Source organism: Ideonella alba, assembly GCF_018069875.1.
In the GTDB taxonomy this organism is placed as follows: Bacteria; Pseudomonadota; Gammaproteobacteria; order Burkholderiales; family Burkholderiaceae_C; genus Ideonella; species Ideonella alba.
On sequence record NZ_JAGQDF010000010.1, the window covers coordinates 1 to 57671 of the forward strand.

Annotated in this window: 31 protein-coding genes and 1 pseudogene (1 of these 32 running past the window's edge); 14 read left to right on the top strand and 18 right to left on the bottom strand. The window is 69.8% G+C overall.

All coding sequences use genetic code 11. The features are described 5' to 3' along the window. From KAK07_RS16585 to KAK07_RS16615, 8 genes and pseudogenes are all read right to left on the bottom strand, one after another. Positions 1-13079: cadherin-like domain-containing protein (locus KAK07_RS16585; RefSeq protein ID WP_210861991.1), on the bottom strand; the 13079-nt coding region annotated here is incomplete at its 3' end. A gap of 373 nt (positions 13080-13452) precedes the next feature. Continuing rightward, positions 13453-16977, bottom strand: coding sequence for a beta strand repeat-containing protein (locus KAK07_RS25830; protein ID WP_310740744.1), 3525 nt, complete (start codon positions 16975-16977; stop codon positions 13453-13455). Continuing rightward, positions 16917-20036, bottom strand: coding sequence for a cadherin-like domain-containing protein (locus tag KAK07_RS25415; protein WP_310740745.1), 3120 nt, complete (start codon positions 20034-20036; stop codon positions 16917-16919). Before KAK07_RS25415 ends, KAK07_RS25830 begins: the two co-directional genes overlap by 61 nt. After that, positions 20025-21191 (bottom strand): annotated as a pseudogene (locus KAK07_RS25635) (Ig-like domain-containing protein); the annotation flags it as partial. The gene KAK07_RS25415 and the pseudogene KAK07_RS25635, both read right to left, overlap by 12 nt. Further along, the gene (locus tag KAK07_RS16600) at positions 21074-22705 is read right to left on the bottom strand and encodes a cadherin-like domain-containing protein (protein ID WP_210861997.1); all 1632 of its coding nucleotides are present in this window, start codon (positions 22703-22705) and stop codon (positions 21074-21076) included. The pseudogene KAK07_RS25635 and the gene KAK07_RS16600, both read right to left, overlap by 118 nt. A gap of 238 nt (positions 22706-22943) precedes the next feature. Next, positions 22944-24434: an HlyD family type I secretion periplasmic adaptor subunit gene (locus KAK07_RS16605; RefSeq protein ID WP_247661137.1), complete on the bottom strand. Its 1491-nt coding sequence runs from the start codon at positions 24432-24434 to the stop codon at positions 22944-22946. Positions 24435-24436: 2 nt separating this feature from the next. Further along, positions 24437-26707 (bottom strand): type I secretion system permease/ATPase, encoded by a 2271-nt coding sequence (locus KAK07_RS16610; RefSeq protein WP_247661136.1) that lies wholly within the window; start codon positions 26705-26707, stop codon positions 24437-24439. Continuing rightward, on the bottom strand, positions 26707-27252 hold the full coding sequence (locus KAK07_RS16615; protein ID WP_210854421.1) for an NUDIX hydrolase: 546 nt from the start codon (positions 27250-27252) through the stop codon (positions 26707-26709). Before KAK07_RS16615 ends, KAK07_RS16610 begins: the two co-directional genes overlap by 1 nt. Before the next feature lie 71 nt (positions 27253-27323). On the opposite strand from KAK07_RS16615, the gene KAK07_RS16620 reads away from it, so the two are divergent. The 3 genes from KAK07_RS16620 to pgeF are packed head-to-tail and all read left to right on the top strand — an operon-like array spanning position 27324 to position 29433. Next, entirely contained in the window at positions 27324-28016 is a 693-nt protein-coding gene (locus KAK07_RS16620) for a fumarylacetoacetate hydrolase family protein (protein WP_210854420.1), read from the top strand. A gap of 24 nt (positions 28017-28040) precedes the next feature. Further along, positions 28041-28673: a maleylacetoacetate isomerase gene (gene maiA / locus KAK07_RS16625; RefSeq protein WP_210854432.1), complete on the top strand. Its 633-nt coding sequence runs from the start codon at positions 28041-28043 to the stop codon at positions 28671-28673. A gap of 46 nt (positions 28674-28719) precedes the next feature. Then, entirely contained in the window at positions 28720-29433 is a 714-nt protein-coding gene (gene pgeF / locus KAK07_RS16630; RefSeq protein WP_210854419.1) for a peptidoglycan editing factor PgeF, read from the top strand. On the opposite strand, the gene KAK07_RS16635 is transcribed toward pgeF, so the two are convergent. Next, positions 29365-29640 carry a hypothetical protein gene (locus KAK07_RS16635; protein WP_210854418.1) on the bottom strand — a complete coding sequence of 92 codons (276 nt, stop codon included), beginning with the start codon at positions 29638-29640 and terminating at the stop codon, positions 29365-29367. The genes pgeF and KAK07_RS16635 overlap by 69 nt on opposite strands. A 129-nt stretch (positions 29641-29769) precedes the next feature. On the opposite strand from KAK07_RS16635, the gene phaC reads away from it, so the two are divergent. The 3 genes from phaC to phbB all read left to right on the top strand — a co-directional run bounded on the left by phaC (position 29770) and on the right by phbB (position 33590). After that, positions 29770-31473, top strand: coding sequence for a class I poly(R)-hydroxyalkanoic acid synthase (gene phaC, locus KAK07_RS16640; RefSeq protein ID WP_310740746.1), 1704 nt, complete (start codon positions 29770-29772; stop codon positions 31471-31473). Between the two features lie 67 nt (positions 31474-31540). Then, positions 31541-32719 (top strand): acetyl-CoA C-acetyltransferase, encoded by a 1179-nt coding sequence (locus KAK07_RS16645; RefSeq protein WP_210854417.1) that lies wholly within the window; start codon positions 31541-31543, stop codon positions 32717-32719. A 133-nt stretch (positions 32720-32852) separates the two neighbouring features. Further along, entirely contained in the window at positions 32853-33590 is a 738-nt protein-coding gene (phbB, locus tag KAK07_RS16650; RefSeq protein WP_210854416.1) for an acetoacetyl-CoA reductase, read from the top strand. A gap of 127 nt (positions 33591-33717) precedes the next feature. Here phbB and KAK07_RS16655 read toward each other — a convergent pair whose 3' ends face one another. From KAK07_RS16655 to map, 5 genes are all read right to left on the bottom strand, one after another. Beyond that, positions 33718-34335 (bottom strand): YitT family protein, encoded by a 618-nt coding sequence (locus KAK07_RS16655; protein WP_210854415.1) that lies wholly within the window; start codon positions 34333-34335, stop codon positions 33718-33720. After that, on the bottom strand, positions 34332-34550 hold the full coding sequence (locus KAK07_RS16660) for a DUF2788 domain-containing protein (protein ID WP_210854414.1): 219 nt from the start codon (positions 34548-34550) through the stop codon (positions 34332-34334). The genes KAK07_RS16655 and KAK07_RS16660 overlap by 4 nt, the downstream gene beginning before the upstream one ends. Before the next feature lie 155 nt (positions 34551-34705). Continuing rightward, positions 34706-35503 (bottom strand): DUF2189 domain-containing protein, encoded by a 798-nt coding sequence (locus KAK07_RS16665; protein ID WP_210854413.1) that lies wholly within the window; start codon positions 35501-35503, stop codon positions 34706-34708. A 63-nt stretch (positions 35504-35566) separates the two neighbouring features. Then, positions 35567-38173 carry a [protein-PII] uridylyltransferase gene (locus tag KAK07_RS16670; protein WP_210854412.1) on the bottom strand — a complete coding sequence of 869 codons (2607 nt, stop codon included), beginning with the start codon at positions 38171-38173 and terminating at the stop codon, positions 35567-35569. After that, entirely contained in the window at positions 38173-38985 is an 813-nt protein-coding gene (gene map / locus KAK07_RS16675) for a type I methionyl aminopeptidase (RefSeq protein WP_210854411.1), read from the bottom strand. Before map ends, KAK07_RS16670 begins: the two co-directional genes overlap by 1 nt. Before the next feature lie 117 nt (positions 38986-39102). On the opposite strand from map, the gene purL reads away from it, so the two are divergent. The 3 genes from purL to KAK07_RS16690 all read left to right on the top strand — a co-directional run bounded on the left by purL (position 39103) and on the right by KAK07_RS16690 (position 44390). Beyond that, complete coding sequence (gene purL / locus KAK07_RS16680; RefSeq protein ID WP_210861999.1) at positions 39103-43110, top strand: phosphoribosylformylglycinamidine synthase; 4008 nt, start codon at positions 39103-39105, stop codon at positions 43108-43110. Between the two features lie 290 nt (positions 43111-43400). Then, the gene (locus KAK07_RS16685) at positions 43401-44015 is read left to right on the top strand and encodes a DUF938 domain-containing protein (RefSeq protein ID WP_210862001.1); all 615 of its coding nucleotides are present in this window, start codon (positions 43401-43403) and stop codon (positions 44013-44015) included. 9 nt (positions 44016-44024) lie between these two features. Continuing rightward, positions 44025-44390, top strand: a complete 366-nt coding sequence (locus tag KAK07_RS16690; protein WP_210862003.1) for a hypothetical protein — start codon at positions 44025-44027, stop codon at positions 44388-44390. Positions 44391-44405: 15 nt separating this feature from the next. Here KAK07_RS16690 and KAK07_RS16695 read toward each other — a convergent pair whose 3' ends face one another. The 4 genes from KAK07_RS16695 to KAK07_RS16710 form a co-directional block, all read right to left on the bottom strand. Beyond that, a complete protein-coding gene (locus tag KAK07_RS16695; RefSeq protein WP_210854407.1) occupies positions 44406-45554 on the bottom strand; it encodes an aminotransferase class V-fold PLP-dependent enzyme in 1149 nt (382 codons plus the stop codon). 79 nt (positions 45555-45633) lie between these two features. Further along, positions 45634-47646: a serine hydrolase gene (locus tag KAK07_RS16700; protein ID WP_210862005.1), complete on the bottom strand. Its 2013-nt coding sequence runs from the start codon at positions 47644-47646 to the stop codon at positions 45634-45636. 161 nt (positions 47647-47807) lie between these two features. Then, a complete protein-coding gene (locus tag KAK07_RS16705) occupies positions 47808-50663 on the bottom strand; it encodes a serine/threonine-protein kinase (protein ID WP_210862008.1) in 2856 nt (951 codons plus the stop codon). Positions 50664-50671: 8 nt separating this feature from the next. Further along, the gene (locus KAK07_RS16710; RefSeq protein WP_210854404.1) at positions 50672-51238 is read right to left on the bottom strand and encodes an ECF-type sigma factor; all 567 of its coding nucleotides are present in this window, start codon (positions 51236-51238) and stop codon (positions 50672-50674) included. A 160-nt stretch (positions 51239-51398) separates the two neighbouring features. Between KAK07_RS16710 and KAK07_RS16715 the strand changes: the two genes are divergently transcribed. From KAK07_RS16715 to KAK07_RS16735, 5 genes are all read left to right on the top strand, one after another. Next, on the top strand, positions 51399-52199 hold the full coding sequence (locus tag KAK07_RS16715; protein WP_210854403.1) for an alpha/beta fold hydrolase: 801 nt from the start codon (positions 51399-51401) through the stop codon (positions 52197-52199). Then, positions 52192-54090, top strand: a complete 1899-nt coding sequence (locus KAK07_RS16720; protein ID WP_210862010.1) for a PAS domain-containing hybrid sensor histidine kinase/response regulator family protein — start codon at positions 52192-52194, stop codon at positions 54088-54090. Before KAK07_RS16715 ends, KAK07_RS16720 begins: the two co-directional genes overlap by 8 nt. A gap of 170 nt (positions 54091-54260) precedes the next feature. After that, positions 54261-54836, top strand: coding sequence for an ECF-type sigma factor (locus tag KAK07_RS16725; protein ID WP_210854401.1), 576 nt, complete (start codon positions 54261-54263; stop codon positions 54834-54836). Positions 54837-54858: 22 nt separating this feature from the next. Beyond that, positions 54859-56013, top strand: coding sequence for a serine/threonine-protein kinase (locus KAK07_RS16730; RefSeq protein ID WP_210862012.1), 1155 nt, complete (start codon positions 54859-54861; stop codon positions 56011-56013). A 216-nt stretch (positions 56014-56229) separates the two neighbouring features. Beyond that, a protein-coding gene (locus KAK07_RS16735; RefSeq protein ID WP_210862014.1) for a hypothetical protein crosses the window boundary here: on the top strand, positions 56230-57671 show its 5' portion. It continues 34 nt past the right edge of the window; only the first 1442 of its 1476 coding nucleotides appear in the window; its start codon is at positions 56230-56232; its stop codon lies off the right edge, out of view.

Genomic DNA, 57671 nt, shown 5'->3' on the forward strand with positions numbered 1-57671 from the left:
TCGTTGACATCGATGATGTCCGGACCCAGGATCAGATTGGCCGTGTCGAAGCCGCCGTGGCCATCGGAGATGGTGTAGGTGGCGAGCGGGATCAGGCCGTTGTAGTCCTTGGCCGGGGTGAAGGTGAAGGTGCCATCGCCGCGCACGACCAGGGTGCCCACGGCGGTGCCGTCGGCCTTGGTGATGGTGGCGGTGTTGCCGGCCAGGAAGGTTTCGGCCACGCCGTCGCCGTTGGTGTCCACGGCGAACTCGGTGACGCTCAGGCTGTCGCCGTCGACGTCGCTGTCCGGGGTGCCATCGGTCAGCACGTTGCCGTTGACCGGGGTGTCCTCGGTGACGGCATAAGTGTTGTCGGTGGCGACCGGCGCGTCGTTGACCGCCTCGACGTTGATCGAGATGGTGCCCACGTCCGAGCCACCGAAGGTGTCGCTGACGGTGTAGTCGACCTTGATCGGGCCGCCGTTGTAGTTGGCGTTGGGGGTGAAGCTCAGGCTGCCATCGGCGTTGAAGGTCAGCGTGCCCTCAGGCAGGGTGATCACATCACCAGGCTGCACGTCCTGGCCGTTGATCTGCGTGATGTGCAGCGCGTCGCCCTCGGGGTCCGCATCGTTGGCCAGCGGCTTGAAGGTGACGGTCTGGTCCTCCTTCATGTCGACGATGTCGTCGGCCGCCACCGGCGCGGCGTTCGGGCCCACGGTGATGTGGGCCGTGCCCTGCACGGTGTCGTCGCCGTCGCTGACGGTGTAGGTGAAGTCCACCGGACCGACCACGCCAGGGGCGGGGTCGAAGGTCAGGCTGCCATCGGGGTTGAGCGTGACCGTGCCCAGCACCGCACCGGTGGCCGGGTCGGTCAGCGTGACCGGGTTGCCCAGGCTGATAGGCTGGCCCGCGACCTCGGTGATGGTCAGCGTGTCGCCATCGGCGTCCTTGGAGTCGGCCAGCGGGTTGACCGTCACCGGCACGTCGAAGGGCGTCTGCGCCGAGACGTCCACCGTGGTGGGCGCATCGTTCTGGCCCGTGACGGTGATCGTCAGCGTGGTGGTGCTGGTGTTGCCCGCCGCGTCCTTGATGGTGTAGCTGAAGATGTCCTGGCCGATCTCGCCGTCGTCCAGGCCCTGCGCCGCCGCATTGGGCGTGAAGGTGTACGAGCCGTCGGCCTTGAGCACCAGCGTGCCCCACTGGCTGACGATCGCCTGGCCCGCGCTGACCGTGGTGCCGTTGAAGCTCACCGTGGTCACGGTGAGGGTGTCGCCGTTGGGATCGGTGTCGTTGGCCAGCACGCCAGCGGCCTTGTCCACGCTGAGCGTGAGGTCCTCGCTGGTGGTGTTGGTGTCAGCCACCGCCGTGGGCGCCTGGTTGGCACCAATGGCCAGCGTGACCGTGCCCTCATCCGTCGCACCCGACGGATCCTTGACCGTGTAGGTCAGCTGCGGCACCGGACCGTTGTAGTCCTGGGCCGGGGTGAAGATCAGCGTGCCATCGGCGCGCAGCTCCACCGTGCCGATCGGCTCGCCCGCGGCATTGGTCAGCGCCACCACCGCACCCGGTGCGAAGCTCTCGGGCACGCCGTCGCCGTTGGTGTCGACCTTGAAGCCCGCCACCGTCAGCTTGTCGCCATCGACGTCGCTGTCGTTGCCCAGCACGTCGATCGAGCCCGAGCCGTTGGGCGCCACCGTCAGCGCATCGTCCGTGGCCACCGGCGCGTCGTTGACCGGGCGCACGTCCACATGCACGTTGGCCTGCACCGACTCCTTGCCATCGGTGGCGGTGTACTTGAAGTCCACCGGACCGTTGTAGTCCTTGTTGGGCGTGAAGGTCAGCGTGCCATCGGCATTGAGCGTGACGGTGCCATTGGTCACCGCCACCGAGCCGCCCACGCTGATGTTCTGGCCGTTGATCTGCGTGATCGTCAGCACATCGCCCGCATCCGGGTCGCTGTCGTTGTCCAGCACGCGGATGACCACCGACTGGTCCTCATCCGTCACCGCCGAGTCATCCACCAGGCGCGGCGAGTCCTGCAGCGGACGCACCGGGCCCAGGCTCAGCGTGGCGCTGTCGCTGCCACCGTTGCCATCGGTGATGGTGTAGGTCACCAGCGGCACATCGCCCGCATAGTCCTTGGCCGGCGTGAAGACGTAGCTGCCGTCCAGGTTGATCACCAGCGTGCCCACGCCGGCAATCGTCGCCGTCTGGCCCACCGTGAAGTCCTCGGCCACGCCGTCACCATTGGTGTCGACGCTGAAGCCCGTGACGCTCAGCGTGTCGCCGTCCACGTCGGTGTCGTTGACCAGCACATTGCCCGTGGCCTGCTGGTCCTCGAAGACCTGGTCGTTCTTGTCGTTGACCGCGTCAGGCGCGTCGTTGACCGCCTCGACGTTGATCGAGATGGTGCCCACGTCCGAGCCACCGAAGGTGTCGCTGACGGTGTAGTCGACCTTGATCGGGCCGCCGTTGTAGTTGGCGTTGGGGGTGAAGCTCAGGCTGCCATCGGCGTTGAAGGTCAGCGTGCCCTCAGGCAGGGTGATCACATCACCAGGCTGCACGTCCTGGCCGTTGATCTGCGTGATGTGCAGCGCGTCGCCCTCGGGGTCCGCATCGTTGGCCAGCGGCTTGAAGGTGACGGTCTGGTCCTCCTTCATGTCGACGATGTCGTCGGCCGCCACCGGCGCGGCGTTCGGGCCCACGGTGATGTGGGCCGTGCCCTGCACGGTGTCGTCGCCGTCGCTGACGGTGTAGGTGAAGTCCACCGGACCGACCACGCCAGGGGCGGGGTCGAAGGTCAGGCTGCCATCGGGGTTGAGCGTGACCGTGCCCAGCACCGCACCGGTGGCCGGGTCGGTCAGCGTGACCGGGTTGCCCAGGCTGATAGGCTGGCCCGCGACCTCGGTGATGGTCAGCGTGTCGCCATCGGCGTCCTTGGAGTCGGCCAGCGGGTTGACCGTCACCGGCACGTCGAAGGGCGTCTGCGCCGAGACGTCCACCGTGGTGGGCGCATCGTTCTGGCCCGTGACGGTGATCGTCAGCGTGGTGGTGCTGGTGTTGCCCGCCGCGTCCTTGATGGTGTAGCTGAAGATGTCCTGGCCGATCTCGCCGTCGTCCAGGCCCTGCGCCGCCGCATTGGGCGTGAAGGTGTACGAGCCGTCGGCCTTGAGCACCAGCGTGCCCCACTGGCTGACGATCGCCTGGCCCGCGCTGACCGTGGTGCCGTTGAAGCTCACCGTGGTCACGGTGAGGGTGTCGCCGTTGGGATCGGTGTCGTTGGCCAGCACGCCAGCGGCCTTGTCCACGCTGAGCGTGAGGTCCTCGCTGGTGGTGTTGGTGTCAGCCACCGCCGTGGGCGCCTGGTTGGCACCAATGGCCAGCGTGACCGTGCCCTCATCCGTCGCACCCGACGGATCCTTGACCGTGTAGGTCAGCTGCGGCACCGGACCGTTGTAGTCCTGGGCCGGGGTGAAGATCAGCGTGCCATCGGCGCGCAGCTCCACCGTGCCGATCGGCTCGCCCGCGGCATTGGTCAGCGCCACCACCGCACCCGGTGCGAAGCTCTCGGGCACGCCGTCGCCGTTGGTGTCGACCTTGAAGCCCGCCACCGTCAGCTTGTCGCCATCGACGTCGCTGTCGTTGCCCAGCACGTCGATCGAGCCCGAGCCGTTGGGCGCCACCGTCAGCGCATCGTCCGTGGCCACCGGCGCGTCGTTGACCGGGCGCACGTCCACATGCACGTTGGCCTGCACCGACTCCTTGCCATCGGTGGCGGTGTACTTGAAGTCCACCGGACCGTTGTAGTCCTTGTTGGGCGTGAAGGTCAGCGTGCCATCGGCATTGAGCGTGACGGTGCCATTGGTCACCGCCACCGAGCCGCCCACGCTGATGTTCTGGCCGTTGATCTGCGTGATCGTCAGCACATCGCCCGCATCCGGGTCGCTGTCGTTGTCCAGCACGCGGATGACCACCGACTGGTCCTCATCCGTCACCGCCGAGTCATCCACCAGGCGCGGCGAGTCCTGCAGCGGACGCACCGGGCCCAGGCTCAGCGTGGCGCTGTCGCTGCCACCGTTGCCATCGGTGATGGTGTAGGTCACCAGCGGCACATCGCCCGCATAGTCCTTGGCCGGCGTGAAGACGTAGCTGCCGTCCAGGTTGATCACCAGCGTGCCCACGCCGGCAATCGTCGCCGTCTGGCCCACCGTGAAGTCCTCGGCCACGCCGTCACCATTGGTGTCGACGCTGAAGCCCGTGACGCTCAGCGTGTCGCCGTCCACGTCGGTGTCGTTGACCAGCACGTTGCCCGTGGCCTGCTGGTCCTCGAAGACCTGGTCGTTCTTGTCGTTGACCGCGTCGGGCGCGTCGTTGACGGCGCGCACGTCGATGTTGACGGTGGCGGTGCTGGAGCCGCCGAACTCGTCGGACACGGTGTACTGGAAGGACACCGGGCCGTTGAAGTTGGCATTGGGCGTGAAGCTCAGGGTGCCGTCTGCGTTCAGCACCAGCGTGCCTTCCGGCAGCGTGACCGTGCCGCCAGGGACGATGTCCTGGCCGTTGATCTGGGTGATCTCCAGCGGGTCGTTCTCGGGGTCGCCGTCGTTGCTGCGCGGGTCGAAGGTGACCTTGGCGTCCTCGCTGCCCTGGACAACGTCGTTCTGGGCGATCGGCGGGGCGTTCAGGCCCACGGTGACGTGGACGTTGCCGGTGTCGGTGGCGGTGCCGTCCGACACGGTGTAGCTAAAGTCGACCGGGCCGTCGAAGCCAGGCACCGGGTCGAAGGTGACCGTGCCGTCGGCATTGAGCGTGACGGTGCCGATCGGCGCACCGGTGGCGTCCACCAGCTGCACCGACCCACCCGGGACGATCGGCTGGCCGTTGATCTCGGTGATGGTCAGGGTTTCGACATCGGCGTCGGTGTCGTTGCCCAGCAGATTGATGGTGACCGGCTGGTCGAAGGGCGTCGAGGCCGAGTCATCGACCGCCACCGGGGCGTCGTTCTGACCGGTGACGGTGATCGTCAGCGTGGTGGTCGAGCTGCGGCCCGACGGGTCGGTCACGGTGTAGCTGAAGACGTCGGCGCGGCTCTCGCCATCGTCCAGGCCTTGCGCGGCCGCGTTGGGCACGTAGGTGTAGGAACCGTCGGAGCGCAGCACCAGGGTACCCCAGGCACCGGCCAGCGGCTGGCCCACCGTGCCGGTGGTGCCGCCGAAGCTGACGCCGGAGACGCTCAGGCTGTCGCCGTCCGGATCGGTGTCGCGACCGGCGCCCAGGATGACGCCGTCGGCAGCCGACACATCGAGGCTGGTGTCCTCGTTGGTGGTGCCGGTGTCGGCCACGGCCACCGGCGCGTCGGGACGCGGCGTGACGGTGATGTTGACCGTGGCGGTGTCGGTGGCGCCGGACGGGTCAGCAATGGTGTAGGTGAAGCTGACCGGGCCGTTGTAGTTCGGCGCCGGGATGAAGGTGACGGTGCCGTCGGCGTTGAGCGTGACGGTGCCGTTGGACACGTTGACGGTCTGGCCCGGCAGGATGTCGACACCACCGATCTGGGTGATCCGCAGGGTGTCGCCATCCTTGTCGGTGTCGTTGCCCAGCAGGTTCAGCGTGACGGACTGGTCCTCGGCCACGCTGCCGGCGTCATTGACCGCATCGGGCGCGTCGTTGACCGGCTGCACATTGATCGTGACCTGGGCCACGTCGGTGCCGCCGAACGGGTCGGCCACGGTGTAGCTGAAGGTGACCGGGCCATTGAAGTCCGGGTTGGGCACGAAGTTCAGCGTGCCGTCCGGGTTCATCGTGATCGTGCCCTGGGGCAGCGTGATCGAGCCGCCCGGGGCGATGTCCACGCCGTTGATCTGGGTGATGTGCAGCGGGTCGCCTTCGGGCGAGCTGTCGTTGGCCAGCGGATTGAAGGCGTTGAGCGGCTGGTCCTCGTCGACGGTGAAGACATCGTCACCGGCGGTCGGCGGCGCGATGCCACCCACGGTGATCGACACGCGGCCGGTGTCGCTGGCGGTGCCGTCCGAGACGGTGTAGTCGAAGCTGACCAGGCCGGTGAAGCCGCGCACCGGGTCGAAGGTGACGGTGCCGTCGGCGTTGATCGTCAGCGTGCCCGACGCCAAGGTGATCACATCACCCGGCCTGACGTTCACGCCATTGATCTGGGTGACGCTCAGCGGCTCGTTGTCCGGATCGGTGTCGTTGGCGACCAGGTTCAGCGTGACGGGGGCGTCGAACGGCGTGCTGGCGGAGTCATCGACGGCCACCGGCGCGTCGTTCTTGCCGGTGACGGTGAGGGTCAGCGTGGCCGTGGCGGTGTTGCCCGCCGGGTCGATGATGGTGTAGCTGAAGACATCCGCCTGGCTCTCGCCATCGTCCAGACCTTGCGCGGCGGCGTTCGGGACGTAGGTGTAGGAGCCGTCGGCATTGAGCGTCAGCGTGCCCCAGGCGCCCGCGATGGGCTGACCCACGGTGCCGACCACGCCGCCGAAGGCGATGCCGGAGACGCTCAGGCTGTCGCCATTGGGGTCGGTGTCGGTGCCGGCACCCAGGATCACGCCATTGGCGGCGCTGACGGTGAGCGTGGTGTCCTCGTCGGTGGTGCCGACGTCGTCGGTGGCCACCGGCGGCAGGTTGGGGCCGATGTTGATGGTGACGGTGGCGGTGTCGGTGCTGCCCGACGGGTCCTGCACCGTGTACTCCAGCGTGACCGGGGCGGTCTGACCGGGCGCCGGCGTGAAGGCCAGCGTGCCGTCGGCGTTGAGCACCACGGTGCCGACCACCTTGCCGGTGCCGTCGGTCAGGTCGACCGGCACCCCGACGGTGACGGGCTGGCCGTTGATCTCGGTGATGGCCAGCGTGTCGCCGTCGACGTCGGTGTCGTTGCGCAGGACATCGATGTTGACGGTCTGGTTGGGCTCGACGGTGGCGGTGTCGTCATTGGCCACCGGCGGATCGTTCAGCGGCGTGACGTCGATGTGCACCGAGGCCACGTCGGTGCCGCCGAACGGGTCGGACACCGTGTAGCTGAAGTCGACCGGGCCGTTGAAGTCCGGGTTGGGCACGAAGCTCAGCGTGCCGTCGGCGTTCATCGTCACCGTGCCCTGGGGCAGGGTGACCGAGCCGCCGGGGACGATCGACTGGCCATTGATGGCCGTGATCGTCAGCGGGTCGCCCTCGGGCGTGGTGTCGTTGGCCAGCGGGTTGAAGCTGCTGAGCGGCTGGTCTTCGGGGGTGGTGAAGCTGTCGTTGACCGCGTCCGGCGCACCCAGCGTGCCGACATTGATCGTGACCTTGCCGATGTCGGAGGCGGTGCCGTCGGACAGCGTGTACTCGAAGCTGACCGGGCCGGTGAAGCCGCGCACCGGGTCGAAGCTGAGCGTGCCGTCGGCATTGAGCGTGACGGTGCCGATCGTCTTGCCGCTGCCATCGGTCAGCGTGACGGGCGTGCCGACGCTGACCGGCTGGCCATTGATCTGGGTGATCGACAGCGTCTCGCCGTCGACATCCTTGTCGTTGGCGAGCACGTTCAGCGTGATCGTGGTGTCGAAGGGCGTGCTGGCCGAGTCGTCCACGGCCACGGGGGCGTCGTTGCGGCCGGTGACGGTCAGGGTCAGCGTGGAGGTGGAGGTCAGGCCGCTCGGGTCGGTCACCGTGTAGGTGAAGACATCGAACTGGCTCTCGCCGTCGTCCAGCGCCTGCGCGGCCGCATTGGGCACGTAGGTGTAGGAGCCGTCGGCGTTGAGGGTCAGCGTGCCCCAGGCACCGGCCAGGGGCTGGCCCACGGTGCCGTTGGCGCCGCCGAAGGACACGGCGGACACACTGAGGGTGTCGCCGTCGACATCGGTGTCGCGGCCGGCGCCCAGGATGACGCCGTCAGCGGCGGACACCACCAGGCTGGTGTCTTCGTCGGTGCTGCCGGTGTCGGGCGCCGCCACCGGGGCGTCGGGCATCGGGCTGACGTTGACCGTCACCGAGGCGGTGTCGGTGGCGCCGAAGGGGTCGGCGACGGTGTAGGTGAAGCTGACCGGACCGGTGTAGTTCGGGGCCGGCGTGAAGGTGACGGTGCCGTCGGCATTGAGCGTGACGGTGCCGTTGGTCACGTTGACCGTCTGACCCGGCAGGATGTTGACGCCGTCGATCTGCGTGATGTGCAGCGCGTCACCGTCGATGTCTTCGTCGTTGCCCAGCAGGTTCAGCGTGATGGACGCGTCTTCCTCGGTGCTGGCGACGTCGTCGACAGCCAGCGGCGCATCATTGCGCGACGTGACATCCACGTGCACGCTGGCCTGGACCGGGGTCTGGCCGTCGGAGACGGTGTAGGTGAAGTCGACCGGGCCGACATAGTCGGCGGCGGGCGTGAAGGTCAGCGTGCCGTCGGCATTGAGCGTGACCGTGCCGTTGGCGACGGCCACGCTGCCACCGACGGTGATGGCCTGGCCGTTGACCTGGGTGATCGTGAGCGGGTCGCCGTCGGCGTCGCTGTCGTTGTCCAGCACGCGGATGACCACCGGGGTGTCCTCGGGGGTCAGGGCCGTGTCGTTGACCGCCGAGGGTGTGTCGCTGCGCGGCTCGACCGTCAGCGTCAGCGTGGCGCTGTCGGAGCCGCCCTGGCCGTCGGTGATGGTGTAGGTGGCCACCGGCACCGGTCCGTTGTAGTCACGGGCCGGCGCGAAGGTGTAGGAGCCATCGGCGTTGATCGTCAGCGTACCGACGCCCACGATCGTGGCGCTGGCGCCCGCGGCGAAGCTCTCCTGGACGCCGTCGCCGTTGGTGTCGATGGTGAAGCCGGTGACGCTGAGCGTGTCGCCGTCGACATCGCTGTCGGGCGTGCCGTCGGTCAGGACATTGCCGCTGGCGGGAATGTCTTCCAGCACCGTCGCCACATCGTCGGTGGCGACCGGGTTGTCATTGACCGGGTTGACGGTGATGTGGATGACCGCCGTGTCCGAACCGCCGAACTGGTCGCTGACGGTGTAGTTGACGTCGATCGGGCCGCCGTTGAAGTCCTTGTTCGGCGTGAAGCTGAGCGTGCCGTCGGCGTTGACGGTGATCACGCCCTGGGCGATGGTGATCTTGTCGCCGGGGGCGACGTTCACACCGTTGATCTGGGTGATCGTCAGCGCGTCGCCTTCGATGTCCGGGTCGTTGGAGCGCGGATCGAAGGTGACCGTGGTGTCTTCGTCCATGACGACGTTGTCGTCCTGGGCCACCGGCGGCGCATTCGGGCCGACGGTGACGGTGGCGTGGCCGGTGTCGGTGCCGCCCTGGCCGTCGCTGACCGTGTAGTCGAAGTCGACCGGGCCCTTGAAGCCTTCGACCGGGTCGAAGGTGAGGGTGCCGTCAGCACCCAGCGTGACGGTGCCGATCGGGTTGCCCAGGCCGTCAGTCAGCGTGACAGGCACGCCCACGGTGATGGGCTGGCCGTTGATCTCGGTGATCGTCAGCGGGTCGCCTTCGGGGTCGGTGGAGCCCGCCAGCGGGTCCAGCACGATCGGGGTGTCGAAGGGCGTGTTGCCGGACACGTCGCCGGCCGTCGGACCGTCGTTGACGCCGTTGATGGTGATCGTCAGCGTGGCCGTCGCGGTGTTGCCGGCGGCATCGACGATGGTGTAGCTGAAGACGTCCTGGGCGGTATCGCCCTGGCCCAGTGCGTCGGCGGCGGCGCTGGGGGTGAAGGTGTAGGAGCCGTCGGCGTTCAGCGTCAGCGTGCCCCAGGCGCCGGCCACGCTCTGGCCGGCGGTGGCGGTGGTGCCACCGAAGCTGAATTCCTTGACCAGCAGCGTGTCGCCATTGGGGTCGGTGTCGGTGCCGGCGCCCTGGATCACGCCATGGGCGGCGTCCACCACCAGCGGGGTGTCCTCATCGGTGGTGCCGACGTCATTGACGGCGGTGGGGCCGCGGTTCTCACCGATGGTGAAGACCACCGTGCCCTGGTCGCTCAGGCCGGCCGGATCTTCCACCGTGTAGGTGACCGGCGGCACCGGGCCGTTGTAGTCCTGGGCCGGACGGAACTCCAGCTTGCCGTCGGCGGTCAGCGTGACCGTGCCGACCACCGCGCCCGTGGCGGGGTCGACGATGTCCACGCTGTCGCCAGGCACGACATCCTGGCCATTGATCTGGGTGACCGTCAGCTCGCTGCGCGGGTTGTCCGGGTCGGTGTCGTTGGCCAGCACGTCGATCACGCCGACGCCGTTGGGCGCCACGGTCAGCGCATCGTCGGCGGCGACAGGCGCGTCGTTCACCGGCGTCACGTCGACGTGCACCTGGGCCGTGACGGGGGTGTTGCCGTCACTGACGGTGTAGCTGAAATCGACCGGGCCGGTGTAGTCCTTGGCCGGGGTGAAGACCAGCTTGCCGCCCTGCAGCGTGACGGTGCCGTTGGTCACCGCGACCGACTGACCCTCGGTGATCGCCTGGCCGTTGACCTCGGTGATCGTCAGCGAGTCGCCCGAGTCCGGGTCACGGTCATTGGCCAGCACATCGATGACGATGGCGGTGTCTTCCGGGGTGCTGGCGCTGTCGTTGACGGCGCGGGGCGAATCGTCCACCGGGGCGACCGGACCGAGCAGGACGTTGGCGCTGTCCGTGCCGCCATGGCCGTCGCTGATCGTGTAGGTGACCTGCGGCACCGGGCCGTTGTAGTTCAGGGCCGGGGTGAAGGTGAAGCTGCCGTCGGCATTGATGCGCAGCGAACCGATCGCGCCGCCGCTGGCGTCGCGGATCACGGCGGTGGCGCCGGCCGCGAAACTCTCGGCGACGCCGTCGCCGTTGGTGTCGACGGTGAAGCCGGTCACGCTGAGCGTGTCGCCGTCGACGTCGCTGTCGGGCGTGCCGTCGGTCAGCACGTTGCCGGAGAGCGGCGTGTCTTCCAGCACCGGGTACAGGTTGTCGGTGGCGACCGGCGGGTCATTCACGTCGATGATGTCCGGACCCAGGATCAGCGAGGCGGTGTCGGTGCCGCCCTTGCCGTCATCGATCGTGTAGGTGACGGGCGGAATGACGCCGTCGTAGTCCTTGGCCGGCGTGAAGGTGAAGCTGCCATCGGCGTTGATGATTAGCGTGCCGATGCCCGGGATGGTGGCGGTCTGGCCCGGCTGGAAGACTTCCGGCGTGCCGTCGCCATTGGTGTCGACCGCAAAGGACTTGACAACCAGCTTGTCGCCGTCGACGTCGGTGTCGTTGGTCAGCACGTTGCCGCTGACCGGGGTGTCCTCGGTGACGGGGACGATGTCGTCCACCGCATCCGGGGCGTCGTTGACGTCGATGATGTCCGGACCCAGGATCAGGCTGGCGGTGTCGGTGCCGCCGTTGCCGTCGTCGATGGTGTAGGTGATCGGCGGGATGGTGCCGTTGTAGTCCTTCACCGGCGTGAAGGTGAAGCTGCCGTCCTCGTTGATGACCAGCGTGCCAACGCCCGGAATCGTGGCCGTCTCGCCCGGCAGGAAGACTTCGGGCGTGCCGTCGCCATCGACGTCGACCGAGAACTCCTTGACCACGATCGGGTCGCCGTCGACGTCGGTGTCGTTGGTCAGCACGTTGCCGCTGACCGGGGTGTCCTCGGTGACGGGGAAGATGTCATCCACCGCGTCCGGGTTGTCGTTGACGTCGATGATGTCCGGACCCAGGATCAGGCTGGCGGTGTCGGTGCCGCCCTGGCCGTCGTCGATGGTGTAGGTGATGGGCGGAATCGTGCCGTCGAAGTCCTTCACCGGCGTGAAGGTGAAGCTGCCGTCCTCATTGATGATCAGCGTGCCGACGCCAGGGATGGTGGCGGTCTGGCCGGGCTGGAAGACCTCGGGCGTGCCGTCGCCATTGGTGTCGACCGCGAATTCCTTGACGACGATCGGGTCGCCATCGGTGTCCGAGTCGTTGGTCAGCACGTTGCCGCTGACCGGCGTGTCCTCGGTGACGGCGAAGGTGTCGTCCACTGCCGTCGGGTTGTCGTTGACCGGGTCGACCACGATGTCGACCACGGCGATCGCGGTGCCGCCGTTGCCGTCGTCAACGATGACGGTGAAGCTGTCGTCACCGTTGTAGTTGGGGTCGGGCGTGTAGGTCCAGGTGCCGTCTTCGTTGACGGTCACCGTGCCGTGGGTGGGCGGTTCATCGAGCGTGAAGGTGAGCGTGTCGCCGTCGACGTCGGTGCCCTTGATCGTGCCGCTGACCGGGGTGTCTTCGGGGGTGCTGGTCTCGTAGTGGCCGGTCGTGGGGTCGAAGCCGCCGTCGACGTCGGGCACCACGTCGCCGTTCGGGTCGATCACCGTGCCGGGAATCGGCAGGTCATTGACCGGGGTGACGGTGATGGTGATGGTCGAGGTGGCGGTGTTGCCCTGCTCGTCGACCACCACGTAGGGGATGCTGATCTGGCCGTTGAAGTTGGGCAGCGGCGTGAAGCTCAGCGTGCCATCCGGGTTCAGCGTGATCGTGCCCTGGGGGATGGTGACGGGCGTGCCCACCGCGATCGGCTGGCCGCCCACCGAGGTGATGGTCAGCGGCGAGCCGCCGGCGCCACTGTCGTTGCCGCGCGGGTCGAAGGAGACCGAGCCGTCCTCGGCGACGCTGACCACATCGGGCACGGCATCGGCGGCGGCGTTGTCGGGCAGTTGCTCCTCGTCCTGGCGGACGATGCCCTCACCCTGGATGGTGCCCAGCGACAGGCTGGCCGGGTTGACCGACTCGCTGATCCGCTCCACGCGCAGGCCTTCGCCCAGCGGGGTGGCGTCGATCGCTGCCGGCGCGGTGTCGTCCTTGCCTTCCTCGATCTTGCCGATGACCCGTTCGGCTTCCGAGCCGCCGCGCGAGCCCTCGATCTGGATGATGCCTTCCTGGGAGGTCAGGACCACGTCGCCCTTCTTGATGACGTCGCCCGCCTTCAGGGGGCGCACGCTGCCGTCCTCGGTGCGCAGCAGGGCCTCACCCCAGACGGCAATGACCTTGCCCGCCAGCTTGCGGTTGGCCACGTAGCCCTTCTCGATTGCGGCCTGGATGGCGGCATCGCGCCCCAGCTTGGCAGCGGCAGGCGCCCCGAAAGCGACCTGGGTCAGCTTGACAGCGGCGGTCGGATGGGCGGCGGGCTTGGCGTTGTGGGGCATGACGAGGCTCCAGATACAGATTTCGCGGTGCGGCGAGCATAGAGGCGCGACGCGTCTTGGAGGCGGTCAAGGCCGTCTCCGACGTGACCGAAGTCACCGTTCTGGCCAATGTAACCGCTGATAAGCGACGCCTTACCCCGGCTGTTCCCGGCTTATCCCTAGTTTGCAGATCAGTTCTGACGTAACAAATGATCGGTCATGATTTCGCAGTGGAAGAACATAAAGCCAAGTTATAGGCAAAGCATTCGCCTAGTAAGAATGAATGGCCGGCGTGCTAGGCGCCTGTTTGCAGCGCTTGCGGCCACCGGATCGCCCAAGAAAAGGGGCCTCCCGGTCGGGAGGCCCCTGCGCTGATCAGCCGGTGGCGTGGCGATCAGTTGCCGCTGTCGACGATCAGCTTGCTGCGGTTGAGCATTTCCTGGATCACCTGGCTGTCGGTGGCGCTGGCGCCCAGGCCCAGGTCGGTGCGCAGGTTCACGCTGTTCAGCGTGATCGTCTGGTCGGTCGCGGCCGGGTCGTAGACCCCGCCGGCGAACCCGCCGGTCGAGCTGATGTGGATGATCGTGGTGCCCGGCGTGCTGGTGGTGTCGATGTCCAGGTAGTTCTGCAGGTTGTTGCTGGTGCCGGCCACCCACTCGCCCACCAGCAGGTCGCGCAGGTCCAGGATGTCACCCCCGGCGCTGGCGGCGGCCGCGTTGAAGCCATTGATGGTGTCCGTTGCGCCAGCACCACGGTCGGCCAGGGTCCAGGCAAAGGTGTCCGCACCGGCGTCGCCGGCCAGGATGTCATTGCCGCTGCCGCCCCACAGCGTGTCGGCGCCGTCTCCGCCCATCAGCGAGTCATTGCCGGTGCCGCCATCGAGCACGTCGTTGCCGGCGCCGCCGCTCTGGGTGTCGTTGCCGTCACTGCCCACGAAGCGGTCGGCCCCGGTGGTGCCGGTCTGGTTGTTGGCGGCGGTGGTGCCGAACAGGGTGTTCAGGTTCTCGCCGCCGATGTCGACGTCGTTCAGCGTGTTCACCACGTTCAGCGACAGCGTCTGCGAGGCTGAACTGGCCGTGGAGCCGTTGGCGCCCTCGGTCGCAGTGGCCACCACGCCGATGTCCAGGTGCCCGCTGACGCTGGTGGGCAGACGCAGTTCGGCGCTGTCCAGCTCCGAGGCTGCGATCGTGATCTTGCCGTCGGCGCCCACGGTGTGCGTGCCGGTGCTGCTGACGATCACCGAGCCGGTGGCCAGGCCGGAGAAGGTGTAGGTCAGCGACTCGGAGCCGTCGGTGTCGACCAGGTGACCGCTGACATGGCTGGACAGGTCGACCGCGGTGTAGCTGCCGCCGTTGCCCTTGACCACGCCGCTGCCCAGGCTGGTCAGCGACACGTCATCGATGAAGGCACCGCGTCCGGCGTCGTTGAAGGCGCTGGCATCGGTGCGGATGGTCAGCGTGTGGTCGCCGCCATCGCCCTCGAAGCGGAACTTCAGGTTCTTCCAGTCGATGTAGCCCATCGGGCTGGTGGCGCTGTACTGGGCCACCAGCTTGCCGTCCAGGTAGACCCCGAAGGTGGTGTAGGCACCGTCGAAGCCCGGCCGACCGGCGTAGTCGAAGGACAGCTCGTAGACCGCCCCCGCGGTGGTGCTGACCGTGCGCGTGATTCCCAGCGTCTGCACCAGCGAGGTGGCGTTGTTCAGCTCCAGGAAGTCATCGCCATTGCCTGCGGCGGCCACCACGGTGTTGTAGCTGCCGTCCTGGCGTTGCTGGCTGTCCTGGTTGGTCCACACCTCGAAGGCATTGGTGCCGCCCGCGGTCGGGTCCGGATTGTCCAGGCGCGTCCAGCCTTCGAAGGGCGTCACCAGGTTGGCGGTGCTGGTGTTGTCGTTGTTGACGTTGGCTTCCCAGCTGTTGGTGAAGACCACGGCCGGCGCGCCCGCCGGCGAGGTGACCGCCAGCACCGGCGTGTCGGCCTCCGCCTGCACACTCAGGTTCAGGTGGGCCACGGCGCTGTCGCCCGAAGGGTTGGTGGCCACATAGGTCACATCGGGCACGGTGCCGCTCCAGTTGCCTGCGGGCACGAAGGTGTACAGGCCCTTGCTGTCGATCGTCAGGGTGCCGACGCCGGCAATGGTGGCCGTCTCGCCGGCATGGAAGCTGCCCAGGCCGGCCACCGAGAAGCCGGTCACCGTGAGGTCGGCGCCCTGGGTGTCGTTGGCCAACGTGTTGCCGGACAGGCGGCTGGCGTCCTCGACGGTGGCGCCGCTGTCGTCCCGCAGCTGGACCACCGAGTCCAGGCCCGGGGCCACCGCGCTGGCGCTGCCTTGGGCGCTGCTGGCGCCGTCCACCACCGTGCCGACCACGGTCACGCTGACCGGGGCCTGCACCGAGGTGGGCACGGTCATCGTCAGACCGCTGATCGTCACGCCATGGGTCACCGGGTCGATCGCGACCTGGTAGCTGCCGCTGCCGGTCAGCGGCAGCGTCCAGGTGCCGTCGCCGTTGTCGGTGCCGGCCGACAGCGTCACGCCGGTGGGCACGCGCAGCAGCACCGAGCTGACGTTCTCGGAGTGGTCGATGTCGGTCGGCGTGACGCTCAGGCTGACCGGGTAGCTGCCGGCGGTGGTGTAGCTGATCGAGTGGATCAGATAGTCGTCGACCGAACTGCCGCCATCCGACGGTCCGGGGGCGGTGAACTCGATGCGGCTGAAGGGCTGGCCGCCGTCGGCCGTGATCTTGAAGGTCGGATCGACGATGTCGGTCTGGCCGCCGATCAGGCCGGTGCCCACCACATGGCCCTGGGCATCGTAGAGGGTGTAGCGGGCCTTCTCGGTGCTGTGCAGGAAGGCCAGCGTGACGGACGCGTCGGAGATGGCCTGGTCGAAGCTGACCACCAGCCTTTCAGAGGCGCCACCGACGTTGTCGATTTCCTCGTTGTCGCCGCCGCTGACGCCGAAGCCCTGCACCCCGTTGCGGTTGCCGAAGCTGCTGACGGTGCTGGCGCTGCCATCCACCGCGAAGGCCTGGACACTGAAGCCCTGGCCGGTGCTGGTGGCGTTGCTGACGTTGATCAGCGTGGACGTCAGCGTGGGCTCGCCCACCGTCAGGCTGACCAGCGGCGTGTCGGCCACGGGTGTGACGTTGAGGGTCAGCGTGCCGGTGTCCGAGCCACCATGGCCGTCACTGACGGTGTAGGTGGCCACTGGCACCGGACCGCTGTAGTCGGCAGCCGGGCTGAAGCTGTAGCCGCCGGTGGCGTCGATGCGCAGCGTGCCAACGCCGTTGATGGTGGCGGTGCTGCCCGCCGCAAAGCTCTCGGCCACGCCGTCGCCATTGGTGTCCACACGGAAGCTGGCCACCGACAAGGTGTCGCCGTCGATGTCGCTGTCGGGCGTGCCGCCGGAGAGGACGTTGCCGCTCAGTGCCTGGTCCTCCGGGGTGGTGCCGCTGTCATCGTTGGCCACCGGGGCGTCATTGACGTCGATGATGTCCGGACCCAGGGTCAGCTGGGCGGTGGCGGTGCCGCCGTGGCCGTCGCTGATGGTGTAGGTGGCGCCGGGGATCGTGCCGTTGTAGTTGGCCAGCGGGGTGAAGGTGAAGGTGCCGTTGGCGTTGACCACCAGCGTGCCGACACCGCTGATCGAGGCGGTGGTGCCGGCGGCGAAGCTCTCGGCCACGCCGTCGCCGTTGGTGTCGATGGCGAAGCTGGTGACTGTGAGGCTGTCACCGTCGACGTCGCTGTCGGGCACACCGTCGGTCAGCACATTGCCGCTGCGCGGCGTGTCCTCGGTGACGCTGTAGCTGTTGTGGGTGGCCACCGGGGCGTCGTTGACGTCGATGATGTCCGGACCCAGGGTCAGCTGGGCGGTGGCGGTGCCGCCGTGGCCGTCGCTGATGGTGTAGGTGGCGCCGGGGATCGTGCCGTTGTCAGCACGTTGCCGCTGCGCGGCGTGTCCTCGGTGACGCTGTAGCTGTTGTGGGTGGCGACCGGGGCGTCGTTGACCGGGTCCACGGTGATGGCCACCGTGGCCGTGTCGGAGCCGCCGTAGGTGTCACTGACGGTGTACTGCACATTGACCGGGCCGCCGTGGTAGTTGGCGTTGGGCGTGAAGCTCAGCGTGCCATCGGCGTTCACCGTCAGACGGCCCTCGGTCAGGACCACCACATCGCCGGGCGACACATCGCGGCCGTTGATCTGGGTGATCGTCAGCGCGTCGCTTTCGCGGTCGGTGTCGTTGGAGCGCGGATCGACGGTCACCGTGGTGTCCTCGGCCATGCGCACCACATCGTTCAGGGCGCTGGGCGCTTCGTTCGGGCCGACGGTGATGTGGGCGGTGCCATGCACGCCGGTGGTGCCGTCACTGACGGTGTACTGGAAGTCCACCGGGCCCGCGAAGCCGGGCACCGGGTCGAAGGTCAGCGTGCCATCGGCATTCAGCGTGACCGTGCCGATCGTGGCGCCGGTGGTGGCGTCGATCAGCGTCAGCGGCACGCCCACCTGCACCGCGTGGCCATCAATCTGGGTGATGGCCAGCGGGTCGCCATCCGGGTCGCTGGAGCCGGCCAGGGGGTTGACGGTGACGGGGGTGTCGAAGGGCGTGGTGTCGCTGACGTCGATCGTGGCCGGCGCGTCATTGGCGCCGTTGATCGTGATCGTCAGGGTGGCGGTGGCGGTGTTGCCGGCGGCGTCGACGATGGTGTAGCTGAACAGGTCCTGGCGGCTCTCGCCGTCGTCCAGCGCCTGCGCGGCGGCGTTGGGCTGGAAGCTGTAGCTGCCATCGGCGCGCAGCGTCAGGCTGCCCCATTGGCCGGCCAGGGCCTGGCCGACCGTGCCGCCGGCACCCCCGAAGGCCACGCCGCTGACCTGCAGGGTGTCGCCCTCGGGGTCGCTGTCATTGCCCAGCACGTTGCCGCTGACGGCGGTGTCCTCGCTGGTCGATTGGGTATCGGCCTGCGCAGTGGGGGCGCTGTTGGGGCCGATGCGGAAATCCACCCGGCCCACATCGGTGGCGCCCGACGGGTCGCTCACCGTGTAGCTGAGGGACGGCACCGGGCCGTTGTAGTCGTGCGCCGGGGCGAACTCCACCCGGCCGTCCAGGCTCAGCACGGTGACCGTGCCCACCACCTGGCCGGTGCCTGGATCGACCAGGCTGATCACACTGCCCACCGTGACCGGCTGGCCATTGAGCTGGGTCAGCGTCAGCGCGTCACCGTCGACGTCGCTGTCGTTGGCGATCAGGTCGATCGAACCACGGCCATTGGGCGCCACGGTCAGCGCATCGTCCACGGCCACCGGGGCGTCGTTGACCGGCGTGACGTTGACGTCGACCCGCGCGTCCACCGGCGTGTGGCCGTCGGTGACGGTGTAGCTGAAGCTGACGGGGCCGTGGTAGTTGGCCTCGGGCGTGAAGCGCAGCTCGCCGCCGACCAGGGTGACCGAGCCATGGGCCACGCTGACCGAGCTGCCTTCGCTGATCGCCAGGCCGTTGACGTGGGTGATGCTCATCGCATCGCCATCCGGGTCGCGGTCGTTGGCCAGCACGTCGATCGTGATCGGCGTGTCCTCGGGCGTGGTGGCGCTGTCGTTGACCGCACGCGGTGAATCATCGACCGGGCGCACCGGGCCCAGGCTGAGTGTGGCGCTGTCCTGGCCGCCGTGGCCGTCGCTGATGGTGTAGCCCACCACAGGCACCGGACCGCTGTAGTCGGCAGCCGGCGTGAAGACATAGCCGCCATCGGCATCCAGGCGCAGCGTGCCGACGCCGGCGATGGTCGCCGTCTGGCCCGGCGTGAAGGCCTCGGCCACGCCATCGCCGTTGGTGTCCACCGTGAAGCCGGTGACGCTGAGCGCGTCACCGTCCACATCGCTGTCATTGACCAGCACATTGCCGCTGGCCTGGCGGTCCTCCCAGACCTGGTCGTTGGCGTCATCCAGCGCCACCGGCGGGTCGTTGACCGGCGCCACGGTGATGCGGATGGTGGCGGTGTCGGAGCCGCCGAACTGGTCGCTGACGGTGTAGCCCACGCTGATCGGGCCACCGTGGTAGTTGGCGTTGGGTGTGAAGCTGAGGGTGCCGTCGGCGTTCACGCTGATCGTGCCCTCGGCGATCGGCACACGGTCGCCCGGCTGGACGTCGCGGCCGTTGATCTGGGTGATCGTCAGCGCATCGCCTTCCACATCGGGGTCGTTGGCCCGCGGGTCGAAGGTGACGGTGGTGTCCTCGTTCATCGAGACCACGTCATCACGCGCATCCGGCGGCGTGTTCGGACCCACCGTGATGTGGGCATGGCCAGTGTCGCTGGCGCCCTGCGGGTCGGCCACGGTGTAGTCGAAGTCCAGCGGACCGGTGAATCCGGGCACCGGGTCCACCGTCAGGCGACCATCGGCGCCCAGCGTGACCGTGGCGATCGTGTGGCCCAGGCTGTCGTTCAGCGTGACGGGCACGCCCACGCTCACCGGGTGGCCATCCACCGCGGTGATGTGCAGCGGATCGCCTTCGGGGTCACTCGAGCTGGCGACCGGGTCGACGGTGATCGGCTGGTCGAAGGGCGTGACGCCGCTGACATCGCCGGCCACCGGGCCATCGTTGACGCCATTCACCGTGATGGTCAGCGTCGCGGTGTCGGTGTTGCCGGCGGCGTCGACGATGGTGTAGGTGAAGGTGTCCTGCGCGGTGTCGCCGCTGCCCAGGGCCTGGGCGGCGGCGTTGGGGGTGAAGGTGTAGGAGCCGTCGGCGCGCAGTGTCAGCGTGCCCCAGTCACCGGCCACGCTCTGGCCGGGTGCAGCGGTGCTGCCGCCCACGCCGAAGCCCTGCACGGTCAGCGTGTCGTGGTCGGGGTCGCTGTCGGCGCCCAGGCCCTGGATGACACCATGGACCGCGTCTGCCACCAGCGGGCTGTCCTCGGTGGTGCTGCCGGTGTCATCCACGGCGCTGGGGCCGCGGTTCACGCCGATACTGAACTGCACCGTGCCCACATCCTGCAGGCCACCCGGGTCCTGCACGGTGTAGGTCACCGGCGGCACCGGCCCGTTGTAGTCCTGGGCCGGACGGAATTCGAGCTGGCCGTCGGCGGTCAGGCCGACGGTGCCGACCACGGTGCCGGCGGCATCCGTCAGCGTGATGCGGTCGCCCGCCACCACGTCCTGGCCGTTGATCTGGGTGACCTTCAGCTCGGACAGGCTGTTGTCGGGGTCGCTGTCATTGGCGAGAACATTGATCTGGCCAACGCCGTTCGGCGCCACGGTCAGGGCATCGTCCACCGCCACCGGGGCGTCGTTGACAGGGGTGACGTCCACATGCACCTGGGCTGGCACCTCGGTGCGGCCGTCGCTGACGCTGTAGCTGAAGTCCACCGGACCGACATAGTCCTTGGCCGGCGTGAAGACCAGCTGACCACCACTGAGCGTCACGCTGCCATGCGCGACCGCCACGCTCTGGCCTTCGGCGATCGACTGGCCATCGACGCGGGTGATGGTCAGCGTGTCGCCGGCATCCGGATCGGCGTCGTTGCTCAGCACGTTGATCGTGATCGGCGTGTCTTCAGGCGTGCTGGTGCTGTCGTCGACCGCGCGGGGCGAGTCGTCCACCGGCCGCACCGGGCCCAGCAGCACGCTGGCGCTGTCGGTGCCGCCGTGGCCGTCGCTGATGGCGTAGGTGACGGTCGGCACCGGGCCGTTGTAGTTGGTGGCCGGGTTGAAGTCGAAGCTGCCGTCGGGACGGATCTGCAGTGTGCCGATCGCCTGACCCGACGCGTCCACCAGGGTGGCGGTCTGGCCGGCGGCGAAGGACTCGGCCACGCCGTCGCCGTTCACATCAACACTGAAACCGGTCACGCTGAGCGCGTCGCCGTCGCGGTCGCTGTCGGGCGTGCCGTCGTTCAGCACGTTGCCGCTGATCGGGGTGTCCTCGATCACCGCATAGCTGTTGTCGGTGGCCAGCGGGTTGTCATTGACCGGATCGACGGTGATGTCCACCGTGGCGATGGCGGTGCCGCCGTGGCCGTCATCGACGATCACGGTGAAGCTGTCGCCGCCGTTGTAGTCGGGCCCGGGGGTGTAGGTCCAGGTGCCATCGGTGTGCACGACCACGCTGCCGTGGGTGGGCGCGTCGTCCAGGCGGAAGGTGAGGGTGTCGCCGTCCTTGTCCGAGCCCTTGACCTGGCCGCTGACGGGCGTGTCCTCGGGCGTGCGCTCGGCGTAGTGGCCGGTGGCTCGTTGACCGGGTCGACGGTGATGTCCACCGTGGCGATGGCGGTGCCGCCGTGGCCGTCGTCGACGATCACGGTGAAGCTGTCGCCTCCGTTGTAGTCGGGCCCGGGGGTGTAGGTCCAGGTGCCGTCGGCGTGCACGACCACGCTGCCGTGGGTGGGTGCATCGTCCAGGCGGAAGGTGAGGGCGTCACCGTCCTTGTCCGAGCCCTTGACCTGGCCGCTGACGGGCGTGTCCTCGGGCGTGCGCTCGGCGTAGTGGCCGGTGGCGGGGTCGTAGCTGGGGTCGGGGTCCGGACCCACCTGCGGCGGGTCGTTGACCGGGTCGACGGTGATGTCCACCGTGGCGATGGCGGTGCCGCCGTGGCCGTCGTCGACGATCACGGTGAACGAGTCGTGACCGTTGTAGTCGGCGCCCGGCGTGTAGGTCCAGGTGCCATCGGGCTTGACGACGACGCTGCCGTGGGTAGGCGCATCGTCGAGCCGGAAGCTCAGCGTGTCGCCGTCGACATCGGTGGCCTTGACCTGGCCGGCCACCGGGGTGTCTTCCGGCGTGCGGGCGCTGTAGTGGCCGGTGTCGGGGTCGACGTTGGGGTCGGTGACCGGGGTGCCGTCATCGCCAGGCTGGGTGCCGGGCACGGGCGGGTCGTTGACCGGTGTGACCGTGATCGTGATCGTCGAGCCGATGGTCTGGCCCTGGTCATCGACCACGGTGTAGGGCACGGTGATCTGACCGTGGAAGTCGGGCGCCGGCTTGAAACTCAGCGTCCCGTCGGGGTTCAGCGACAGCGTGCCCTGCGGCAGCACCAGCGGGTTGCCCACGCTGATCGGCTGGCCGCCCACCGTGGTCACGGTGAGCACGCCGCCCTGGGTGCCGGTGTCGTTGACGCGCGGGTCGAAGCTGACCGAGCCGTCTTCTGCCACGCTGACCGAGTCCGGCGCCGCCGCAGCCGCCGCCAGGTCGGGCCCCTTTTCCTCGTCGCGCACGGTGATGGTGGGGCTGCTCAGCGGGCTCAGTTCCAGCCCGGCCGGGGTCACCGATTCGGCCACGCGGTCGACCCGCAGGCCGGCCTGCAGCGCATCGCCATCGCCCGCCGCGGGGTTGCTGTCCGGGTCGCCGGTCTCCAGGGCCTTGATCGCCTTGTCGGCGTTGCCTGCAGACGCCTTGGCGGCGGCGGCATGGGTGGCGGCGCGCGCGGCCGGCAGATCGGCCTTGGCGATCACGTCCACCGTCTTGGCGGCCCGCCCCGGGGCCTCATGCGTCCGGGCAGCGGCTTCGCCGCCCGGTGCGGCGCCGGCCGCGGCGGCCTGCACCGGCGTGGCCAGCTTGGCCGGCAGCGGGGCGCCCAGGGCGACCTGGATCGCCTTGTGGACGACCGCGGACGACTTCAGGGCGTGGACGGGGGTGGGGGCGGCGGGCTTGGCGTTGTCGGGCATGAGCGGGGCTCCAGGGTCGGTGGACGCCAGCGGCCGAGGGTGATCGGCGCGCCGGACGCGCGTGGCGTGATCCAGCCGGCTCGCCGAAGCGATCCGACCGACCAGGCCGATCCGAGACCGTGGAGCAGGGCGGCTCAGCCGCCGACGCGTGTGCGTCGGCAGACCAAGTCGTCCAGGGGGGCGCCGTCAGGCGCTGGACACCCGCCGCCCACGGTGAGCGGCATGCCTGGTGTCCGTCTTATCGTTCGCGCAGTGCGTAAGCTTTAGCCTTGATGATCGGCTTGAGCAGGTAAGACAGCACGGTCTTGCGACCGGTCAGGATGTCCACCTCGGCGGTCATCCCGGGCAGCACCGGCAGCTTGTCGCCAAAATTGGGCTGCTGGGTGCGCACGCGCACGACGTAGAAGGCATTGCCTTTCTCGTCGACTTCGGTGTCGGGGCTGATGTTCTCGACCGTGGCTTCCAGACTGCCGTAGATCGAGAAATCGTAGGCGGTGAACTTGACGTTGGCCTTCTGGCCGGGCACCAGGAAGGCGATGTCGCGGGGCAGGACCCGTGCCTCCAGCACCAGGGTGTCGTCCAGCGGCACGATCTCCACGATGTCCTTGCCGGGCTGGACCACGCCACCCACGGTGTTGGCCATCAAACGCTGCACGCGGCCGCGCACCGGTGACTTGACCTGGGTCTTGTCCACCTTGTCGTCCAGCGCCACCTTGCCCTCGTTGAGCGCGTTGAGCTTGCCCAGTGCCTCGGAGAGCTCCTTGCGGGCCTCGTTGCGGAACTGCAGCTCGGTCTCCTGGACCTTGCGGTTGGCTTCGCCGATCGCGGCCTGGGCACGTGCGATCTGCGCGGCGGCGCCCTCGGCGTCGCCACGGTTGCGGGTCACGTCGCGCTCCAGGCGCAGCACGTCGACTTGCGAGACCGCGCCCGTGGCCAGCAGCGGCCGGGTCTGGTTGAGTTCCTGCTGCGCCAGCTCCAGGCCGCGGATCGCGGCCGAGCGACGTGCCTGGGCCTCGGACAGCTCCTGCTGGCGCTGCATCACCTGCTGGCGGCTGATCGACACCAGCGTGGAGAGCTCACTCATGCGCGACTCGTACAGGCGACGCTCTTCCTCGATGATGTGCTCGTCCTCGGCGTCCTTGCCGGAGGGCGGCTTGAAGGTCGACCCCTCCGCCTGCGCACGCAGCCGGGCCACACGCACCTGCAGCGCAAAGCCCTGGGCGTTGGCCTCGCGCACGCCCGAGGTGGCGCGGGTTCCATCAATGCGCAGCAGCAGCTGGCCGGCGTCGACCACGTCGCCCTCGCGCACCTTGATCTCGGAGACCACGCCGCCGTCGAGCGCCTGCAGCACCTGCAACTGGCTGGAGGGCACGACCTTGCCGTCGCCGCGGGTCACTTCGTCGACCTGGGCGAAGGCGGCCCAGGCCAGCAGCACCGCCAGCGTGATGGCGGTGACGCGCACCAGGTGCTGGGCGCGGGCCGTGGACTGGCGCGACATCACGCCCTCGACCGTGCGCTCGAAGGCGTCCATGCCCGGCATCACCGCCGTGCCAGCCGGTGGCGGCAGGACGATCTGCTTGAGCGCGCTCCAGACCTGTCCCGGCTTGCGCTGGGCGGCCGCGGGCTTGGCGGGCGGCGCCATCGTGACCGAGGGGGCTGCGGGGGCCGCGGGCGCTGCGACCGGCGGTTGGGTGCCTGCGGGCACCGAGGCGTTGTCTTGCTCGCTCATGCTCATGCCGCCCTCGCGATGCGGCCGCTTTGCAGCGCTTCCATGATGCGGTCGCGCGGGCCGTCGGCCACCACGCGTCCGCCATCGACCACGATGACCCGGCTGACCAGCGACAGCAGCGAGGTCCGGTGGGTCACCAGCACCACGGTCTTCTCGCGGGTGAACTCACCCAGGCGCTGGGTGATCTGGGCCTCGGTGGAGAAGTCCATTGCGCTGGTCGGCTCGTCCAGCAGCAGCACCGGCGAGTTGTGCAGCGCGGCGCGGGCCAGGCCCACGCCCTGGCGCTGACCGCCGGAGAGGTACTCGCCGCGCTCGCCCACGTTGAGGTCGAAGCCGTGCGGATGGCGGTTGATGAACTCGCCCAGGCCGGCCAGTTCAGCGGCCGCGACGATCGAGCCGTCATCCGCATAAGGCAGGCCGAAGGTGATGTTGTCGCGCAGCGAGCCGAAGAACAGCATCACGTCCTGCGACACGCAGCCCACGTTGCGGCGCAGGTCGGCGGGGTCGAGCTGGCGCAGGTCGATGCCGTCGATCAGCACCGCGCCCTCGGTGGGCTGGTACAGGCCCATCAGCAGGCGCTGCAGCGTGGACTTGCCTGAGCCCACCTTGCCGATCACCGCCACCCGTTCGCCGGGCTGGACCTTGAAGCTGATCTTGTCCAGCGCCTTGTCGTCGCGGCCGGGGTAGGCAAAGGACACGCCGCGGAACTCGATCTCGCCGCGCAGCTTGGCGCGGTGGATGTAGGCCTTGCCGGCCGGACGCTCGACCGGGTTCTTCATGATCTCGTCCAGGCCGGTCAGCGCGGTGCGCGCGCCCTGGTACTGCATCAGCAGCGCGACGATCTGGCCGGCGGGCATCAGCGCGCGGCTGGCCAGCATCGACGAGGCGATCAGGCCGCCCATCGTCAGCATGCGGTTGCCGATCAGGTAGACACCGATGACCACGGTGGTCACGGTCACCAGCTGCAGCACGAAGTTGGTCAGGTAGCCGGCGCCCTGCGACAGGCCGCGCATGCGCACCGAGGTGCTGGCCAGGAAGACGTTGGTCTTCTCCCAGCGCGACTGGATCACGCCCTCGGCGCCCTGCGCCTTGATGGTCTCGATGCCGGTGAGCGCCTCCACCAGCGTGGCGTTGCGCATCGCCGAGGCACGGTAGGTGGATTCCGACAGCCGCTGAAGCTTGTCCTGCAGCAGCCAGCCGGCGCCCATCACCGCGGCAAAGCCCACCACCACGGGAATGGCCAGCCAGGGCGAGATGACGATGATGACCAGCAGGAACAGCGCGGCGAAGGGCAGGTCGATCAGCGCGGTCACGGTGGACGAGGCGATGACGTCGCGCACCGTCTCGAAGCCGCGCAGGTTGGAGGCGAAGGAGCCCACCGACTGCGGCCGCTTCTCCAGGCGCATGCCCAGTACCTGTTCCATCAGGCGGGCGCTGAGCTCCACGTCGATGCGGGCGCTGGCCTCATCGACGAAATGGCTGCGCAGCTTGCGCAGCAGCAGGTCGGCCAGCAGCACGATCACCACGCCGACCGCCAGCGTCCACAGCGTTTCATAGGCGGCGTTGGGCACCACGCGGTCGTAGACGTTCATCGTGAACATCGGCAGCGCCAGCGCCAGCACGTTGACCAGGCCGGCGGCCAGCAGGATGTCGCGGTAGACGTGGCGCTGACCCAGCAGCGCCGACCAGAACCAGTGGCCCTTGGCGCGCTCATGCACCTCGGGCGCGCGCTCGTCGAAGCGGAAATGCGGCCGCACATACAGCACCAGGCCGCGGTAGCGCGCTTCCAGCTGCTCGGTGCTGAGCTGCACCGCGCCCTGGCCGGTTTCCGGCAGCAGCACCCGGGCCTCGCCGGCCTCGGTCCAGCCCAGCAGCACGCAGCTCTTGTCGTCCTGCAGCAGCAGGATGGCGGGCAGCGCGGCGGCGTCAATGGCCTGCACCTGCTGGCGCTCCAGCCGGGTGTACATGCCGGCCCGGGCGGCGGCCCGCTCGGCCAGGTCCAGCGACAGGCGGCCCTGGTTGTTCAGCGGCAGACCGGCGCTGAGCGAGGCACGGGTGGCACCGTGGCCATGCAGCCGGCAGATCTCGACCAGGCAGTCGAGCAGCGGGTCTGGCGTCAGCAGATCCTCGCGCTGGCCCGGCGGCGGCAGTCGACCGCTGACCACGCGCGTGGCAGCCACCGCCGGGGCGGGGGCCGGGGCGGCTGGCGTGGGGGTGGGCGCGGGTGTCCCGGGAGCGGGCATGGTCGGCTCGGGCGGCGAAGAGGTCGTCATCAGGCGATATCGGAGGAATGGACGCCGAATTGACCCCGACGTCGGTCGTCGAAGAATCGGGTCAAGGTTTCCCGCACGGTGCGGAAGGCCAGTTCATCCCAGGGCACCTCGTCCTCGCGGAAAAGGCGGGCCTCCAGGGTCTCGGGACCGGGGTCCAGGTGGGTGTCGAGCATGCGGGCACGGTAGAACAGGTGGACCTGACCCACGCGCACCACATTGAGCACGGTGAACAGGCCGTCCAGCTCGACGTGGGCGCCGGCCTCCTCGACCGTTTCGCGCAGCGCGCCCTCGGCGGTGCTTTCACCCAGTTCCATGAAGCCCGCCGGCAGCGTCCACAGGCCGTGGCGCGGCTCGATGGCGCGGCGGCACAGCAGCACCTGCTCGCCCCAGACCGGGACGGTGCCGACCACGTTCAGCGGGTTCTCGTAGTGGATCAGGGCGCAGGCGCTGCAGACGGCGCGCGGCCGGTTGTCGTCGGCCGGCACCTGGTACTGGGTGGGCGCGCCGCAGGCGCGGCAATGCTGGATGGTTCGGGCTGCCCACATGTCACTGAGTGTAGCGGCCCGCATGGCATCATCGACGGCTGCACAGCCCTCGTCAGTGAGAGAACCCGCCCATGGATGTCATTTTTCCGCCGGCCCCACCGGTCATCGTGCCCACCATCGACGGCCGGGGTTTTCCGGTGCACCGCATCTACTGCGTCGGGCGCAACTACGTGGACCACGCGATCGAGATGGGGGCCACCGGCCGTGAGCCCCCGTTCTTCTTCATGAAACCGGCCGACGCCGTGGTGCCGGTCGCGGCGGGCCAGACAGGCCACATCCCGTACCCGTCGCAGACGAAGAACCTGCACCACGAGGCCGAACTGGTGGTGGCCATCGGCACCGGTGGCACCGATATCCCGGTGGAGCAGGCCGTGCGCCACATCTTCGGCTACGCCTGTGGCCTGGACATGACCCGCCGCGACCTGCAAAACGAGATGAAGAAGCAGGGCCGCCCCTGGGACATCGGCAAGTCCTATGACCAGTCCGCGCCGATCGGCCCGATCCACCCGATCAGCGCCACCGGCGAGTTGCTGACCGGTGCAATCAGCCTGAGCGTCAACGGCCAGGTGCGCCAGCAGGCCGATGTCTCGCAGCTGATCTGGAGCGTGGCCGAGACCATCTCCGTGCTGAGCCAGGCCTGGGCCTTGCAGCCGGGCGACCTGATCTACACCGGCACGCCCGCTGGCGTGGGGGCGGTGGTCTCGGGCGACCGCATGGACATGCAGATCGACGGCCTGGGCGGGCTGTCGGTGGTGGTGGACTGACACGGAGGCGCGGCGACCATGGCGATCGAGCTGTTCAACTACTTCCGCTCGTCGGCGTCCTACCGCGTGCGCATCGCGCTGGCGCTCAAGGGCCTGCCCTTCGACTACCGTGCGGTGCACCTGCAGAAGAACGAGCAGACGGCCGAGTCCTACGCCGCCGTGTCCGCGGCCCGGCTGGTGCCGCTGCTGCACGACGGTGACGCCTGGGTGCACCAGTCGATGGCCATCATCGAGTACCTCGACGAGACCCACCCCGAGCCACCGCTGCTGCCCGCCCATCCGCTGGACCGCGCCCGGGTGCGCGCGCTGGCGCAGGACATCGCCTGCGAGATCCATCCGCTGAACAACCTGCGCGTGCTGCGCTACCTGGTGCAGTCCATGGGCGTCAGCGAGGACGACAAGAACCGCTGGTACCGCCACTGGGTCGAGACCGGCCTGGAGACCGTCGAGCGGCAACTGGTGGCCCGTCCGGGTCGCTTCTGCCACGGCGACACGCCGACGCTGGCCGACTGCCTGCTGGTGCCGCAGATCTTCAACGCGCAGCGCTTTGACTGCCGCCTGGACCACGTGCCCCAGGTGATGCGGGTCTTCGAGGCCTGCATGGCGCTCGATGCCTTCGAATCCACCCGTCCCGAGAAGTGCCCGGATGCGGCCTGAGGACTGGCTGCGGGCTGACGGGTTGCCGGCCGGGGTGGCCGGGGGCATGTCCACGCGGGCCGGTGGGGTCAGCCTGGCCCCGTTCGACGCGCTGAACCTGCGGCCCTCTGGGCTGCGCGCCGATGCGGTGGACGACCCGCTGGCCATTGCCGAGAACCAGCGCCGCTGGGCGGCCGTCATGGCTCCCGCGCGGCCGGTCTGGCTGGATCAGGTGCATGGCGCGCGCGTCGTGCGCCTGGGGCTGGCAGACCTGAACGAGGCCAGCGGTCCCTTTCACCAGGCCGATGCGGCGGTCACCACCGTGCGCGGCGTGGCCTGCACCGTGCTGGTGGCCGATTGCCTGCCGGTGCTGCTGGCCGATGTCCGGGGCGTCGCCGTGGGTGCCGCGCATGCGGGATGGCGTGGACTGGCTGGCGGTGTGCTGGAGGCCACGGTGGCTGAACTGTGCGACGCGGCCGATTGCGCCCCGGCCGCGCTGCAGGCCTGGCTGGGCGCCTGCATCGGCCCGACGGCCTTCGAGGTGGGCGAGGACGTGCGCGCCGCTTTCGGTGCCTCGGCGCAGGCCCACTTCCGCCCCACCGGCGAGGCCGGGAAATGGTGGGCCGACCTGCCGGCGCTGGCCCGCCAGCGGCTGGCGGCGGTGGGCGTGAGCCAGGTCAGCGGCGGACGCTGGTGCACGGTCAGCGACCGGTCACGCTTCTTCTCGTTCCGGCGGGACCGGGTCACCGGTCGCCACGCGGCCTCGGTCTGGCTCGCCTGAGCGGGCGTTTTCAGCCGGCGCTTCGGCGGCCTGCCGCGCGCGCCGCCGCAAGGGTGTGCCCAGGATGTACAGCAGGATCCACAGCGGCAGCACCCCGTAGCCCAGCAGGATGAACAGTGCGCCAAGCAGGCTGCCGCGGGGCGCCGTGGCTTCCGCGGCGGCCATCATCACGACAACGAACCCCCAGGCGATGGCGACGATGTGCATTTCGAATTATGAAAAGTAGAATCAAATGGTGGAAAATTCAGTCATCATGGGGTAAGCTTGCGCCCGAAGAATGCTGCCACACACCACAGGCCGATCAGGCCACATGATCGAGGAGACACGCGCGTGAAGATGCCGGCCATGCCCACCCTGGACGCCTTCGGTCCGCAAGCCCAGCAGTCGGCCGACGCCTTCGGCGCTGCCGTTGGCGGCCTGATGAAGTCCATGGGCGCGCTGAACCTGCCCGGCGACGCGCTCGCCAAGCTGCAGGCCGACTACCTGAAGGAAGCCACGCTGATCTGGAACGGCACGCTGCAGTCGATGCAGGGTGGCGAGGCCGCCGCTGCTGCGCCGATCAAGGACCGCCGCTTCTCGTCCAAGGACTGGAGCGCCACCCCGGCCAGCGCCTTCAGCGCCCAGATGTACCTGCTCAACGCCCGCACGCTGATGCAGATGGCCGAGAGCGTGCAGGGCGATGCCAAGACCAAGGGCCGGATCCGCTTCGCGGTGCAGCAGTGGGTCGACGCGATGAGCCCCAGCAACTTCCTGGCGCTCAACCCCGAGGCCCAGCGCAAGGCGCTGGAAAGCCGCGGCGAGAGCATCTCCAAGGGCGTGCAGCAACTGGTGCACGACCTGCAGCAGGGCCATGTCTCGCAAACCGACGAGAGCCTGTTCGAGGTCGGCCGCAACGTGGCCACCACCGAAGGCGCGGTGGTCTTCGAGAACGAGTTCTTCCAGCTGATCGAGTACAAGCCGCTGACCGCCAAGGTCTACGAGCGGCCGATGCTGTTCGTGCCGCCGTGCATCAACAAGTACTACATCCTGGACCTGCAGCCCGAGAACTCGCTGATCCGCTATACCGTGCAGCAGGGCCACCGGGTGTTCGTGGTCAGCTGGCGCAACCCGGATGACTCGATGGCCGCCAAGACCTGGGACGACTACATCGAGCACGGCCCGATCGCCGCCATCCACACGGTCCAGGCGATCACCGGCGCCAAGACCATCGACACGCTGGGCTTCTGCGTCGGCGGCACCATCCTGTCCACCGCGCTGGCGGTGCTGGCGGCGCGCGGCGAGCAGCCGGCCGAGTCGGTCACGCTGCTGACCACCTTCGTCGATTTCGCCGACACCGGCATCCTCGACCTCTTCGTCGACGAGCCGATGTGCCAGATGCGCGAGATGACCATCGGCGAGCGCGCGCCGCAGGGCCCCGGCCTGCTCAAGGGCCAGGAGCTGGCCACCACCTTCAGCTTCCTGCGTCCGAACGACCTGGTCTGGAACTACGTGGTGGGCAACTACCTGAAGGGCGAGACCCCGCCGCCCTTCGACCTGCTGTACTGGAACAGCGACTCGACCAACCTGCCGGGCCCGATGTACTGCTGGTACCTGCGCAACACCTACCTCGAGAACAAGCTCAAGGTGCCGGGTGCGCTGACCACCTGCGGCGAGAAGGTCGACCTGGGCGCGATCAAGGCGCCGGTCTACCTGTATGCCTCGCGCGAGGACCACATCGTCCCCTGGACCGGCGCCTATGCCTCCACCCAGGTGTTCAAGGGCAAGAAGCGCTTCATGCTGGGCGCCTCCGGCCACATCGCCGGGGTGATCAACCCGCCGGCGGCCGGCAAGCGCAGCCACTGGGTGAACGACAAGCTGCCCGAGACCGCCGAGGCCTGGCTGGCCGGCGCCAAGGAAATGCCCGGCAGCTGGTGGACCGACTGGGCGCAGTGGCTGGGCAGCCATGCCGGCAAGCAGGTGGCCGCGCCCAAGTCCTACGGCAACGCCAGGTTCAAGGCCATCGAGCCGGCGCCGGGCCGCTACGTCAAGCAAAAGGCCTGAGTCGGCCGAGCCCGCAACGCATTCATACTTCACGGCCTGACCGTGGCCATTTCCTGAGGAGACTTTCATGACCGACATCGTCATCGTTGCCGCCGCCCGCACCGCCGTGGGCAAGTTCGGCGGTTCCCTGGCCGGCGTCGCCGCCCCTGAGCTGGGTGCTGCGGTGATCCAGGGCCTGCTGGCCCGCACCGGCCTGGCCGGCGAGCAGATCGGCGAGGTCATCCTGGGCCAGGTGCTGACCGCCGGCTCGGGCCAGAACCCGGCGCGCCAGTCGGTGATCAAGTCGGGCCTGCCCAACGCGGTGCCGGCGATGACCATCAACAAGGTCTGCGGCTCGGGCCTGAAGGCGGTGATGCTGGCCGCGCAGGCCATCCGCGACGGCGACAGCGAGATCATCATCGCCGGCGGCCAGGAGAACATGAGTGCCTCGCCCCACGTGCTGATGAACAGCCGCAATGGCGCCCGCATGGGCGACACCAAGCTGGTCGACACCATGATCAACGACGGCCTGTTCGATGTGTACAACAAGTACCACATGGGCATCACCGCCGAGAACGTGGCCAAGCAGTACGGCATCAGCCGCGAGGCCCAGGACGAACTGGCCCTGGCCAGCCAGCGCAAGGCCGCTGCCGCCCAGGACGCCGGCAAGTTCAAGGACGAGATCGTCGGCATCAGCATCCCCCAGCGCAAGGGTGATCCGGTGGTCTTCGACGCCGACGAGTTCCTGAACCGCAAGACCAGCCTGGAAGGCCTGGCCGGCCTGCGCCCCGCCTTCGACAAGGCCGGCTCGGTGACCGCCGGCAATGCCTCGGGCATCAACGACGGCGCCGCCGCGGTGATGGTGATGAGCGCCGCCAAGGCCGCCGCGCTGGGTCTGAAGCCGCTGGCCCGCATCGCCAGCTACGCCAGCGCCGGTCTGGACCCGGCCATCATGGGCATGGGCCCGGTGCCGGCCGCCCGCAAGGCGCTGGAGCGCGCCGGCTGGAAGGCCGCCGACCTGGACCTGCTGGAAATCAATGAAGCCTTCGCGGCCCAGGCCTGCGCGGTGCACAAGGAAATGGGCTGGGACACCGACAAAGTCAACGTCAATGGCGGCGCGATCGCCATCGGCCACCCGATCGGCGCCTCCGGCTGCCGCATCCTGGTCACGCTGCTGCACGAGATGCAGCGCCGTGACGCCAAGAAGGGCATCGCCTCGCTGTGCATCGGCGGTGGCATGGGTGTGGCGCTGACCGTCGAGCGCTGATCCCTGGTCACCACGCGCGGGTTGACCCGGGCGTGGATGTGCATGAGCGGGTGAGTACGGACCCGCGACTTCCCGGTCGGGGCAGATCATGACCCCACCGGACCCCAATGGAATCTCTAGAGGAGCAAGAGCAATGGCACAGAAAGTGGCGTATGTGACGGGTGGCATGGGCGGCATCGGAACCGCGATCTGCCAGCGTCTGGCCAAGGATGGCTTCAAGGTCATCGCCGGCTGCGGCCCGAGCCGTGACTTCGACAAGTGGCTGGGCGAGCAGAAGGCCCTGGGCTACTCCTTCTACGCCTCGGTGGGCAACGTCGCCGACTGGGACAGCACGGTGGAGGCCTTTGCCAAGGCCAAGGCCGAGCATGGCCCGATCGACGTCCTGGTCAACAACGCCGGCATCACCAAGGACCGCATGTTCCTGAAGATGACCAAGGAAGACTGGGACGCGGTGATCAGCACCAACCTGACCTCGATGTTCAACGTGACCAAGCAGGTCGTGGCGGACATGGTGGAGCGGGGCTTCGGCCGCATCATCCAGATCTCGTCGGTCAACGGCGAGAAGGGCCAGGCCGGCCAGACCAACTACTCGGCCGCCAAGGCCGGCATGCACGGTTTCACGATGGCCCTGGCCCAGGAACTGGCCGCCAAGGGCGTGACGGTGAACACCGTCAGCCCGGGCTACATCGGCACCGACATGGTCCGTGCGATCAAGCCGGAAGTGCTGGAGAAGATCATCGCCACCATCCCGGTCAAGCGCCTGGGCACCCCCGAGGAAATCGGCTCGGTCGTGGCCTGGCTGGCGGGTGACGACTCCGGCTTCACCACCGGCGCCGACTTCTCCTGCAACGGCGGTCTGCATATGGGCTGACCGCCCAAGGGCGGTCCGCCCATATGCAGACCGCCTTCGGCCGACCGTTGGGCTCCCCCTGCCCCCTCCGGGAGGGGGTTCCAGCCAGACAGTCGATCTCGGGCCGGCATTGCCGGCCCGTGTCGTTTCAGTAGGCCACGTAGCGGCCGGGCTTGTGGTTCACCGCCAGCGCGAAGTTCATCGCCACGGCGCCCAGCACGCTCAGCGCCAGACGGCGGGCGTCGGTGAAGGGCCAGCTGGCCAGCAGGATGGCGGCGTCGATGCTCAGCTGCACGATGCCGGCGCGCCAGCCGTAGCGCTCCTGCAGCCACAGCACCACGGTGTTCAAGCCGCCCAGGCTGGCGCGGTGGCGGAACAGGATGATGAAGCCGGTGCCGATCAGCGATCCGCCGGCCAAGGCGGCGAACAAGGGGTTCAGCGTGCTGTAGCCCAGCCACTGCGGCATCAGCTCCGACAGGCCCGACAGCAGCGTCACCGCCGACAGCGTCTTGACCGTGAACTGCGGCCCCAGGCGCTGCCAGGCCAGCCAGTAGAAGGGCAGGTTGATCACGAACAGCAGCGGGCCGAAAGGCAGGCCGCTGCCGTAGTGAGCCAGGAAGGCCAGGCCGACCGTGCCGCCGGTCATCAGACCCAGGTGGCGAAACATGGTCAGGCCGATGCTGACGAACAGCGTGCCGATCAGCAGCGCCTGGGCATCGTCGAACAGCGTGTGGCGCTGCGGCTCGGCCTCGTCGGGCGCGTTCATTCGACGATGCCGACCATGAAGTACTTGATGATGCCCTTGAGCACGAAGCCCAGCAGACCCACGCCCAGACCCAGCAGCAGCACGAAGGTGCCGAAACGGCCGGCCTTGGACTCGCGCGCCAGCTGCAGGATGATGAACACCATGTACAGCATGAAGGCCGAGACCCCGAAGGTCAGGCCGAACCAGGCGATTTGTTCTTCCGTGTAGCCGAACATGTCAGTGTTGCCCGGCCGCTCCGAAGGGACTGAGCGCCTTCTCTGTGAGCTTCGGACGAAGTGAGCGTGGAAATGTCATGTCAGTCCCGCCCGGCCGTTCCGAAGGGACTGAGCGCCCCCTTGGGGGGAACGAACGAAGTGAGAGTGGGGGCATGTCAGGACCGCTCCGCCATCCCGGAGGTGTCCACCAGGTCGCGGTAGGCATGCCAGCTGGCGTGCGCCAGCCAGGGCACCACGAACACCAGGCCCACCATCACGCTCAGCATGCCCAGGCCGCTCAGGGCCAGCAGCAGGAAGGCCCACAGGGCCATCGGTGCGGGGTGGGTCAGGACGGTCTTCCAGCTCACGAAGACGGCGGTGAGCACGCTGATCTGCCGGTCCAGCAGCAGCGGCAGGGTCACCACGCTGGAGGCGTAGACCGGCGCCGCCAGCACCGCGCCCAGCGCCATCCAGGTTTCGAACAGCGCACCACCTGGCGCCAGCACCACCAGGCGCAGGAAGTCCATCGGCGTGCGCACGCTGGCACCGGTCTGGGTCCAGATCAGCGCTGCCGAGGTCAGCACCCAGCCGGTGCCGGCCAGCGCCAGCAGCAGGCCGAACACCACCAGCCGCAGGTCGTTGGGCTTCCAGGCCCGCAACGCGGTGCCCAGGTCGGGTTGCTCGCCACGTTCAAGCGCTCGGCTGATCGCATACAGGCCGGTGGCCACCACCGGCGCCACCAGCAGGAAGCCGGTGAAGGCGCCAATCAGCAGCCAGAAGCGATCGGCCGCCAGCACCACGACCAGGGTTCCCCACAGCGCGGCGGCCACACCATGCAGCAAGCCGGGCACCGGGCAGTTCATCAGGTCGCCCCAGCCGCGCGCCAGCCAGCCCAGGGGCCGCAGCATCGGAATGCGGCGGACCTTGTAGCTGCGTGACTCGATCACGGCCTTTTCGGTCAACTTGTTGGGCATCAGAGGGCTCCCATGGTGTCAGAGCGGTCGCGGTGGGACTTGAGCTGCAGCAAGCTTCGGCGTTCAGCGCACGTCGGCCAGCACGTCGAGCAGCTCGCTCTCGACCTGCAACTGCAGCCGCGGCTGCTGCAGCTCGGCGCCGCTGACCAGGAAGGTGTCCTCGACGCGCTCGCCCAGCGTGCTGACCTTGGCCAGCTGCAGGTTGATGTGGTGCGCGGCCAGCACCCGGGCGATCGCGTACAGCAGGCCCGAGCGGTCGCTGGCACTGACGCTGAGCAGCCAGCGCTGCGCCTTCTCGTCGGGTCGCAGCGCCACCCGCGGCTTGACCGGGAAGGAACGCACCCGGCGCGACACCCGCCCGCGCGAGGGCGGCGGCAGCGGTCCGTCGCTGGCCAGCGCGGCGCTGGCCTGGGTCTCGACCAGCTTGATCATGTCGCGGTAGGCGGCCGGGCTCTGGTCCTCGGCGTTGGGGTTGACCACCTGGAAGGTGTCGAGCGCGTAGCCGCTGCGCGTGGTGTGGACCTTGGCGTCCTGGATCGAGAAGCCGGCCCCGTCGAAGTAGCCGCAGATGCGCGCGAACAGGTCGGCGCGGTCGGGCGAGAAGACCAGCACCTGCAGGCCTTCGCCAATGGGCGAGGGGCGCGCACTGACCAGCGGCACCTGGGTCTCCAGGTGGCGCCACAGCGCGCGGGCGTGCCAGGCGATCTCGGCGGCATCGTGGCGCGCGAAGTAGCTGACGTCCAGCGTCTTCCACAGCGGCTGCTCGGTGCCCGGCAGCGCGGCGTGCAGCGCGAGGATCTGCATCGCCTCCTGCTTGCGGGCCTCGATCTCGGCATCGGCGCTGTGCGGGGCGCCGCCCAGCGCACGCAGCGTGTAGCGGAACAGGTCTTCCAGCAGCTTGCCCTTCCAGGCGTTCCAGACCTTGGGGCTGGTGCCGCGGATGTCGGCCACGGTCAGCAGGTACAGGCCGGTCAGGTGGCGGGCGTCGCCCATGCGGCGGGCGAAGCGCTGGATGACCTCGGGGTCGTGCAGGTCCTCTTTCTGCGCCACGGTGCTCATCGTCAGGTGGTGGCGCACCAGGAACTCGACCAGCTCGGTCTCGTCGGGCTCCAGGCCGTGGTCGCGGCAGAAGCGGCGCACTTCGGTGGCGCCCAGCTCGGAGTGGTCACCACCGCGGCCCTTGGCCACGTCATGGAAGAGGGCGGCGATGTAGAGCAGCCAGGGCTTGTCCCACTGGCTGGCCAGCTGGGTGCAGAACGGGTACTCGTGGGCGTGCTCGGGGATGAAGAAGCGCCGCACATTGCGCAGCACCATCAGGATGTGCTGGTCCACGGTGTAGACGTGGAACAGGTCGTGCTGCATGCGCCCGACGATGCGCCGGAACACCCACAGGTAGCGCCCCAGCACCGAGGTCTGGTTCATCAGCCTGAAGGCGTGCGTCTGCCCTTCGGGCTGGCGCAGGATGTCCATGAACAGCTCGCGGTTCAGCGGATCTCGCCGGAACCGGCTGTCCATCACGCCCCGGGCGTTGTAGAGCGCGCGCAGCGTGCGCGCCGACAGGCCCTTGACGCCGGTGGTCTGCTGGTAGACCAGGAAGGTCTCGAGGATGGCGTGCGGGTTGTCCGAGTACAGGTCGTCGCGCGCCACCTCGAGCATGCCGCCGCGGTCCAGGAAGCGGGCGTTGATCGGCCGCATCGGCACCTGCTCGCTGGCACTGACGCGCTCGTCGATGCCCAGCATCAGGATCTGGTTGAGCTGGGTCACCGCCTTGGCCGCCCAGTAGTAGCGGTGCATCAGCTGTTCGCTGGCGCGCGCGCCCTTGGTGGACTGGTAGCCGAAGCTCTCGGCCACCGAGGTCTGCAGATCGAAGACCAGGCGGTCCTCGCGCCGGCCGGCGATCACATGCAGGCGGCAGCGGATCAGGCGCAGCGTGCCCTCATGGCGCTGCAGCTGCTTGACCTCGAAGGGCGTCAGCAGGCCCTTGGCGGCCAGCTCGCTCCAGGTGCGGCCCAGGCCCGCGGCGCGGGCCACCCAGATCACCACCTGCAGGTCGCGCAGGCCGCCGGGGCTTTCCTTGCAGTTGGGCTCCAGCGAGTACGGCGTGTCCTCGTACTTGACGTGGCGCTGGCGCATCTCCAGCGTCTTGGCACGCAGGAAGGCGGCCGGATCCAGCGCCTCGGCGGTGGCCTTGGCAAAGGCCTGGTACAGCCGGCGCGGACCGGTCAGCAGCCGGCTTTCCAGCAGCGAGGTCTGCACGGTGACGTCGGCCTGGGCCTCGCGCACGCAGTCCTCGACGGTGCGCACCGAAGAGCCGATCTCCAGGCCGATGTCCCAGCAGGCGGTGATGAACGCACTGACGGCCTCGCGCACCGCATCGGTCTCGGGCTCGGGTAGCAGCACCAGCACGTCGACGTCGGAGTAGGGGTAGAGCTCACCGCGGCCGTAGCCGCCCACCGCCACCAGGGCCGCCCCGGCGGGCAGGCCGCTGGCCTGCCACAGCTGCACCAGCGTGGCGTCCACATGCCGCGCCAGGCCGTGCAGCAGCAGGCGCGCACTGGTGGCGCTGGGGCGCGCCTCCTTGAAGTGGGTGAGCAGCGCCTCCTTGCCCTGGCGGAAGCGCGTGCGCAGCTCCGCCACCGACAGCGCGGCGCTGGGCGCGGTCGCCGACATCAGGCGCCGGGCGCGGTGATGAAGGACGGCGGCGGCGGCGTGCGGTCGGAGACCGTCAGCACCTCGTAGCCGGTCTCGGTGACCACCACCGTGTGCTCCCACTGGGCCGACAGCGAGCGGTCCTTGGTGACGATGGTCCAGCCGTCGCCCATTTCCTTGATCTCGCGCCGGCCGGCGTTGATCATCGGCTCGATCGTGAAGACCATGCCGGGCACCAGTTCCTCCAGCGTGCCCGGGCGGCCGTAATGCAGCACCTGGGGCTCCTCGTGGAACTTGCGGCCGATGCCGTGGCCGCAGAACTCGCGCACCACCGAGTAGCCCTGCGATTCGGCAAAGGTCTGGATCGCATGGCCGATGTCGCCCAGCCGGGCGCCGGGGCGCACCTTGGCAATGCCCTTCCACATGGCGTCGAAGGTGATCTGGCACAGCCGCTTGGCGGCGATGCTGCCTTCGCCCACCACGTACATGCGGCTGGAGTCGCCGTGCCAGCCGTCCTTGATCACGGTGACGTCCAGGTTGACGATGTCGCCGTTCTTCAGCGGCCGGTCGTTCGGGATGCCGTGGCAGACCTGGTGGTTGATCGAGGCGCAGATCGACTTCGGGTAGGGCTTGTAGCCGCTGGGCGCGTAGTTCAGCGGCGCAGGGATCGCCTTCTGCTCGTGCACGATCATGTCGTGCGCCAGCTTGTCGAGCTGCTCGGTGGTCACGCCGGGCTTGACGTGCTCGGCCAGCATGTCCAGCACTTCGGCGGTGAGGCGGCCGGCGACGCGCATCATCTCGATGTCGGCCGGGGTCTTGAAGGTGATTGCCATAAGGGGTGATTATTTCACCTCGCCGTAGAATCCCGGGTTTTCACCGACGGTCGCCCCCGCCTCAGGGCGGGTCATCGTGCGCCACCGTCCCCGACGCCCCCCGGAAGCGCCCCGTCCATGGCCCACACCCATCACCTGATGCACTTCGAGGGCGGCAATGCCCTGTCCGCGTTCCGCGCCGCCGCGCTGCTGCCGCGCCTGCAGGCCGCCTGCCCGCGCATCACCGGCGTCAGCGCCCGCCATGTGCACTGGGTGCTGAGCGACCAGGCGCTGGCCGCCGACGACACCGACAAGCTGGCCCGCCTGCTCGACTACGGCGATCCCTGCACCGCCGGTGACGAAGGCACGCTGGTGCTGGTGATGCCGCGCCTGGGCACCGTCTCGCCCTGGGCCTCCAAGGCCACCGACATCGCCCACAACTGCGGCCTGGGTATCCACCGCGTCGAGCGGGTCACCGAGTTCCGCCTGCACCTGAAGGACGGCCTGATCGCCGGCCTGACGGGGGCCAGCAAGGCGCTCAGCGCCGATGAACTGCAGGCCTGCGCCGCGCTGCTGCACGACCGCATGACCGAGAGCGTGGCCTTCGAGCGCGATGCGGCCCGCCACCTGTTCGACGAGCAGCCGGCCGAGCCGATGGCCCATGTTGACGTGCTGGGCCAGGGCCGTGCCGCGCTGGAAGCGGCCAACACCGAATTCGGTCTGGCGCTGTCGGCTGACGAGATCGACTACCTGGTGGCCGCCTTCCAGGGCCTGGGGCGCAACCCCAGCGATGTCGAGCTGATGATGTTCGCGCAGGCCAACTCCGAGCACTGCCGCCACAAGATCTTCAACGCCGACTTCATCATCGACGGCCAGCCGCAGCCGCTGTCGATGTTCGGCATGATCCGCAACACCGAGAAGCTCAACCCGCAGCGCACCGTCATCGCCTACAACGACAATGCGGCGGTGATGGAAGGCGGCCCGGTCACCCGCTGGCTGCCTCAGGGCTACACCGACGCGCCGGTCTATGGCCCGCGTGACGAAGTGGCCCATGTGCTGATGAAGGTGGAGACCCATAACCACCCGACGGCGATCTCGCCGTTCCCGGGTGCGGCCACCGGCGCCGGCGGCGAGATCCGCGACGAGGGCGCCACCGGCCGCGGCGCCAAGCCCAAGGCGGGCCTGACCGGCTTCAGCGTCTCGAACCTGTATCTGCCGGACACCGACGAGCCCTGGGAGGCCCAGCCCTACGGCAAGCCCGAGCACATCGCCAGCGCGCTGCAGATCATGATCGAGGGCCCGATCGGCGGTGCGGCCTTCAACAACGAGTTCGGCCGACCCAACCTGGGCGGCTACTTCCGCGTCTTCGAGCAGACCGTGGGCGAGGGCGCCCAGGCGCTGCGCCGCGGCTACCACAAGCCCATCATGATCGCCGGCGGCATCGGCACGATCAGCGACGGCCAGACGAAGAAACTGCCCTTCGGCGCCGGCACGCTGCTGGTGCAGCTGGGCGGCCCGGGCATGCGCATCGGCATGGGCGGCGGCGCGGCCAGCTCGATGGCGGCGGGCACCAATGCCGCGTCGCTGGACTTCGACAGCGTGCAGCGCGGCAACCCCGAGATCCAGCGCCGCGCCCAGGAGGTCATCAACCACTGCTGGACGCTGGGTGTCGACAACCCGATCGTCGCGATCCACGACGTCGGCGCCGGGGGCATCTCCAATGCCTTCCCCGAACTGGTGGACGGCGCCGGCAAGGGCGCGCGCTTCGACATCCGCAAGGTGCCGCTGGAGGAAACCGGCCTGGCGCCCAAGGAGATCTGGTGCAACGAGAGCCAGGAGCGCTACGTGCTGGCGCTGGACCCGGCCAAGCTGGATGCGTTCGACGCGATGGCCCGCCGCGAGCGCTGTCCCTACGCCGTGGTCGGCGTGGCCACCGACGAGACCGAGCTGATCCTGGAGGACGGCCCCGGCGGCGAGCGCGTGATCGACATGCCGATGGAGGTGCTGCTGGGCAAGCCGCCCAAGATGCAGCGCGACGTGCAGCGTCTGCCCCGGCCGGTGGCACCGCTGAACCTGACCGGCGTGGCGCTGGAGCAGGCCGCGCTCGATGTGCTGCGCCACCCCACCGTGGCCAGCAAGCGCTTCCTGGTCAGCATTGGTGACCGCACCGTGGGCGGCCTGAACCACCGCGACCAGATGGTCGGCCCCTGGCAGGTGCCGGTGGCCGATTGCGCGGTCACGCTGGCCGACTTCAGCGGCCTGCGCGGCGAGGCGATGAGCATGGGCGAGCGCACGCCGCTGGCCAGCATCGATGCGCCGGCCTCGGGCCGGATGGCGGTGGCCGAGGCCATCACCAACCTGCTGGCGGCGCCGATCGACCTGTCCCGCGTCAAGCTCAGCGCCAACTGGATGGCGGCCTGCGGCGAACCGGGCGAGGACGCCGCGCTGTACGACACCGTCAAGGCGGTGGGCATGGAACTCTGCCCGGCGCTGGGGGTGGGCATCCCGGTGGGCAAGGACAGTCTGTCGATGCGCACCCGCTGGAGCGACGCGGGGCAGACCCGGCAGGTGGTGGCGCCGGTGTCGCTGATCGTCTCGGCCTTCGTCACGCTGGACGACATCCGCGGCACGCTGACGCCGCAGCTGCAGGAGGGTGACACCACGCTGGTGCTGGTCGATCTGGGCAACGGCCGTGCGCGCATGGCCGGCTCGATCCTGGCGCAGACGCTGCAGCAGTTCGGTGACCAGGTGCCTGACCTGGACGATCCGGCCCAGCTCAAGGCCCTTGTGGCCGCCGTCAACCAGCTGCGCGCCGAGGGCCGGCTGCTGGCCTACCACGACCGCTCCGATGGCGGCCTGTGGGCGGCGGCCTGCGAGATGGCCTTTGCCGGCCAGCGCGGCGTCAGCCTGAACGTGGACCTGCTGGTCACCGAAGGCGACGGCATCCACGACAGCCGCGCCGACACCGGCGACGCCAAGAACTGGGCGGCCCAGACCAGCGGCCGCCGCGAGGAACTCACCCTCAAGGCCTTGTTCAACGAGGAACTGGGCGTGCTGCTGCAGGTGCGCAGCGCCGACCGCGATGCGGTGCTGGCCACGCTGCGCGCCCACGGCCTGAGCCGCCAGAGCCACGTGGTGGGCAAGACCAACGACAAGCGGGTGGTCGAGGTCTGGCGCGACGCCAAGCCGCAGTTCAGCGCCCCGCTGCGCACGCTGCAGCAGGCCTGGGACGAGGTCAGCTGGCGCATCGCCCGGCTGCGCGACAACCCCGCCTGCGCCGACCAGGAGCACGCGCTGGCCGGCGGCGATGACGCCGGCCTGCACTGGGCGCCGTCCTTCGATCCCTCCGACGACGTGGCCGCCCCGTTCCTGAACCTGGGCGCGCGCCCCAAGGTGGCCATCCTGCGCGAGCAGGGCGTCAACAGCCACGTCGAGACCAGCCACGCCTTCGCACTGGCCGGCTTCGATACGCACGACGTGCACATGAGCGACCTGCAGTCGGGCGGCGCGCAGCTGGCGCAGTTCAAGGGCTTCGTGGCCTGCGGCGGCTTCAGCTACGGCGACACGCTGGGGGCCGGCGAGGGCTGGGCCCGCTCGGTGATGTTCAATCCGCGGCTGGCCGAGCAGTTCACCGCCTTCTTCGGTCGCAGCGACACCTTCGCGCTGGGCATCTGCAACGGCTGCCAGATGATGGCGGCGCTCAGCCCCATCATCCCAGGTGCCCAGCACTGGCCCAAGTTCACCCGCAACCGCAGCGAGCAGTTCGAAGCCCGCCTGGCCATGGTCGAGGTGCTGGACAGCCCCAGCATCTTCTTCCAGGGCATGGCCGGCAGCCGCCTGCCGATCGCCGTGGCGCATGGCGAGGGCTTTGCCGACTTCAGCCAGCGTGGCGACGCCACCCAGGTGGCGCGTGCGATGCGCTTTGTCGACGGCAGCGGCCAGCCCACCGAGACCTATCCGCTCAACCCCAACGGCAGCCCCGGCGGCCTGACCAGCGTGACCACGCCCGATGGCCGTTTCACCGTGCTGATGCCGCACCCCGAGCGCGTGTTCCGCAATGCGCTGTTCAGCTGGCAAGGCGGCGACCTCACCGCGCTGAGCCCCTGGATGCGCATGTTCCGCAACGCCCGCCGCTGGGTGGGCTGACGTCTTGCTGCCCACAGCGGCCGTAGGCCGCTGTGGGCCAAGGCCCCGAACGTTGGGCTCCCCCCAGCCCCCCTCCGAGAGGGTGGCTCCAGTCAGAACCACAAAAGGTGGTGCGCCAAGCGTGCCAGCGCCACGCCGGCCGGCAGGCCGGCCCGAAGCTCATGCTGGAGCCCCCTTCTTGGAGGGGGGCTGGGGGGAGCTCAACGGAATAGGGCTCTGCCCACAGCGGCCGTAGGCCGCTGTGGGCAGCTTGCCGACATTCTGCTTCCGGCCATGGCATGCTGTTGCCGATGAACGCCTCGCCGCCTGCCAAGCCCTTTGCCCCGTCCGCCGAGCGAAACCGGGAGCCGATCCTGGCCGCGTTGCGCCCCCGACTGGCAGGTGTTCGGCGCCTGCTTGAGATCGGCAGCGGCACCGGCCAGCATGCGGTGCACTGCGCACCCGCACTGCCGCATCTGGTGTGGCAGACCAGTGAGCGGCCGGCACAACTCGCTGGTCTGCGGTGCTGGCTGGACGAGGCCGCGCTGCCCAACACGCCGCCGCCGCTGGCCCTGGACATGGACCATCCAGACTGGCCCGAGCAGGCCGGCGGGGCGGTGCACGACGTCGTGTTCAGTGCCAACACGCTGCACATCATGCCCTGGACCACCGTGGGTGCCTGGTTCGCGGCCCTGCCGCGCGTGCTGGCGCCCGCGGGCCGCCTGCTGGTCTACGGGCCCTTCATCGAGGCGGATCGCCCGACGGCGCCGAGCAACCTGCGTTTTGACGCGCAGTTGCGTGCCCAGGCCCCTCACCAGGGGGTGCGCCGGCTGGACGCGCTGGATGCGCTGGCGGCGCAGGTGGGCCTGCAGCGACGGGAGCGGGTGGAGATGCCCGCCAACAACCTGTTGGTGGTGTGGGGCTAGACTCGCCCCATGCCTCTTGACCTGTACGCCCTGCTGGAACGGGACGCCTTCACCCTGGTGCCCGACCGTGCGCCGTTCGACACCGAGGCGATCGCCGACTTCGTGCTGTCAACGCTGACCGGCGCCTGGCGCGACCCGGACCGCCCCCAGGCGCTGCTGGTCTTCGGTGACGACGACGACCTGACCGAATTCCTGGCCACGCGCACGCCGTCCATGCAGGAGCGCTTCAGCTACCCGGTCGTGATGGTGGTGGACCTGCAGCCCCAGCGCGTCAGGATCGACATCTTTGCCGGCGAGGAATTCCACGACCCGGCCGCAGAGCTGACGCGCTGGATCGAGGCGCACTGGCCCTGCCACGTCGCCAACGAGGACTGAGCGCCCGGCAGCCGCTCAGCGCAGGGCCGGCGCGTCCAGCAGGCGCTGGATGTCCTGCTCGGTGGTGTAGGCCTGGGCCGAGACGCGCACAAACACCTGGCCGGCGTGCGTGGTGACCGGCACCTCGATCCGGCTCTCGTCAAACAGGCGCTGGCGCAAGGCCTCGGGGTCCTGCGCCGGCACCGGAATGGCGGCCATCTGCGCCCAGTCGCGCTCATCGGCAATGGGCTCCCCACCATGGCGCCGGCACAGCGCGTCCATCGCCTGGGCCACCAGGGCATGGCTGCGCTGGCGCACCGCCGGCCAGTCGTGTGCGTCCTGGAAACGCAGCGCGTCGGGCACGGTCAGCCAGGGCGTGATGTCGCGCGTGCCCTGCCACTGCATGCGCCGCTCCAGCGGCGTGCGGCCCAGCCAGGTGTCCAGACCGGCGTGGCTGAGGGTGTCCTCGGCATAGCCCCAACTGGTCACCGGCGCGTCCAGCATGGCCTGCCAGGCCGGCTGCGCGTGCAGGAAGGCCGAGCCCTTGGGGGCGCACTGCCACTTGTGGCAGTTGCCCACGTAGAAGTCGGCGCCGATGGCCGCCAGGTCCAGCGGGATCTGCCCCGGCGCATGGGCGCCATCCACCAGCACCGGCAGGCCGCGCTGCCGGGCGGCTGCGCAGACCTCGGCCACCGGCAGGGTCAGGGCGGTGGTCGAGGTGATGTGGCTCAGGTAGATCAGCCGGGTGCGCGGGCCGACGGCAGCCAGCAGCCGCTCGACCACCTGCGCGGGCCGGTAGGGCAGCGGGATCTCGACCCGCCGGTAGTGCGCGCCCCGCTGCGCACACACCCGTTGCCAGGTGGCGTCGCAGGCGCCGTATTCCAGGTCGGTGGCCAGCACCTCGTCACCCGGCTGCAGCGCAAAGGAGCGGGCCACGACATTGACCCCGGTGGTGGAGTTGGGCATGAAGACCAGGTCCTCGCCGCGTGCGCCGATCGCCTGGCCCAGGGCCTCGCGCGCGGCAGCCAGCAGGCCCCCTGAGCGTCGGCCCAGAAACTCGACCGGGTTGCGTTCCTGCTCGTGCTGCCATCGGGACAGGGCGGCCAGCACCTCGCGCGGGCAGGCGCCGAAGGAGCCGTGGTTCAGGAAGACGATGTCGGGGTCCAGCAGGAACAGGTCGCGCATGCGCGCAGTCTACGGTGGCAGGCCACAGGGGCCGGGAGATGCCTCTCCCGGCCCCTGTTTCACAGCCGCTGGCCGCGGATCACCAGGTCTGCAGCGCCGAGCGGATCTCGTCGCGGAACAGCTCGGCCGAGGCGTTGCCGTGGGCGTTGGTGTAGTCCACATCGGCCTGGCAGTTGGTGCCCGGGGTGTCGTAGTCCTCGAAGCAGGGCACCGGCGTGTCCGAGATCAGGTGACCGTAGCTGTAGGTGCGGTAGTCCAGCTGACCGCCCACCTTGATCGGCAGGCGCATCAGGCCCGCGCCCGAGCGGATGATGACCCGCTGACCGCAGTTGCCGTTGCCATCCGGCAGGCAGGTGCCGTAGCTGCCGCCCTTGCTCCAGGTGCGCACCACACCGCCGAACGACGCGGCCACCGCCGACTTGCCCAGGGCCGCGGCCTCCTGGTCGATGATCGCCTGGATCCGCGCGCTGGCGCCCATGCCCGGGTTGGCCGACTCCAGGAACTCGTCGCGTGCGCTGTTGGTGTTGGTGAGCAGGGTGCTGCTCCACACCCCCTCGTAGATGCGGGCCAGGTCGGCCGCGGTGGTGTCGTTGCGCAGGCTGGTCGAGTACTTGCCGGTGGCCGGGTTGGCGTAGGCGCAGCCGATGTTGTGGCGCAGCGTGGTGCCCGACAGACCCGCATTGCCGGCCACGGTGTTGAAGGCCGAGAAGCCGCCGTAGCGCAGCACCGTGCCGCGGGTCGTGCGGTTGTCGGAGATGCGCATCATCTCGTCCAGACCGGTCTCGAAGTTGTAGTTGGTGCGCAGGTTGGCCGGGATCTCCTTGGCCGGGTCCGGGCAGGCGTCCTTGCCCTTGGACACGTCGTACTCGTAGTAGTTGAAGGCCGAGGCCAGGGTGTCGGTGCCGGCCTGCACACGCTGCATGCTGGTCAGCAGGTGCAACGCCTTCAGCGAGCTGGCGGTCTCGGCGCGGCGGGCGCTGTTGAGGTCCACCTTGACGGCGCCGCCCACCAGCTTCAGGTAGCCCTCGAAGATGCCGCGGGTGGGGTTGCCATTGGCGTCCAGGAAGTTCGCGCCGAACACGCTGCGCATGCGGCGGGTGCTGTTGTTGGCGTTGTCGATGAAGGCGGCGTCATAGCGACGAACGCCGTTGCCGTCGACATAGGTGCGCAGGTCCACCGGCCGCGAAGCCACCTGCAGCGCGTAGTTGTTCAGGTCGGTCAGGCTGGTGAAGCCGTACTGGTACCACCAGGCGCTGTTGTTCGAGCCGGTGTTCTTCACCTGGATGAAGTTGTAGGTGCCGTCGCTGTTGCGGTCGAGCTTGACGATGCGGCCGCTGAAGGACGCCACCTTGGCGGCCACGTTGGCCGGGCTCTGGTTGAGCCACCACTGCCAGGACCGGGCGTCGGTGCCGGTGTTGGCCACCAGCACCGCGCTGTACTTCTTGACGCCGCCTTCCACATAGGTGTCGAGGTCGATCAGGCGATGCCCGCTGTTGGTCAGGTGGGTGCTGATCTGTGCCGAGCTGACGCCGACCAGGTAGCTCCAGGCGCGCGCCGCGGTGGAGGTGTTGGACACCATGATCGCGGCATAGCGGATCACGCCGCCGCCCGCGTCGTAGGGCTTGAGCTCGATCAGCCGGGCGTTGTTGGCGCTGAGCTGGGTGGCAATGTCGGCCGCGGTCAGGCCGTAGTACCACCACCAGCCCGGGACCGCATAGGCGCCGCTGTTGCGCACCATGCGCACCGTGAAGCGCGGCGCGCCGCTGACGATGCCGTAGATGTCCAGGCCCACCAGCCGGGCGCCCTTGGACGACAGCAGGCTGCTGACCTGGGCGGCGGTTTGGTTGGTGTAGGTCCACCAGCTGGTGGGGGTGTTCACCGAGTGGTCGTCGGTGCTGGCGGTCGGGTCGAGCGCCTCGATGCCGACGTCGCCCAGGGCGTCGACATCGCCCTCGGTCTCGATCTCGCCCTGCAGCGCCGGCTGCAGCGAAGGACGCTTGGCCTGGGCGGCACCTGCCAGGGCGGCCAGCACGGCACACAGGATCAGTGAGGCGCCGGGGCGGCGGGCCAGGGGAGCGAGCGAACGGTTCATGGGATGCAACTCCGAAGAAGGGGTGGGTGTCGTTGACCGGTGCGCTGACGACCGGCCTACCCTTCAATTCGTGAGCGGCCGCCGACACCGGACAGCGACCAGCCCCCCAGGCGTAGGGGGGCAGCGGCGTGCGGCCCTGCCGTGGGGGGCCCCGGCGCGGCTCAGAACACCACCAGCAGCCGGTCGGGCATCGGTGCGCCGCTGGCGGCCAGGTAGTCGGCCTGGCTGCGACTCAGCGCCGCGGCGGCCGCGCGGGCATGTCCCTGTGCACGCAGCCAGTGCGCGCGCACCGCGCCGGCCAGCGCGCGGTCCGGGTGCCCGGCGGGCCATTCGGCGGCCAGGGCGGCCTCGGCGGCCGACAGCAGCGCGGTGGTCGCTGCGCGGTCGGCGGCCAGCGGCGAGGGCAGCAGGCACAGCACCTCGGTCAGCCGGGCCTTGGCCAGTGCGATGCGGGCGGCGGGCGAGGCGGGCTGGTCGGCCTGGATGGTGGCGGCGGCCCGGGCGGTGTCGGCGGCCTCGCGGTGGCGGCCCAGCTGCGCCAGCGCGCCGGCCCGCCAGAGCAGGGTGCTGGCGTGCCGCACGTCCTTGAGCTGCTGGGCCTGGCGCTCCTCGGCGGCCACGGCGTCCAGCACGGCCAGGGCCTCTGCCGCCTGGCCGCGCTGCACCAGCACCTGCCCCAGGCGCCGGCGCAGGCCACGCAGCTCCGACGCCGACAGGCCCGGGTGGGCCTGGGCGATGCGCACCGAGTCGCGTGCGGCCGCCTCGGCGTCGTCCAGGCGCATCAGGCGCAGACGGGTCAGCACCGTGAAGCTGAGGTTCAGCGCCAGTTCGGCGTCGTCCGCGCCATGCATCGCGCGGGAGCGCGCCAGATTGGCCTCCAGCACCTCACTGGCGCGGGCGTAGCGGCCGGCGTCCAGATGGACCATGCCCAGGGTGCGGCCAGCGTCCACCGCCGGGCTGTTGACCGGGCCCAGCAGCCGGTCCATCTCGGTGATCGCGCCCTGCAGCGCGACGGCGGCTGGCTCGAAGGCCCGCTGGCGCCACAGCACATAGCCCAGGTTGGCCTGCATCGCCGCCAGCCCGAAGCCCTGCTCGGGCCAGCCGCGTGCCAGCACGGGCTCCAGGGCGGCGACGATGCGCAGTGCTTCATCGCGCTGGCCGTCGGCCGCCAGGGCGGTGGCCAGCATCGAGCGGGCCTGCACCTCTTCCCAGTGGGTCTGCGGCCAGCGCGCCTGCAGGCGAGGAATCAGGCTGCGCAGCAGGGCGATCGCCTCGCCATGGCGCAGCAGCGAATTCAAGGCCCCGGCGACGCGGTTGTCCAGGCTGAGCAGGGCGTCGTCGCGCTGGCCCGGGTGGGCCTGGAAGATCTGCCGCGCGCGCGCCAGCGTCACCAGCGCGGGCTCGAAGCGGCCATGCAGCACCTGGGCGCGCCCCAGCACCAGCAGCGCATCGCCGTGGGGCAAGCTGCCGTCGCCGTCCTGCGCCAGCGCCAGCGCCAGGCGTTTCTCGGCCATCGGCAGGCTGCGCTTGCCGTCACCCATTTCCAGGCGGATCTCGAGCAGCGCGTCGCTGATGGCGCCACGCAGGCCAGGCTCGGTGCCGAGGTCGCCATCCAGGCGCTGCTCGCCGCGATCCAGCAGGTCGCCCACCGTCAGCGGCCGACCCTGGGCGCGGCCCGGGCCGACCTCGCGCACCAGGCCGATCAGGAAGTTCTGCACCGCCAGGGTCCGGCGCGCCTCGCGCTCGGCACGGCGCGCCTGGTCCAGGGCCATCAGCAGACCCGCCACCAGCCCCAGCGAGGCCAGGGTGGCGGCCCCGAGCGGCAGCGCGTGGCGGCGGCCGAACTTGCGCAGCCGGTAGTGCCAGCTGTCGGGGTGGGCGCGCACCGGCTGGTGGGCCAGCCAGCGGCGCAGGTCGTCCTCCATCGCCTGGGCGGTGGCATAGCGCTGTTCAGGTGCCTGCCGCAGGGCCTGCAGCAGGATGGTGTCCAGGTCACCGCGCAACTGGCGGCGCAGTTGGGCCGGCTGGGTGGCGCGCCGCTGCGCCGCTTGTGCATCGGGCGAGGTGCGGCTCGGCCGCGTCAGGTCGGCGTCCAGGATGGCCTGTTCCAGCGCGCCGCGGGTGTCGCGGGAGAGGCGGTAGGGCCGGCAGCCGGTGAGCAGTTCGTAGAGCACCACGCCCAGCGAGTAGATGTCCGAGGCGATGCCCACCGGCCGCCCGGCGACCTGCTCGGGCGAGGCGTACATCGGTGTCATCGGCGCCGCGGCCATCTCGGTCACCGGATGGCCGCCAGCCGGACCCTCCAGCAGCTTGGCGACGCCGAAGTCGAGCAGCCGGACCTGACCGTCGGCGGTGACCAGAATGTTGCCGGGCTTGAGGTCGCGGTGCACCACCAGGCGCCCATGGGCGAACTGCACGGCCTGCAGCACCTGCAGGAACAGCAGCACCCGGCTGCGCAGGTCCATGCGCGCGGCGTCGCAGTAGCTGCCCAGCGGCTGACCGTCCACCGGCTCCATCGCCAGCCAGGGTTGCTCACCGCCGTCGGGGAGGGCGGCCGTGCCGGCCTCGTAGAGCCGGGCGATCAGCGGGTGTTCCAGCTGCGCCAGGATGTCGCGCTCGCGTTCGAAGCGCCAGGCGAAAGCGCCCGGCGCGCCAGCCAGGCGCGGCAGCTTCAGCGCCACCTCGCGGCGCGGCTCGCCCTCCACCCGCCGGGCCAGCCAGACACTGCCCATGCCCCCTTCACCCAGGCAGCGCAGCAGCTCATAGGGACCGATGCGCTGGCCGCTGGCCGTGGCCTGCGCCTCACCGATCGATCGGACCAGTTCAGGCAATGCATCGAGCCCCTCGGTGGTGCCGTCGTCGGCCTGGGCCAGCAGCGCCGCCAGCCGGTCGCGCAGCGCGGGATCGCTGGCGCCGATCGCCTGGAGCCGGGCCTGGCGCGCATCGCCCGCCGGCAGCTCCAGCAGTTCGTCCAGCCAGCCCGACAGGCGCTGCAGGTCATCGGCGCTCAGGGCCATGGGCCGCCTCAGGAGAGCAGTTGCGCCTTCAGCAGCAGGCGCGCCTTCTGCCAGTCGCGCCGCACCGTGCGGTCGGTGACGCCCAGCGACTGGGCGATGGTCTGCTCATCCAGGCCGCCGAAGCAGCGCATCTCGACGATGCGCACCAGGCGCGGGTCGACCTGGGCCAAGGCTTCCAGCGCCTCGTGGATGCCCAGCACCTGCTCGTCGGACACCGCCACCGCATCGGCCACCTCGGTGCTGAGCGTGACGTGCAACTGGTCGCCGCCACGCCGCTCGGCGCGCCGCTGGCGCACGAAGTCGATCACGACCAGGCGCATCACGCGCGAGGCGTAGGCCAGGAACTGCCCTTCGCCGCCGGGCAGATCGGCCGCGTCCAGTCTGCGCAGGCGCAGCCAGGATTCGTGCACCAGCGAAGTGGTGTCGAGCAGCGTGACCCCCTCGCTGCGGCGCAGCCGCGCCCGCGCCAGCCGGCGCAGGTCCTGGTACAGGCCGGTGAAATGGGCGTCCGCCACGGGGGCCGAAGGCGGGGGCTCGACGGGCGGCGGGGGCCGGTCAGCCGGAGGCGAGCGCATGGCAGTTCTCCTGCGAAGACCGCGAGGGTGTCGGACGAGTATGCCAGCCGCCGGGTGGCCGGCGACCTCTGGCATGGGGCTTGACATGAAATAAGGAGGTCCCGGGGAGATGGGCTATGCTGTCCTGTCCGTGGCACCTGCTGCTTCCGAGACAACCACCATGACCGAGTCCCGCCTGTTGGCACACCATGCGGTGCTGTCCGGGTCCGGATCGGCCGCCACCGTGCTGGTCCACGGGTTTGGCTGCGACCGACACATCTGGCGCGCCGTGGTGCCGCGGATCGAAACCCTGTCGCGCGTGCTGGCATATGACCTGGCCGGCTGCGGCGATTCGGTATCCACCTGGGATCCCGCCCGGCACGGCAGCCTGCAGGGCCACGCCGACGATCTGCTCGCCCTGCTGGATGAGGCCGGTCAGGACCGTGTGACCGGGGTCGGTCATTCAGTGGGTAGCGTCATCCTGCTGCTGGCGGCGCTGGCCGCGCCACAGCGTTTCGAGCGACTGGTGCTGCTGGCCCCGTCGCCGCGCTTCCTCAACGATCCGCCCGACTATGTCGGCGGCTTCGAGCAGCGCGATCTGGACGAGCTGTTCCAGCTGATGGAGTCCAACCATTTCGGCTGGGCCCAGTTCCTGGCGCCGATGGCCATGGGGCAGTCCAATCCGGTGTCGCTGACGCGTGATTTCGAGCGCGCGCTGTGTTCGCTGGAGCCCCGCATCGCCCGCCAGTTCGCACGCCTGGCCTTCTCGGTGGATGTCCGCGCCCTGCTGCCGAGGCTGACGGTGCCGGCCCTGATCGTGCAATGCGCCGATGACAGCCTGGCGCCGGTGGCCGTGGGACGCTGGATGCACGCCCGGATGCCGGGCAGCTCGCTGGTCGAGTTGCCGATCTCGGGGCATTGCCCGCACGTGAGCCATCCCGAGGAGGTGGTGCGGCTGCTGCGCGGGGTGCTGCATGCCTGAGTCGCGGTCGTCCTGGGACGACCTGCCGGTGGGCGTCGCGCTGGTGTCCGCGGCCGGCGAACTGATCGAGGCGAATGCCTGCCTGGCCCAGTGGCTGGGCCAGCCTGTCGGGCTGCTCAGAGGCTCGCGCATCGACGACTGGCTGACCCGGGCCGGTCGGGTGCTGTACCACACCCATGTGCTGCCCACGCTGCACCTGCACGGTCAGCTGCAGGAGCTGAGCCTGTCACTGCAGTCGGGCGACATGACCCTGCCGGTGCTGGCCTGTGCCTCGCTGGGGGGCGCGGTCGATGCGCGGACGGTCCGTCTGGTGATGTCGCCGATGCGCGAGCGTCAGCGCCTGGAGCGCCAGCTCCAGCGCGCCCAACGTGCCGCGGATGCGGCACCGGTCCTGCTGTTCGAGTACGAGCGCGATGCCCTGGGCCGCGGCGTGTTCACCTACCTCAGCGCCGGCGTGGAGCGCCTGTACGGGCCTGTCGAGCAGGCCTCGATGGTGCCTGAGCAGGCGCTGTGGTCGCATGTGCATCCGGATGACCTGCCAGGGCTGTTGCGGGCGCGCGAGGACTCGGTGCGCGCCGGGGGGGTGTGGGGAGGGCACTTCCGGGTGCGCGCCCAGGGCGCCAGCGACTGGGCCATCCATGACATCCTGGCCACGCCGCAGCCCATGGGCGACGACCGCTGGACCTGGTATGGCACGATCGCCGACGTTACCCGGCAGCACGAGATCGAGCAGTCGGCGCAGCTGCGCGAGGCGGCTCAGCGCGCCAGCGCGGCCAAGAGCGAATTCATGGCACGTACCAGCCATGAGCTGCGCACGCCGCTCAACGGCATCCTGGGCTTCTCGCAGCTGATGGCCGAGGATGCGCGCGAGCCCCTGGGTCCCGAGCAGCGCCGCCGTCTGGGCGTCGTCAATGCCAGCGCGATGCAGCTGCTGGCGCTGATCAACGAGCTGCTCGACATTGCGCGCATCGAGGCCGGCGAGCTGCGCCTGCTGATGCAGCCCGTCCGCCTGCTGCCGCTGTTGCAGCAGGCGCTGGCGGCGATCGAGCCGATGGCCACCGGGGCCGGCCTGAGCATGACACTGCAGTGTCCGTTCACCGTGGCGGTCCAGGCCGATGCCACGCGCTTGCAGCAGGTCCTGACCAACCTGCTGTCCAACGCCGTCAAGTACAACAGCCGCCAGGGGCAGGTGGCCGTCGTGGTCCGCCACGCCGATGCTCAGGTGCGCATTGACGTGCAGGACAGCGGGCCCGGCATGAGCGCCGCGCAGCTGCGCCAGCTGTTCCAGCCCTTCAACCGCCTGGGGGCCGAGCGCACCGCCACCGAGGGCTCTGGCCTGGGCCTGGTGATCAGCCGCCAGCTGGTGGAGGCCATGGGCGGCCGGCTGGAGGTGACCAGCCAGCCCGGCCAGGGCTCCACGTTCAGCGTCACGCTGCCCACCGCCGCGGCGCGGCCAGCCGCGGTGCCGCGGGAGGAAGGCATGCCAGGCGCCCGACCGCCCGGACCGCGGCGGCGCGTGCTGTATGCCGAGGACAACCCGGTCAACGCCTTGCTGATGGAACAGGTGCTGGCACCCCTGGACGGGGTGGAGCTGCGCTTGGCGGCCAGCGGCGAGGAGGCGCTGGCCTGTGCCGCGCAGTGGCCGCCCGATCTGCTGCTGCTGGACATGCACCTGGGCGACATGGACGGCCGCACGCTGCTGGGCCGCCTGCGCGACCTGCCGGGTCTGGCCGGTGTGCCGGCGGTGGCGGTGTCGGCCGACGCCATGCCCGACGACGTGGCGCTGGCCCGCGCCAGCGGTTTCCAGGACTACTGGACCAAGCCGATCGATGTGCACCGGCTGCGCATCGGCCTGCTGCAGGCGCTGGAGCGGCGCGAACCGGCGCCATGACCTCCGCCGGCGCTGCAAATTAGGGGCGCGCCCACATCCGTTACCGCTGGGAGTTACATTTCGGCGCATCAGCGGCTGTCACAGGCGACAGCCGCCGTTGATGTTGGGAGAACGACGTGCGCCAGACCGCGGGCCCCGCAGGGGTCGGCGGGACTGCGCGCTGGCCTGCCATGACCGACCCCTCTGACACCTTGCCGGCTGTCGGCGAGCTGCTGGAGCGTTCCTCCGGCGGCGATGCCCAGGCGCTGCAGCAGCTCTTCGTCGTGCTGTACCCCGAGATCAAGCGGGTGGCGCGCGCTCGCCTGGCCCAGGTGCACGGCGCGCCGGGCCTGAACACCACGGCCCTGGTGCACGAGGGGTTCCTGCGCCTGGCCGATGCCTCGCGCCTGCACGGGCGCACGCGCGGGCAGTTCTTCGCCTATGTGGGCCAGGTGCTGCGCTCGGTGGTCATCGACCACCTGCGCAGCCTGGGTCGCGACAAGCGCGGCGGCGAGCAGATCATGGTCACGCTCTCCGAGGCGGCCGGCATGCCGGCCAACCTCAGCTCTGCCGAGGACCTGATCGCCTGCGACCGGGCGCTGAGCCGCATGCGCGAGATCGACGCCGCGCTGTACGAGCTGCTCGAGATCCATGTCTTCGCCGGCCTGACGATCGCCGAGGTGGCGACGCTGCGCGGCGTGGCCACCCGCACCGTCAACCGCGACCTGATCAAGGCGCGGGCGCTGCTGCGCGAACTGCTGGGCTGATGCGCCGGCCGCTGTCCACCCGATGATCGACCGCACGCAGTGGGAGCAGCTCTCGGCGCTGCTGGACGAGGCGCTGGATCTGGCCCCGGCCGAGCGCGCGACCTGGCTGGAGCGGGTATGTGCCCAGCAGCCGGCGCTGGCTACCGCGCTGCGGCGGATGCTGGCCCAGGCCGAGCGGGCCGAGGCGCAACCCGATGCGGCGCAGGCGCTGGTGACCGCCTTCGACCAATGGCTGGGTCCGGCACTGGTGCCGGGCGCCGACGAGCGCGCCACCAGTGACCTGCGGGGCCTGCCGCTGGGTGCCTGGGTGCTGGCCGAGAAGATCGGCGAGGGCGGCATGGGCCAGGTCTGGCGCGCCAACCGGGCCGACGGCCTGTTCCAGGGCGAGGCGGCGATCAAGCTGCTGCGGGCCGATCTGCCGGCCGAGCGCTTCTCGGCCCGATTCGCGCGCGAGCGGGCGGTGCTCGCACGCCTGAACCACCCCGCCATCGCCCGGCTGCTGGATGCCGGTGTGGCCCAGGGCCAGGCCTACCTCGTGCTGGAGCTGGTGCGCGGCCGGCCGCTGTCCGAACATGCCCGGCTGCATGCGCCGCTGCTGGACCAGCGGGTGGCGCTGCTGCGCAGCGTGGCCCAGGCGGTGGAGGCGGCCCATGCGCAGCTGGTGATCCACCGCGACCTCAAGCCGTCCAATGTGCTGGTCACCGCCGAGGGCCAGCCCAAACTGCTGGATTTCGGCGTCGCTGGCCTGTTGGACGACGACGCCGCGGCCGACGACCTGACGCGCCTGACCGGCCGCGGCCTGACCGTGGGGTACGCCGCGCCGGAACAACTGGCCGGCCAGCCGGTGGGTACCGCTGCGGATGTCTTCTCGCTGGGCGTGATGCTCTATGAGCTGGTCAGCGGCGCACTGCCCTTCGGCGCCGCGGGCGACAGCCGGGCGAGCCTGGAGCGCGCGGTGATGGACACCGAGCCCCACCGCCTGCTGAGCGCCACCCCGACGCCGGGGGGACCCGGCCCGGCCGAGGACGCCGGGCGCGCCCGCGGCGACCTGGAGGCGGTGATCGCCAAGGCACTGCACAAGGACCCGGCACAGCGCTACCGCAACGTCAGCGCCTTCATCGAGGACCTGGACCACTGGTCGGCCCGCCGGCCGGTGCGCGCCCAGCGCCGCGACTGACGCCATGACAGCCTGCTGTGGCTGCGCCGCCATGCGCTGCTGGCGGGCAGCACGGCGATCGTCACCTGCTCGCTGGCGATCGGTCTGGGCACCAGCCTGTGGCAATGGCAGCGGGCCAAGGAGGCCGCGCGGCAGTCGGACGAGGTCACGGCCTACCTGCAGGAGCTGCTGGCCTCGGCCAGCCCCGATCGCCATGGCGGCGAGTGGCCCACCGTCTTGCAGCTGCTGCGCAAGGCGCGCGAAGACGTGCTGCAGCGCTTCGGCGATTCGCCCGAGACCCGGCTGCGCGTGCTGCAGGTGCTGGTGGCGACCAACCAGCAGCTCAACCGCCACGACATCGCGCAGCCGCTGGCGCGCGAGCTGGTGGCGCTGAGCGTGCAGATCCACGGGGAGGAGTCCGCGCCCACGCTGAAGGCCCGGCTCGACCAGTCCCGCAGCTGGATCCTGCAGGGCCAGCCCGACCTGATCGTCGAGAGCATCGCCCCGGCGATCCCACGCCTGCGGCGGGTGTTCGGCGCCGACAGCGACGAGCTGCTCAACGGCCTGATGCTGCTGGACGCCGCCTATGCCCGCCTGGGCCGCGCCGACGAGGCCGCCCAGGCCCTGGCGCAGGCCTGGCAGATCATCGAGCCGATGCAGGGCCCCGAGGCCGAGCGCATGCGCGCCAGCTACCTGAACCACCTGAGCATCGTCCAGAGCGCCCAGGGCCATCTGCGCGAGGCGATCAACACGCTCAAGCGCACCGAGGTCTACTGGGGCCGCACCGAGCCGAACTGGCAGCGCGAGGTGCTGACCTACCAGCGCAACCTGCTGGCGCTGCAGATCCGGGCGGGCGACTACGGCGACATCGAACCCCGGCTGCGCAGCCTGCTGCCGCGCATCGATGCGCTGATGAAGCCGGGCAGCGGCCTGAACCTCTCGCTGCGCCACGAGCTGGGGCGCTTCCTGCTGGAGACCGGCCGCTGGCCCGAGGCCCTGCGCCAGCGCGACGAGGACCTGGCCTACGCCCGGGCGGCCGGCGTGGTGCACCCGGTCGCCCAGATGGCGCTGCAGGCCCAGCGCCTGCAACTGCAGGGCCTGACGCATGCCGTGGCGCCGGCCGCGTACGACGCCCAGGCCCGCGCCCTGATGCAGCAACTGCAGACGGAGCAGGAGTGGCTGGGGCAGCAGCGCGTGGAGATCCGCCTGGCGCTGGCCCGCGGCGCCCTGGCCCTGGACCTGGGCGAGCTGGCCGGCTCGCTGGTCGATGCACTGCGGCAGGAGCCTGGGGTGCGTGACGGCTGGGATCGGCCGGTGCGTGCCCGGGTGGACAGGCTGTCGGCCCAGCTGGCGCGCTGGCGGGGCGACCTGCCGGCGGCGCGCCAGCTGCTGGCGCGGCTGGTGGCGGCCGGGCCCGGGATGGCCGGCCCCACGGTCGAGGCCTGGTCGACTGCCCTGGACCACGCCTGGGTGCTGCAGCAGCTGGGGGCGGCCGGTGCCGCCGAGGCGCTGGCCGAGGCGCAGCGGCGCCGGCCGCCGTCCGTGCCGCCGGGGCACCCGCTGGACCAGGTGCAGCGCTACCTCGAGCGGGCCTCGGACACGCGCGACCCGGCAGGCGCGCGGGCGGCCCTGGCCGCGATCCTGGCGTCGCAGGGCGCGGCCACGACGGAGGTGACCGG

Bases quoted from the DNA above. Each gene is read 5' to 3' on its own strand.
- KAK07_RS16605 (WP_247661137.1), bottom strand. From the start codon at position 24,434: ATGAGCGAGCAAGACAACGCCTCGGTGCCCGCAGGCACCCAACCGCCG.
- KAK07_RS16615 (WP_210854421.1), bottom strand. From the start codon at position 27,252: ATGTGGGCAGCCCGAACCATCCAGCATTGCCGCGCCTGCGGCGCGCCC.
- KAK07_RS16665 (WP_210854413.1), bottom strand. From the start codon at position 35,503: ATGCCCAACAAGTTGACCGAAAAGGCCGTGATCGAGTCACGCAGCTAC.
- KAK07_RS16710 (WP_210854404.1), bottom strand. From the start codon at position 51,238: ATGCGCTCGCCTCCGGCTGACCGGCCCCCGCCGCCCGTCGAGCCCCCG.
- KAK07_RS16700 (WP_210862005.1), bottom strand. From the start codon at position 47,646: ATGAACCGTTCGCTCGCTCCCCTGGCCCGCCGCCCCGGCGCCTCACTG.
- KAK07_RS16635 (WP_210854418.1), bottom strand. From the start codon at position 29,640: ATGCACATCGTCGCCATCGCCTGGGGGTTCGTTGTCGTGATGATGGCC.
- KAK07_RS16730 (WP_210862012.1), top strand. From the start codon at position 54,859: ATGATCGACCGCACGCAGTGGGAGCAGCTCTCGGCGCTGCTGGACGAG.
- purL (WP_210861999.1), top strand. From the start codon at position 39,103: ATGGCCCACACCCATCACCTGATGCACTTCGAGGGCGGCAATGCCCTG.
- KAK07_RS16600 (WP_210861997.1), bottom strand. From the start codon at position 22,705: ATGCCCGACAACGCCAAGCCCGCCGCCCCCACCCCCGTCCACGCCCTG.
- KAK07_RS16705 (WP_210862008.1), bottom strand. From the start codon at position 50,663: ATGGCCCTGAGCGCCGATGACCTGCAGCGCCTGTCGGGCTGGCTGGAC.
- KAK07_RS16655 (WP_210854415.1), bottom strand. From the start codon at position 34,335: ATGAACGCGCCCGACGAGGCCGAGCCGCAGCGCCACACGCTGTTCGAC.
- KAK07_RS16695 (WP_210854407.1), bottom strand. From the start codon at position 45,554: ATGCGCGACCTGTTCCTGCTGGACCCCGACATCGTCTTCCTGAACCAC.
- KAK07_RS16685 (WP_210862001.1), top strand. From the start codon at position 43,401: ATGAACGCCTCGCCGCCTGCCAAGCCCTTTGCCCCGTCCGCCGAGCGA.
- KAK07_RS16715 (WP_210854403.1), top strand. From the start codon at position 51,399: ATGACCGAGTCCCGCCTGTTGGCACACCATGCGGTGCTGTCCGGGTCC.
- KAK07_RS16690 (WP_210862003.1), top strand. From the start codon at position 44,025: ATGCCTCTTGACCTGTACGCCCTGCTGGAACGGGACGCCTTCACCCTG.
- map (WP_210854411.1), bottom strand. From the start codon at position 38,985: ATGGCAATCACCTTCAAGACCCCGGCCGACATCGAGATGATGCGCGTC.
- KAK07_RS16645 (WP_210854417.1), top strand. From the start codon at position 31,541: ATGACCGACATCGTCATCGTTGCCGCCGCCCGCACCGCCGTGGGCAAG.
- KAK07_RS16660 (WP_210854414.1), bottom strand. From the start codon at position 34,550: ATGTTCGGCTACACGGAAGAACAAATCGCCTGGTTCGGCCTGACCTTC.
- KAK07_RS16670 (WP_210854412.1), bottom strand. From the start codon at position 38,173: ATGTCGGCGACCGCGCCCAGCGCCGCGCTGTCGGTGGCGGAGCTGCGC.
- KAK07_RS16610 (WP_247661136.1), bottom strand. From the start codon at position 26,707: ATGACGACCTCTTCGCCGCCCGAGCCGACCATGCCCGCTCCCGGGACA.
- pgeF (WP_210854419.1), top strand. From the start codon at position 28,720: ATGTCCACGCGGGCCGGTGGGGTCAGCCTGGCCCCGTTCGACGCGCTG.
- KAK07_RS16620 (WP_210854420.1), top strand. From the start codon at position 27,324: ATGGATGTCATTTTTCCGCCGGCCCCACCGGTCATCGTGCCCACCATC.
- KAK07_RS16720 (WP_210862010.1), top strand. From the start codon at position 52,192: ATGCCTGAGTCGCGGTCGTCCTGGGACGACCTGCCGGTGGGCGTCGCG.
- KAK07_RS16725 (WP_210854401.1), top strand. From the start codon at position 54,261: ATGACCGACCCCTCTGACACCTTGCCGGCTGTCGGCGAGCTGCTGGAG.
- phbB (WP_210854416.1), top strand. From the start codon at position 32,853: ATGGCACAGAAAGTGGCGTATGTGACGGGTGGCATGGGCGGCATCGGA.
- phaC (WP_310740746.1), top strand. From the start codon at position 29,770: ATGCCGGCCATGCCCACCCTGGACGCCTTCGGTCCGCAAGCCCAGCAG.